This window comes from Pseudomonas mandelii (assembly GCF_006438925.1).
GTDB classification, from domain to species: Bacteria; Pseudomonadota; Gammaproteobacteria; order Pseudomonadales; family Pseudomonadaceae; genus Aquipseudomonas; species Aquipseudomonas mandelii_C.
The window spans coordinates 1-56,125 of the sequence record NZ_RCZA01000013.1; the positions used below are offsets into that span (position 1 = coordinate 1).

At 58.5% G+C, this 56,125-nt stretch carries 55 protein-coding genes and 1 pseudogene (1 of these 56 cut by a window edge); 18 read left to right on the forward strand and 38 right to left on the reverse strand.

Features of this window, described 5'->3' with window-relative positions:
• The 10 genes from tnpB to EAH74_RS25830 form a co-directional block, all read right to left on the reverse strand.
• On the reverse strand, positions 1-214 hold a 214-nt coding region (gene tnpB / locus EAH74_RS25785; protein WP_240050561.1), incomplete at its 3' end, for an IS66 family insertion sequence element accessory protein TnpB.
• A gap of 200 nt (positions 215-414) precedes the next feature.
• The gene (locus tag EAH74_RS25790) at positions 415-714 is read right to left on the reverse strand and encodes a hypothetical protein (RefSeq protein ID WP_170206635.1); all 300 of its coding nucleotides are present in this window, start codon (positions 712-714) and stop codon (positions 415-417) included.
• A 78-nt stretch (positions 715-792) separates the two neighbouring features.
• A complete protein-coding gene (locus tag EAH74_RS33435) occupies positions 793-1,842 on the reverse strand; it encodes a DUF6708 domain-containing protein (RefSeq protein ID WP_240050562.1) in 1,050 nt (349 codons plus the stop codon).
• 13 nt (positions 1,843-1,855) lie between these two features.
• Positions 1,856-2,908 carry a DUF6708 domain-containing protein gene (locus tag EAH74_RS33440; RefSeq protein ID WP_240050563.1) on the reverse strand — a complete coding sequence of 351 codons (1,053 nt, stop codon included), beginning with the start codon at positions 2,906-2,908 and terminating at the stop codon, positions 1,856-1,858.
• Positions 2,909-3,070: 162 nt separating this feature from the next.
• Positions 3,071-3,301 (reverse strand): hypothetical protein, encoded by a 231-nt coding sequence (locus EAH74_RS25805; protein WP_140682062.1) that lies wholly within the window; start codon positions 3,299-3,301, stop codon positions 3,071-3,073.
• Positions 3,302-3,507: 206 nt separating this feature from the next.
• On the reverse strand, positions 3,508-4,665 hold the full coding sequence (locus EAH74_RS25810) for a DUF6708 domain-containing protein (RefSeq protein ID WP_345789609.1): 1,158 nt from the start codon (positions 4,663-4,665) through the stop codon (positions 3,508-3,510).
• Positions 4,635-7,955 carry a toxin VasX gene (locus EAH74_RS25815; RefSeq protein ID WP_140682064.1) on the reverse strand — a complete coding sequence of 1,107 codons (3,321 nt, stop codon included), beginning with the start codon at positions 7,953-7,955 and terminating at the stop codon, positions 4,635-4,637. The genes EAH74_RS25810 and EAH74_RS25815 overlap by 31 nt, the downstream gene beginning before the upstream one ends.
• Complete coding sequence (locus EAH74_RS25820; protein WP_140682066.1) at positions 7,952-8,851, reverse strand: DUF4123 domain-containing protein; 900 nt, start codon at positions 8,849-8,851, stop codon at positions 7,952-7,954. Before EAH74_RS25820 ends, EAH74_RS25815 begins: the two co-directional genes overlap by 4 nt.
• On the reverse strand, positions 8,844-10,886 hold the full coding sequence (gene tssI, locus EAH74_RS25825) for a type VI secretion system tip protein TssI/VgrG (RefSeq protein ID WP_140682068.1): 2,043 nt from the start codon (positions 10,884-10,886) through the stop codon (positions 8,844-8,846). The genes EAH74_RS25820 and tssI overlap by 8 nt, the downstream gene beginning before the upstream one ends.
• A 131-nt stretch (positions 10,887-11,017) precedes the next feature.
• On the reverse strand, positions 11,018-11,533 hold the full coding sequence (locus tag EAH74_RS25830) for an Hcp family type VI secretion system effector (RefSeq protein WP_054051032.1): 516 nt from the start codon (positions 11,531-11,533) through the stop codon (positions 11,018-11,020).
• 444 nt (positions 11,534-11,977) lie between these two features.
• Between EAH74_RS25830 and EAH74_RS25835 the strand changes: the two genes are divergently transcribed.
• Positions 11,978-12,655 carry a type 1 glutamine amidotransferase domain-containing protein gene (locus EAH74_RS25835; RefSeq protein ID WP_140682070.1) on the forward strand — a complete coding sequence of 226 codons (678 nt, stop codon included), beginning with the start codon at positions 11,978-11,980 and terminating at the stop codon, positions 12,653-12,655.
• A 156-nt stretch (positions 12,656-12,811) separates the two neighbouring features.
• Here the strand turns inward: EAH74_RS25835 and hglS are convergent, their stop codons facing one another.
• The 3 genes from hglS to EAH74_RS25855 form a co-directional block, all read right to left on the reverse strand.
• Positions 12,812-14,197: a 2-oxoadipate dioxygenase/decarboxylase HglS gene (gene hglS / locus EAH74_RS25840; protein ID WP_140682072.1), complete on the reverse strand. Its 1,386-nt coding sequence runs from the start codon at positions 14,195-14,197 to the stop codon at positions 12,812-12,814.
• Between the two features lie 276 nt (positions 14,198-14,473).
• Positions 14,474-15,415, reverse strand: a complete 942-nt coding sequence (locus tag EAH74_RS25850) for an alpha/beta fold hydrolase (protein WP_140682074.1) — start codon at positions 15,413-15,415, stop codon at positions 14,474-14,476.
• Between the two features lie 22 nt (positions 15,416-15,437).
• Positions 15,438-16,892, reverse strand: coding sequence for a flavin-containing monooxygenase (locus EAH74_RS25855; protein WP_140682076.1), 1,455 nt, complete (start codon positions 16,890-16,892; stop codon positions 15,438-15,440).
• Positions 16,893-17,084: 192 nt separating this feature from the next.
• Between EAH74_RS25855 and EAH74_RS25860 the strand changes: the two genes are divergently transcribed.
• From EAH74_RS25860 to EAH74_RS25870, 3 genes are all read left to right on the forward strand, one after another.
• Positions 17,085-18,158 (forward strand): diguanylate cyclase, encoded by a 1,074-nt coding sequence (locus EAH74_RS25860; RefSeq protein WP_140682078.1) that lies wholly within the window; start codon positions 17,085-17,087, stop codon positions 18,156-18,158.
• 151 nt (positions 18,159-18,309) lie between these two features.
• A complete protein-coding gene (locus tag EAH74_RS25865) occupies positions 18,310-19,554 on the forward strand; it encodes a M20/M25/M40 family metallo-hydrolase (RefSeq protein WP_140682080.1) in 1,245 nt (414 codons plus the stop codon).
• Positions 19,555-20,004: 450 nt separating this feature from the next.
• On the forward strand, positions 20,005-20,307 hold the full coding sequence (locus tag EAH74_RS25870) for a hypothetical protein (RefSeq protein ID WP_134104110.1): 303 nt from the start codon (positions 20,005-20,007) through the stop codon (positions 20,305-20,307).
• Between the two features lie 98 nt (positions 20,308-20,405).
• Here EAH74_RS25870 and EAH74_RS25875 read toward each other — a convergent pair whose 3' ends face one another.
• From EAH74_RS25875 to EAH74_RS25890, 4 genes are all read right to left on the reverse strand, one after another.
• The gene (locus tag EAH74_RS25875) at positions 20,406-21,275 is read right to left on the reverse strand and encodes an isocitrate lyase/PEP mutase family protein (RefSeq protein WP_140682082.1); all 870 of its coding nucleotides are present in this window, start codon (positions 21,273-21,275) and stop codon (positions 20,406-20,408) included.
• Between the two features lie 207 nt (positions 21,276-21,482).
• Positions 21,483-21,662 (reverse strand): hypothetical protein, encoded by a 180-nt coding sequence (locus EAH74_RS25880; RefSeq protein WP_123367286.1) that lies wholly within the window; start codon positions 21,660-21,662, stop codon positions 21,483-21,485.
• 40 nt (positions 21,663-21,702) lie between these two features.
• Positions 21,703-22,344 carry a transposase gene (locus tag EAH74_RS25885; RefSeq protein WP_140682084.1) on the reverse strand — a complete coding sequence of 214 codons (642 nt, stop codon included), beginning with the start codon at positions 22,342-22,344 and terminating at the stop codon, positions 21,703-21,705.
• The gene (locus tag EAH74_RS25890; RefSeq protein ID WP_140682086.1) at positions 22,341-23,117 is read right to left on the reverse strand and encodes a hypothetical protein; all 777 of its coding nucleotides are present in this window, start codon (positions 23,115-23,117) and stop codon (positions 22,341-22,343) included. The genes EAH74_RS25885 and EAH74_RS25890 overlap by 4 nt, the downstream gene beginning before the upstream one ends.
• A gap of 307 nt (positions 23,118-23,424) precedes the next feature.
• Between EAH74_RS25890 and EAH74_RS25895 the strand changes: the two are divergent.
• Positions 23,425-23,571, forward strand: a pseudogene (locus EAH74_RS25895) (carboxymuconolactone decarboxylase family protein); the annotation flags it as partial.
• 1 nt (position 23,572) lies between these two features.
• Here the strand turns inward: EAH74_RS25895 and astA are convergent.
• The 7 genes from astA to EAH74_RS25930 all read right to left on the reverse strand — a co-directional run bounded on the left by astA (position 23,573) and on the right by EAH74_RS25930 (position 30,777).
• A complete protein-coding gene (astA, locus tag EAH74_RS25900; protein ID WP_140682088.1) occupies positions 23,573-24,607 on the reverse strand; it encodes an arginine N-succinyltransferase in 1,035 nt (344 codons plus the stop codon).
• 61 nt (positions 24,608-24,668) lie between these two features.
• A complete protein-coding gene (locus EAH74_RS25905; RefSeq protein ID WP_140682090.1) occupies positions 24,669-25,685 on the reverse strand; it encodes an arginine N-succinyltransferase in 1,017 nt (338 codons plus the stop codon).
• Between the two features lie 119 nt (positions 25,686-25,804).
• Complete coding sequence (locus EAH74_RS25910; protein ID WP_140682092.1) at positions 25,805-27,154, reverse strand: APC family permease; 1,350 nt, start codon at positions 27,152-27,154, stop codon at positions 25,805-25,807.
• A 57-nt stretch (positions 27,155-27,211) separates the two neighbouring features.
• Positions 27,212-27,964 carry an N-formylglutamate amidohydrolase gene (locus EAH74_RS25915; RefSeq protein WP_140682094.1) on the reverse strand — a complete coding sequence of 251 codons (753 nt, stop codon included), beginning with the start codon at positions 27,962-27,964 and terminating at the stop codon, positions 27,212-27,214.
• Positions 27,948-29,279, reverse strand: a complete 1,332-nt coding sequence (locus EAH74_RS25920) for a glutamine synthetase family protein (protein ID WP_140682096.1) — start codon at positions 29,277-29,279, stop codon at positions 27,948-27,950. The genes EAH74_RS25915 and EAH74_RS25920 overlap by 17 nt, the downstream gene beginning before the upstream one ends.
• A complete protein-coding gene (locus EAH74_RS25925; RefSeq protein WP_140682098.1) occupies positions 29,276-29,920 on the reverse strand; it encodes an isochorismatase family cysteine hydrolase in 645 nt (214 codons plus the stop codon). Before EAH74_RS25925 ends, EAH74_RS25920 begins: the two co-directional genes overlap by 4 nt.
• Positions 29,921-29,922: 2 nt before the next feature.
• Positions 29,923-30,777 (reverse strand): MurR/RpiR family transcriptional regulator, encoded by an 855-nt coding sequence (locus tag EAH74_RS25930; protein ID WP_140682100.1) that lies wholly within the window; start codon positions 30,775-30,777, stop codon positions 29,923-29,925.
• A 199-nt stretch (positions 30,778-30,976) separates the two neighbouring features.
• Here EAH74_RS25930 and EAH74_RS33125 point away from each other — a divergent pair, with 199 nt between their 5' ends.
• Genes EAH74_RS33125 through cobF form a run of 3 tightly spaced genes read left to right on the forward strand, consistent with a single transcriptional unit; the run spans position 30,977 to position 32,446 of the window.
• The gene (locus EAH74_RS33125) at positions 30,977-31,195 is read left to right on the forward strand and encodes a hypothetical protein (RefSeq protein WP_170206227.1); all 219 of its coding nucleotides are present in this window, start codon (positions 30,977-30,979) and stop codon (positions 31,193-31,195) included.
• Positions 31,119-31,691 carry a histidine phosphatase family protein gene (locus EAH74_RS25935; RefSeq protein ID WP_140682102.1) on the forward strand — a complete coding sequence of 191 codons (573 nt, stop codon included), beginning with the start codon at positions 31,119-31,121 and terminating at the stop codon, positions 31,689-31,691. The genes EAH74_RS33125 and EAH74_RS25935 overlap by 77 nt, the downstream gene beginning before the upstream one ends.
• A complete protein-coding gene (cobF, locus tag EAH74_RS25940; RefSeq protein ID WP_140682104.1) occupies positions 31,691-32,446 on the forward strand; it encodes a precorrin-6A synthase (deacetylating) in 756 nt (251 codons plus the stop codon). Before EAH74_RS25935 ends, cobF begins: the two co-directional genes overlap by 1 nt.
• A 123-nt stretch (positions 32,447-32,569) precedes the next feature.
• On the opposite strand, the gene ftrA is transcribed toward cobF, so the two are convergent.
• Positions 32,570-33,544, reverse strand: coding sequence for a transcriptional regulator FtrA (gene ftrA / locus EAH74_RS25945; RefSeq protein ID WP_140682106.1), 975 nt, complete (start codon positions 33,542-33,544; stop codon positions 32,570-32,572).
• Positions 33,545-33,645: 101 nt separating this feature from the next.
• Here ftrA and EAH74_RS25950 point away from each other — a divergent pair, with 101 nt between their 5' ends.
• Entirely contained in the window at positions 33,646-34,080 is a 435-nt protein-coding gene (locus EAH74_RS25950) for a rhodanese-like domain-containing protein (RefSeq protein ID WP_140682108.1), read from the forward strand.
• Between the two features lie 109 nt (positions 34,081-34,189).
• On the opposite strand, the gene EAH74_RS25955 is transcribed toward EAH74_RS25950, so the two are convergent.
• Positions 34,190-34,822, reverse strand: a complete 633-nt coding sequence (locus tag EAH74_RS25955) for a type 1 glutamine amidotransferase (RefSeq protein WP_140682110.1) — start codon at positions 34,820-34,822, stop codon at positions 34,190-34,192.
• Between the two features lie 235 nt (positions 34,823-35,057).
• Between EAH74_RS25955 and EAH74_RS25960 the strand changes: the two genes are divergently transcribed.
• The 3 genes from EAH74_RS25960 (at position 35,058) to EAH74_RS25970 (ending at position 38,034) form a co-directional block, all read left to right on the forward strand.
• Positions 35,058-35,837: an ABC transporter substrate-binding protein gene (locus EAH74_RS25960; protein ID WP_123367271.1), complete on the forward strand. Its 780-nt coding sequence runs from the start codon at positions 35,058-35,060 to the stop codon at positions 35,835-35,837.
• 188 nt (positions 35,838-36,025) lie between these two features.
• Positions 36,026-37,138, forward strand: a complete 1,113-nt coding sequence (locus EAH74_RS25965; protein ID WP_140682112.1) for a succinylglutamate desuccinylase/aspartoacylase family protein — start codon at positions 36,026-36,028, stop codon at positions 37,136-37,138.
• 179 nt (positions 37,139-37,317) lie between these two features.
• The gene (locus EAH74_RS25970; RefSeq protein ID WP_140682114.1) at positions 37,318-38,034 is read left to right on the forward strand and encodes an alpha/beta hydrolase; all 717 of its coding nucleotides are present in this window, start codon (positions 37,318-37,320) and stop codon (positions 38,032-38,034) included.
• A gap of 3 nt (positions 38,035-38,037) precedes the next feature.
• Here EAH74_RS25970 and EAH74_RS25975 read toward each other — a convergent pair whose 3' ends face one another.
• The 4 genes from EAH74_RS25975 to EAH74_RS25990 form a co-directional block, all read right to left on the reverse strand.
• Positions 38,038-38,625, reverse strand: coding sequence for a hypothetical protein (locus EAH74_RS25975; RefSeq protein WP_140682116.1), 588 nt, complete (start codon positions 38,623-38,625; stop codon positions 38,038-38,040).
• 129 nt (positions 38,626-38,754) lie between these two features.
• Complete coding sequence (locus EAH74_RS25980) at positions 38,755-39,426, reverse strand: glutathione S-transferase family protein (RefSeq protein WP_140682118.1); 672 nt, start codon at positions 39,424-39,426, stop codon at positions 38,755-38,757.
• A gap of 84 nt (positions 39,427-39,510) precedes the next feature.
• On the reverse strand, positions 39,511-40,422 hold the full coding sequence (yddG, locus tag EAH74_RS25985; protein WP_140682120.1) for an aromatic amino acid exporter YddG: 912 nt from the start codon (positions 40,420-40,422) through the stop codon (positions 39,511-39,513).
• A gap of 58 nt (positions 40,423-40,480) precedes the next feature.
• On the reverse strand, positions 40,481-41,275 hold the full coding sequence (locus tag EAH74_RS25990) for a hypothetical protein (RefSeq protein WP_140682122.1): 795 nt from the start codon (positions 41,273-41,275) through the stop codon (positions 40,481-40,483).
• Between the two features lie 272 nt (positions 41,276-41,547).
• Between EAH74_RS25990 and EAH74_RS25995 the strand changes: the two genes are divergently transcribed.
• Complete coding sequence (locus tag EAH74_RS25995; RefSeq protein WP_140682124.1) at positions 41,548-42,867, forward strand: Nramp family divalent metal transporter; 1,320 nt, start codon at positions 41,548-41,550, stop codon at positions 42,865-42,867.
• A 31-nt stretch (positions 42,868-42,898) separates the two neighbouring features.
• Here EAH74_RS25995 and EAH74_RS26000 read toward each other — a convergent pair whose 3' ends face one another.
• Entirely contained in the window at positions 42,899-43,849 is a 951-nt protein-coding gene (locus EAH74_RS26000; RefSeq protein ID WP_140682126.1) for a LysR family transcriptional regulator, read from the reverse strand.
• Positions 43,850-43,960: 111 nt separating this feature from the next.
• Between EAH74_RS26000 and EAH74_RS26005 the strand changes: the two genes are divergently transcribed.
• Positions 43,961-44,563, forward strand: coding sequence for an NADPH-dependent F420 reductase (locus tag EAH74_RS26005; protein ID WP_140682128.1), 603 nt, complete (start codon positions 43,961-43,963; stop codon positions 44,561-44,563).
• Between the two features lie 277 nt (positions 44,564-44,840).
• Here EAH74_RS26005 and EAH74_RS26010 read toward each other — a convergent pair whose 3' ends face one another.
• From EAH74_RS26010 to EAH74_RS26020, 3 genes are read right to left on the reverse strand one after another with little or no spacing between them, the layout of a single operon-like run.
• Positions 44,841-46,022 (reverse strand): acetyl-CoA C-acetyltransferase, encoded by a 1,182-nt coding sequence (locus EAH74_RS26010; RefSeq protein ID WP_140682130.1) that lies wholly within the window; start codon positions 46,020-46,022, stop codon positions 44,841-44,843.
• 11 nt (positions 46,023-46,033) lie between these two features.
• Complete coding sequence (locus EAH74_RS26015) at positions 46,034-46,699, reverse strand: CoA transferase subunit B (protein ID WP_140682132.1); 666 nt, start codon at positions 46,697-46,699, stop codon at positions 46,034-46,036.
• 36 nt (positions 46,700-46,735) lie between these two features.
• Positions 46,736-47,434, reverse strand: coding sequence for a CoA transferase subunit A (locus tag EAH74_RS26020; protein WP_140682134.1), 699 nt, complete (start codon positions 47,432-47,434; stop codon positions 46,736-46,738).
• Positions 47,435-47,719: 285 nt separating this feature from the next.
• Here EAH74_RS26020 and EAH74_RS26025 point away from each other — a divergent pair, with 285 nt between their 5' ends.
• A complete protein-coding gene (locus EAH74_RS26025; protein ID WP_140682136.1) occupies positions 47,720-48,622 on the forward strand; it encodes a LysR family transcriptional regulator in 903 nt (300 codons plus the stop codon).
• Between the two features lie 117 nt (positions 48,623-48,739).
• Here the strand turns inward: EAH74_RS26025 and EAH74_RS26035 are convergent, their stop codons facing one another.
• Together EAH74_RS26035 and EAH74_RS26040 are read right to left on the reverse strand one after the other, a co-directional pair.
• Positions 48,740-49,582 (reverse strand): NAD-dependent protein deacetylase, encoded by an 843-nt coding sequence (locus EAH74_RS26035; protein ID WP_140682138.1) that lies wholly within the window; start codon positions 49,580-49,582, stop codon positions 48,740-48,742.
• Positions 49,583-49,730: 148 nt separating this feature from the next.
• Complete coding sequence (locus tag EAH74_RS26040) at positions 49,731-50,777, reverse strand: class I SAM-dependent methyltransferase (RefSeq protein ID WP_140682140.1); 1,047 nt, start codon at positions 50,775-50,777, stop codon at positions 49,731-49,733.
• Between the two features lie 448 nt (positions 50,778-51,225).
• Between EAH74_RS26040 and EAH74_RS26050 the strand changes: the two genes are divergently transcribed.
• From EAH74_RS26050 to EAH74_RS26060, 3 genes are all read left to right on the forward strand, one after another.
• Positions 51,226-52,560: an acetamidase/formamidase family protein gene (locus tag EAH74_RS26050; RefSeq protein ID WP_140682142.1), complete on the forward strand. Its 1,335-nt coding sequence runs from the start codon at positions 51,226-51,228 to the stop codon at positions 52,558-52,560.
• 144 nt (positions 52,561-52,704) lie between these two features.
• The gene (locus tag EAH74_RS26055) at positions 52,705-53,544 is read left to right on the forward strand and encodes an HvfB family MNIO-type RiPP peptide maturase (protein ID WP_140682144.1); all 840 of its coding nucleotides are present in this window, start codon (positions 52,705-52,707) and stop codon (positions 53,542-53,544) included.
• Positions 53,537-54,289, forward strand: a complete 753-nt coding sequence (locus tag EAH74_RS26060; RefSeq protein ID WP_140682146.1) for an HvfC family RiPP maturation protein — start codon at positions 53,537-53,539, stop codon at positions 54,287-54,289. The genes EAH74_RS26055 and EAH74_RS26060 overlap by 8 nt, the downstream gene beginning before the upstream one ends.
• Positions 54,290-54,423: 134 nt before the next feature.
• Here EAH74_RS26060 and EAH74_RS26065 read toward each other — a convergent pair whose 3' ends face one another.
• The gene (locus EAH74_RS26065) at positions 54,424-55,818 is read right to left on the reverse strand and encodes a sensor histidine kinase (RefSeq protein WP_140682148.1); all 1,395 of its coding nucleotides are present in this window, start codon (positions 55,816-55,818) and stop codon (positions 54,424-54,426) included.
• Positions 55,796-56,125 carry the 3' portion of a response regulator transcription factor gene (locus tag EAH74_RS26070; RefSeq protein WP_033058247.1) on the reverse strand. Its footprint extends 354 nt past the window's final position, so 330 of the gene's 684 nt are visible here — the last part of the coding sequence; its start codon lies off the right edge, out of view; the stop codon is at positions 55,796-55,798. Before EAH74_RS26070 ends, EAH74_RS26065 begins: the two co-directional genes overlap by 23 nt.

Consider the following 56,125-nt stretch of genomic DNA (forward strand, 5'->3'; position numbering starts at 1 on the left):
GGCGCTTGAGCCAAAGGCAAAAGCCGTTGCGCTCCCAATAGAGGATTTTTACTCGATTACGGTGGCGATTCAGAAAAACGAAAAGCACGGGATCGAACACCGCGACCTTGATATCCAATTCGACGAGGGCGGACAGGCCGTCGATGGATTTTCGGAAGTCCACGGGTTTGGGGTACAGATAAACTTTTTCGACTTTGGCGTCGGGACGCATCATGGTTGCGGGCTCCTGAAAGAGATCAAGAGCACAGCATCAGGCTTCAACTGGCGGCTTTGAATGTGGGTACGGTGGATCGCTTACTGAATATCGCCAGCCACTAGATTTTTTCGCTTCGTCAGCCGGTACTGCTGTCCCACCCAGGCCATGACCCTTGCCTTCAAAAAACAGGAAGTAAGCATCGTCATAGCAGTAACCGATCAACTTGGGCCAATCAGAACTATGGGGCTGCTGTGAGAAAGCCAGATCAGGCATTGCGTTGCTTTATCGGCGTCATCCATCCAGGCCAATTCTTTCTTGTCTAACTCAGTCATTGTCCCTGCCGCGTCTGCGCGATAAAACATCAGCCAACCGTCTCGACCTTCGTTGACGATTAAATAGGTGCGCCCATGACCTTCGACGGTCAGCGACCAACAACCGAAGTAGGCTCGTTGATCCAAGTAATTAGTGATGGTGAACCCGGCACGTTGAACAGCGTTTTGCAGATCGAGGTAAGGCATTCGGGGGACTCCTGTCCGGGGTGAAAGCGCTGGTTGAAGGGCCAATAGGGGGCCGACTCATCAGGTTGTGGGTTCGGCCTAGGACGCGTCCACTGCAGGCTCATTATCCGGTTCGGCAAATTTCACCTTGAAGTAATCCAGCAGGTTCTTGCCTTTGGCGAAGGCCTTCCGGATTTCGGCGCTCTCCTTGAGCAACGCTTCGCTCGGCATAGCGTGTTGCTCGAGGGGGAGAGATCTTGACCATACCAGGACTTCTTTAGGGAAGGCGGCTTTGGGGCGGTTATTGATCCATGCTGCGATGTAACAAGGTATCGTCCAGCCACTGCAAAACTGAATTATCAAAAATCCCCAGACATACCGAAGGAATGAATGATGAGAACGGTATCCTTGTCTACACATATGGAAATACGCGACTGAGCCTGCTTCGAATTCATCTGATTGCCCCATGGGTAACGCTTGTGGCCCTTCCTCCATATAGACACGTATGGCCTCCCACTCAGCTATGGCTTGGTTTAGATTTCCACTTGGAACACTGACCCAAAGCACATCGCCATTTTTGTCGCGAAGTCCGATCATTAGTTTAAACTCGGGGATTACAGCGTATTGAGTGATCAGCTTGCTAGCTGAAACGCTCGCGATAACCTCTTCCCACGGCACATAACGAGGGGACATTCCCTTCTTGGGAACAAAAACAACTTCCCGACGCTGGCGATTGAAGCGTATGGGAGGTTGATTGCTGGCTTGGCGAATTGCAAAGAAAAATACGCAAAGGTAAAGAGTGGCAAGCGCTCCCACAAAGCCCCAAACCGCAATGCTTGTAAAGAAATCCAGCCAACTACTCCAAAACGGCTCTACATCTCTTCTTAGCCAAGACCCAAACCCCGTTGTAAAAAAAAGAAAAATCAACAGGAACATCACCGCCCCAATTCCTGCTCGGGCCATAAACTCAAAGCTTCCTCGAGAAATGGCAAAGTCTAAGAGAACTTCATTGGCATAGCGGTGCAGCTGGCGCGCACTGAAAGGCAGCACCCCGGTAGGGACCGGCATTGGTGATAAATAGACTGTCTCAGTACCCGGTTCTCTCTCGATATCGCCTGCCTTAGGCAACCGATCGTCTTTATTCTTCAAGGGACAGGACTCGTCAGGTGGTGGACTCGGGCTCTTGAGTGGGTTCTGCAAATTTCACCTTGAAGTAATCCAGCAGGTTCTGACCTTTGGCAAAGGCCTTCCGCATCTCGGCGCTTTCTTCGAGTAACGCTTCGCTCGGCATAGCGTATTGCTCGCTGGGGAGAGGTTTTGACCACTCTAGGACTTTTCTAGGGAATGCAGCTTTGGGGCGGTTGTTGACCGAACCAGAGATGTAGCACGGCAAAGTCCAACCGCTGAAAAACTGAATCGTTAAAAAGCCCCAGACGTAGCGTATCAAGGAGTGATCTGCGCGATAGCTGCGACGGCACAAATGGAAAAAATCGACAGTTCCTTCCTCAAGCTCATCTGATTGATCTGGGGGTAAAACACTCATCCCTTCCTCCATATATATACGAATTGCCTCCCACTCAGAAACAGCAAGACCCAAATTGCCACTGGGTATTACAGACCACAATACATCGCCGGTATTGGCATCTCTTAAGCCAATCAGTAATTTGTATTCAGGCATCACTGCATATTGAGTAATAAGTTTTCCCACCGATACGCAAGCAATGACATCCTCCCATGGAACAAAGCGCGGGGTGTCGCCTTTTTTTGGGATGAAAACGACTTCACGACGCTCTCGGTTGAAACGGATGGGTGGGTGAACGGATACTTGGCGGGCTGCCTGAAAGAAAAAATAAATATACGTTAAAGAGATCGCTCCGATAATCGACCACAGCACGGGGTTGAAGAAAAAACTCAACCAAGCACTAAGAAAAGGTTCTTGAAATCTTCTAATCCAAGAGGCGAAACCTGAAAAAAAGAATAATAATGTCACGATTAGCATTATCGAGCCGATGCCGGTTCGCGCCATAAACTCAAAATTACCTTGCCCTATAGCGAAGTCCAGAATAGTTTTATTTGCGTTACGATGCAGTTGGCGTGCGCTAATTGGAGGCATGCCCGTAGGCACTGGTTTTGGAGATAAGTACACTACCTCGGTGCCTGACTTTCTCTCAAAGTCACCCGCATGGGGTAACCGATCGTACTTGTTGTCAGGCATTTAGAGTCTCCGCCTTAATGTCGGTCAAATTTAAAGTTGTTCGATCAGTTCGGGCACTAAAACGACGCAAAAAAGGGTGGATTTATTTTCGTGATTGCGTGGAAAATAAATCTGTCCCCTTTGTTTGATGAGTTGATTTTGGGCTGAATATAGTTGCGAGCTTTAACTTACCTTTTTTAGGAACTCAATTTTTGCATCTGCAAAGCTCGAGAATTCTTTGAGGTCCTCCATTCGTCCTCGCTCAGAATAATAAACGACCCATTTTACACCATCAAAAATAATACAGATTCGCACATCCCTGTTAACCCCGATGGAGTAATAACCTTCAGGAACTCCCAGGATTTTTAATTCTTGAGCCAGCTCATTCAGGCTTGTAGTCTTGATATTTTCCACGAAACAACATCCTTCTGATGTGGCTCATTACCCTGCGTCAGGGTCGCCGGAGAACGGCGCACATTGTCAATTGAACTAAAAGGGGACAGATTTATTTTCGAGATTACGTAGAAAATAAATCCGTCCCCTTTTTTTCCGTCCCCTTTTTTTCGGCATGAGGTAGTCGATTATATTTATGCATCAAGGACGCGGCTCATCGTTTCCATTCAATTATTTATCGATTCTTCTGTCTTGATTTCATTTAGGTTCGCCTTGAAGTACGTCATGAAATCTTGTCCCTGAGCAAAAGCCTTTTCGATCTTGGCGCTTTGCTCTTTCAACTCATGGCTCGGCTTGGCCCACTGCTCAGTCGGTATAGATTTTGACCACTCAGCAATGGAATCAGGTAGAGATTTCATGCTGAAACGGTGGTCCCATTCAGCGACCCAGTACGGAAAGCGCCATAAAGTGATTACATGAGTGAAATACCACCAGCCAAGACCTAACGCGGAGCGCTCGTTGTGTTGGTACTCCTCAAGCATATCTCCGTGCTCTTTATCAAATGTATGGCGGCCTTCGTACGGTGCTTTACCGGGGCAGTGTTGTGGCCCTTTTTCCATGTAAACACGTATCGCCTCCCATTTACCCAAACCATGAACTGGAGTCATTACTCCCTGGTTCACAAAATGAACGGTATCAGTTTTAGGGTCGTCAAATGCCATGCCAAAGGTATAAGTACTCATGACGCCGACCCCAGTTACCCCCGTACTGACAGAAAGCCAGGACACCATTTCTTCCCACGGTTGGATGACCGGTTCGTCAGACCCATTAGCAAAAAAACAGACTTCGCGGCGTTGCCTATTGAAGCGTATAGGGCGGGTACGGACTTTGGCTAGAGTAGTGCTGATGACAACATAGAGTCCCAAAATTGTGGCTCCTGCTGCTCCCCAAGCGCCGATTGCAGCGCCGGTGGGGAAAAACTCTATGAAAATATGTGTAAATGTTCTGCCATAGGGATCACCAAAACTCATTAGCCCGGCGATGAAGGGGCCGATTATCAAACTCACAATCAGTATGAGCATGCTGCTTGCGATCATGACCCTAGTTTGGAATGCCTTATTGACGTTACTGCTACCTACGTCTAGGTAAGTGTCGTTGATATCAAGAAAGCTTCCCCCCAAATCCATTGGGATCTGGCCGGTAGGGACGGGTAGTGGCGAGAAAAACACTGCTTCGCCAGTAGTAAAACGTCGAGATTCGCCAGCGACGGGGCGCTGATGCTTGAGATTAAATTCATCGTTATTTGTTGATTTGGATGACATGTAATTCAACCGAAAAGTGGTGAGTCGGGCAGCTACAGGAAGTCGCTGTTGACCAATAGCCATGGGGCATCGGTTTTGCGCGACTTTAAAACAGAGACAGCTGAAAATAGCTTGCCATTTTGCGCGTTCAACGTCGTAGTTTCGAAGCGTTTCTCTCGGAAGGATTTATCGCCAGCAACGGGGTGATAGCGCAGGACGATAGCCAAACCATGTTGGGCGTTGGCTTCGTGTTGGAAAATGTCCATGCCTAATTTAAGCGGTTCATCCGGAGCACTGAGCAGGTTGAATTGATAAAGCAGCGGCTCGCTCCATGCCTCCCAATCATTTCGTTGGTGGTTTGTCAGCCAGTAAGCGCTCACGCCAAACTCTACATCATTTAGTTCTCGAGCCGTGATTCCCGGTATGCGCAGTACCGCCATAGCCTTGTTGTTTATCGTCTGCAACGCTACCTGCGGTGCTGCCGTTATGTCGGCAAGCAGCAGGCGCTCCTCAATCAGACTGCGGTTGGCGCTCTGCTTACCCCAAGGGCCTTTTTGCAACCAAGTATCCAAAGCTGTTTTGTTGTTTCGGTTGTACAGCCACTCTCCGCCCAATTGCAGACCAGTAAGCACCAGGCCAATCAAGTTGGCTTTGGCAGCAATGCTCAACAGTTGACCACCCGCTTTGACCCAAACCAGCGCACGTGCCTGACTTACGGTGGTAAACGCCTCATAAATGGATTGGCCACTCCTGGCGAAGGCCCATCCATTGAGCGCAAGTTGTCCAGAGTCTCCAGCTAATGTCATGCTGGCGCCTGTCAACTTGGCACCATTCCCTGAACGTAGCGCCTCTGTCCATTTGGCAGCCGATCCTTTTTCACCATACATACCTGTTCCTGCGGCAACTGCACTGAATATGTAGGCAAATGGGCTCAATGCTCCGGTGATTTTCCCTAGCTTAGCGGCCAATTTAATTTTGCCGGCGGCGCTTGTGTAATTTTTGATAGCGACAGAAAGACTTGTAATGGCAATACCCTGTGCAGCAGCCAAACCGCCTCCTACCGTAGAAAATAGGGCGTTAAAGAAAGATAGGGTATCTGCGCTATCCCACACTGCTTTAGAACGTGCTTCGATAAAAACCTGGCAGAAATTTATCGTTTGCATGACAAATGCAGCCGAAGCAAACACATCGCCGCCCACTGATTTGAAAACTTCTCCAGTCAAACCTTTATACGGACGCTTGAGCCGAAAGTCATCGGCCATCCGCTCAAACTCAAGCACCTGAGCATTGTTAAGCCCTTTGATCTTGAAGGCAGCCTTACCCGGTCCGTCACCAACAGGACTCATGGCCTGAGCTACCCGCCCTTCAAGTGGAGCGACAGTTTGTTGAATGGCTTTGCGGCGAGATACCAAGGTTTTGTAACCGCCTTTTGGTGACCGGCCTTTACGTTCATCAGCCAGGGTTTGCCGAATCTGATTTTTCAGCGAAGTCATTTGCTGGCGCAGATCTGTCAGTTTGGCCATATCAGCTTTGAACGCGGCAATTTGATTCGCAGAGGCAAATTCCAACGTAATACCGCCCTTACCAAAGGCACGAAGAACATCTATCCAGGCCGAGCCAGGAATTCGGCGCAATACTTTTGCTGGATCTAGCGGCTGGCCACTGCGTAGCGCTTGCATGGCCTCATCCAGCGCTCCTGCCAGGCGCAGTTGCTTTGCCGGCTCATACGCCGTGTTGCGCAACTGACCGAGTACAATGCCGTTTTCACTCAATTGCATTGCTGCTGCGAGATTCTGAGTGAGCAAATTGCCAAATTTTCCGCTGAGTGCTTGGGCACCCTGATAGTCGTCCTTGACCATATAGGTATCGCGCAGGGACTTGATGAAAGATGTGACCTTGGCGTGCATGTCCTTCTGATCAGTCAAGCTCAATGTGAAGAAGGTTGGTACGGTAAAACCCGGATGTTTCTCGATCAGATCGGCAAGCTTTTCAGTCGCTTTATCTGTCCGGCAAATGTCTCTCATACAGGCATATTCAGTAGCGAGAGTTGTGTCGAGTTGATCGCCAAATTTGGGGTCGAAATACCAGGCTGAGCGTTGGAAGCGTTCTTCACTGATCAGATTCGCGCGATCGTCACTGATCAGATCTAGACGTTTGTTCCAACGACTGAGTTGGGCGCGTTGCTGTTTCAGAAAGGCTTCCATAGCGGGCCGATCGATCAGATCGTTGATGCCCTGTTGTCCCATTTTCGCGCCGTCGAGCGCGTCATCCGCGTTGTCTTCGATGGTCTCGATCAGGTCTTCGTACTTGGAATGCAAAGGTCCAAGACTCGTACGCATCCGCGACTTTGAAGCTGCAATAGCCCCACGATGCGTACCGGCACCGGAATATTGGGTTTGATTTTTAACGTTGACGTAGTCAACGATCGATTGCCGCTGCTCTTCGCTTGTTTCGTCCTTGAGTTTGGCAAAACGAGGGTCGCCTTGGGCGGCATTCAGAATGGTTTCGCCGGTTACGGTGTACAACGATTCGATGTAGCAACCAAACACATACTTCTTTTGATTGGCTTCAGCGTCACTCCAGTTACTGATCCAGCCAGTGACCAAATCCTGATGCTCTGCGAGATCGCGGAGCACGCCCAAATCATCCTGTATGACCAAGTACAGATGGTCACACTCATTTTCTGCCTTGACTTGCTTTTTGAGCGCGCCCAACTGAGTTTTCTTGAAGTGCGACGCTTGCTCCCAGAGATAGTCCTGGCTTTCCTCTGGCTTGGCGCCCGTAACCGCCGGTTCCTTACTCGGCAGCTCCGCAACTTCCGCAATCCATTTTTCCGCCTGACTTGGCGTCAACAGATTAGCCGCGCCTTTCTCCGGATCAGCCTTGGTCAGGTCCACTGCCTGCATGAAGTATTCACGCTCGGATTTGTGCTTGATGACCTGCGCGCATTTGGCGGCGGTCCATTGCACTTCGGAGTAGTTGACGTAGAGCTTGCTCAAACGCGGGAAGACCAGCACGGCTTCGCCCACGTTGCTTTCGCGTTTGTTGGCGGTGATTTCGCCTTTTTCCCACAGCAGTTGGGTCACGATGCCGTTCTGGATTCGGTATTCGTGCATGACCGCTTGAGGTTTTTTGTCGACGATGACGTAGAGCCAGCCGTCGCGGATCAAGCGAATGCCCAGTGGGCGTGAAGTGGTTTTGTACGGCATCGCCAATGCGCTGGATGGGTCAAGTCGTTCGACCAGACCGTAGCGCAGAGGGATGAGCTGGATCTTGGCCTTCATCAGCGGGCAGCCGCCCAGGGCACACTTGCCGTCGTCCCGGCTTTTTGCAACGTTGTTCGGGCTTTTGCCGGTCGATGTGGGCGTTGTCATCCTTGGCTCCTTAACAGGGTTTCAGCCCGTTCCTGGGCAATATCAGCGACCTGTTCGAGTCGCTGAGCGGGCGTTTGTTCCGACGGGGTCTTGAGTATCGCATCCAGGTCCGGATGCTCCTCCAGCGCTCGCTCACCGAGAAACCCGTGAATGTTGGCATAGAGGGTGATGTCGAGCTCGGTGTTGAAGCCTCGATCATATGAAGTCGAAGCCAATGCATGCAGGTGTTCCCAGCGTTGCAGAGGCGTCGCTTGTGCCTGATAGGACGGAAAGAATTCGTGCATGTGTTCGTCGAGTCGCAGGACGATGCTGCGAAAATTCACTTCATCCAGTTGGCTGAGTTGCTCGTCGCTCAAGCGGTAGCGTTTGCTGTGGTTCGGCTCGATGGCTTTGCCGGGGCGCTGGTTGATGTGCCAGCAGCCCAGCGCCGCGTCGGCGCCGACGATCTGCGAGCAAGGGCCAAACAGGGTGGGGTCCTTGATGCTCTCGCTATAGTCGAGCAGCGCATGGGCCACGGCCGGATCAGCGACGCGTAGTAGCACTTCCTCACCCTGTGGGTGCATGACGCTGGTCAGCCAGCGGAAGTGCTCGACCATTTGTGCCCAGGGTTGATCGCTGAACACCAGGTAGCCCCACTCCTGGCGGGGCTCAGCCAGAAACTTTGCCAGGATGGGATTGTTCTGCGCTTTTATCTGAACCAGACACGGCGAAACGTCACCCAATTCAGCCCACGGGGTACCGAGGTAGAGTGGCTCGAAAACCGGATTATCCGACCATTGATAAAGGTGTTGAGGCAGTTTCTCGACGCTGACACCATCCAGTAGCAAACCGACGGTGCCATTCCACGGCAGGCCTTGAGGCAACCCATTTTCCAGCGGCCACTTGGACTTAAGCATTTTGCGCCTCCAGCTTGGCCTTCTCGCAGATCGCACAGATTGGCTTCTTCTGCATCAACGCTTGCCGCTGTGCGGGCACCAACAATTGCCCGGCCTTATCCGCATCTGCCTGTTTCAACGGCCCCGGCATCAATGGCGCAGCACCTGTCCCATTTCCCGGACTCCCACCGGAGTTCATATTGATCACCGGCCCACTCAGCGTCACGCCACCGCTGTCGATCTTGATGAAGCTGCCGCCGCCCTTTAGGGTCAGTTCGCTGCCGGCTTCGAGCACGACTTTCATGCCGCTGCTCAGGTGGATTTCCTGACCGGCTTCGATGAACTGGCCGGTGCCGACTTTGATGTGCTGGTTGACGCCCACAGTGAGATGGTCGTTGGCGCGCGTTTCGACTTTGCGGTCGGCGTAGACGGTGTGGTGTTCTTCGGCCTTGAATTCGCTGTAGCTGTTTTGCTCGACGGTGTCGTGGCGTTCGTTGCCGACGCGGATTTTCTGGTCGTGCTCGACGTTTTCGTCCCAGTCGCGTTGGGCGTGCAGGAAGATTTGTTCCTGGCCTTTCTTGTCTTCGATGCGCAGTTCGTTGTAACCGCCGCCACCGGGGGAACTCAGGGTTTTGAAGGTGCTGCGGGTTTTGTTCGCCGGCAGGGCGTACGGGACGACGTTTTCCTTGTGGTACAGGCAGCCGCTGATCAGCGGTTGGTCGGGGTCGCCTTCCAAAAACGAAACCAGCACTTCCATGCCGATCCGCGGGATAGCAATGCCGCCGTAGTGGGCGCCGGCCCAGGCGGAGGAGACGCGCAGCCAGCAGCTGGTCTTGTCGTCGGCCTGGCCTTCGCGGTCCCAGTGGAATTGCACTTTGACGCGGCCGTATTGGTCGCAGTGGATCTCTTCACCCTTTGGGCCGGTGACCACGGCGCTTTGGCTGCCGAGGATGCGCGGCTTTTTCTGGGTCAGCGGCGGGCGATTCGGCACGTCCCACGGGGTGGCCTGGAAGCGGTTGCGGTAGCCCTGGTGGAAATCGTCTTTCAGGTTAGTGGTGCTGCTGGTGACCGACTCTTCCAGCACTTGCGGCTGTTTGCCTTCGTGGAGGATTTCGGTCAGCAGCCACAGGTCATTCCATTTGGCTTTCGGGTGTTGGGTCAGGGCCAGGAAATGGCCGCTGACCAGCAACGGCTGATCGCTTTTGCCTTCGGCGAGCTGGAAGTCACTGCGGTGGCGTTCGAGGGCGCGTTTGGCCAGGTGCTTGCCGCGTTCGCGGTCGATGAAGCGGCCGGGGTAGTCGTAGTCTTCGAGGTCGGGCAGGGCGTCGCCACGGTTCTCGCTTTCCAGGGTCAGGCGTGGTTTTTCGAAGTCGTAGTCGCGGCGGGTGCTGCGGCTGGTGCGGGTTTCCAGGCGCAGGTCGAAGCGCTTGATCACCGGGTCGTTGGCGACCATGCCGGAGTCTTGCTGGTAGGCCACGGGTGCGAGTTTCGGGAACACCGTCTGGTCATCGCCGAACACCAGCTTGTGGGCCGTGGCGCTGTGCTGAAAGTGGTAGTGGATACCTTCTTCCTCGCACAGGCGCTGGATGAACTGCAGGTCCGATTCATCGTACTGAACGCAGTAAATGCGCTCGGGATAAATCGCCCCGACTTTGAATTCGTAGGCGTTGCTTTGGATGCCGTGCTCTTCGAGGACGCTGCCGATGATTTTCGGCACGTTAAGGTTCTGGAAGATGCGTTGGTTGGTGCGGTGCGCCAGGTAAGACAGGTGCGGGCGCAGGGTCACCGCGTAGCGGGTCAGGCGTTTGCCGGAATCACCCTGGGCGGCGCGATAGATCTGGCCATGAATGCCGCTGCCGTCAGGCGAGAGCTGCAAGAAGGCTGGTTTGTGCAGCAGCGTTTCGAGGTCCAGGGACGGCTGTTCACTGACCAGCTCCACCTCAAACACAAAAGGCTGGCTGATGGCTTCCCGACCTTGCAGGGAAAGAACCTGGAAGTCGCTGGAAAGACCTTCGATGGTCAGGGCAAAGTGAGTTTGATTGGCCGGCGCGAACATCCCTTGTTCCTCGTGCAGTGCTGCGGCGTTCGCCAAGACCGGAAAAAGGAATCAGCAGACGCAAAATTCTGGAAGGGCGAAAACAACATCGACCAGCAGAGCTGGCCGATGCTTGAGACGGTCGGCCTGAGTTAGGCGACCGGCTGACGCCAGTCATCGGAACCCGAAGTACCGGATACTTCGTGGGTCCAGGTGATTTTGCGGTAGGTGAATTGCACTTCTTCCAGGTGCGTGAAGTGCGAGTTCGACGGATCCTGGCAGTTGTGCATTTTGTTGTTGATGGCGACGATGATCGCGTCTTCCAGTTTGGTGGTGTAGTAGTGCTCTTGGGTACCTTGAGCCGAAGTGCGGTACCACTGGATAACGATTTCGCTCATGCGCTCGCCGGAGGTCAGAGCGGCTTGCAGCAGTGGCGAAGCCTTGTCGTAGACCTTGGTGATCACGACTGGCTTGTGAACGCGCTGACCGGTCGGTTGGCCGGACTGTGGGTCACGCGGGATGATCACGTCGTGGCTGAAAGCCTGAACCATGACCTGGTCTTCGTGACCTTCCTGGTAGGTGTTGCCAACCGAGTCGGCGGTGAATGCGCCGGCAGTGATCAGACCTTGTTTCTCGCCAGTGACGGACATGTACGCTGGTGTAGCCATGGATGTGCTCCTTGCTAAAAGTTAGGGTGCCCGGGAGGCGGTATCGCCCGGTGGGTGCCTGACTGTTATCAAGGTCCGTGCCAGAAACGGTTAATGCTATATAAATCAGCTGGTTGAGAGGTTTTTTAGGCCGCGTGGGGAATGTTCGGCAGCGATCGCCTGTGAATGTGCGCAAGAAGTTGCGCAGTACTGCGCAACTTCTTGCGCACTTGGCTGGGGCGCCTGACAGGCCGGGCGATCAGCCCCCCGGGATGGGCTTTCGCACCGTTGATTGCGCAACTTCTTGCGCATCAAGGCGCTTGGCCATCATCGGGTGACCAGTCGTCTCATTGGTCGAAAACCGGCAGCAGAAGCGCTAGGGTGACAGGTGAAACGAACACTGTAGCGTGGAGGTCAAACTCAGCGCCGAGATGAATGAACATCTGCGAACTCAAGGAGAACGACATGAAAATCCTGATGGTTCTAACGTCACACGATCAATTGGGTGACACGGGTAGGAAAACCGGCTTCTGGCTGGAGGAATTCGCCGCACCGTATTTCGCCTTCAAGGACGCCGGCGCTCAGTTGACCCTGGCCTCGCCCAAGGGAGGTCAACCACCGCTGGACCCAAAAAGCGACGAGCCCGACGCGCAAACCGCAGCCACCGAGCGCTTTCGCAAAGACTCCGCTGCCCAGTCCGCGTTGGCGTCTACCGCTCTGCTGAGCAGCGCGAGAGCTGAAGATTACGACGCGGTTTTCTATCCGGGCGGCCATGGCCCGCTGTGGGATTTGGCCGAAGACAAAATTTCGATCGCTCTGATCGAGGCGTTTTACAAGGCAGGCAAACCGGTCGCGGCCGTCTGCCACGCCCCGGGTGTGTTGCGTCACGTCAAGGGCGCGGACGGCCAGCCGCTGGTCAAAGGCAAGCGCGTGACGGGGTTTACCAACACTGAGGAAGAAGCTGTGCAACTGACGAAGGTTGTGCCGTTTTTGGTGGAGGACATGCTTAAGGAGAAGGGGGGTGTCTATTCCAAGGGGGCTGACTGGGCGAGTTATGTGCTCACTGATGGATTGCTGATCACCGGACAGAATCCGGCTTCCTCTGAAGCAGCGGCACAAGAACTGTTGGCGAAGCTCCACTAAATCTGACGTGTAGCAGCTGGCGCAGCCTGCGTCCGGCTGCGAAGCAGTCGTAAAACCGGCAAACACGGTGTGTCTGAAAGACCGCGGCGGCGGATACAACGACTGCTGCGCAGCCGAACGCAGGCTGCGCCAGCTGCTACAGGTTCGTGCTACGCCTCAGACTGCGAGGCTCGACGCGGCGAAACATTCCTCGATCGAGCGCCGCTGCGTCTCGGCATACAACGCCAACTCATCAATCGTCGATCGCCCCAGCGCCTTCTCGAACACCTGCCGGTTCGACTGCACGCCATAGTGGGTTTGCGCCGCATCCCCCAGGTTCGACTGAAAAATCCCCGCTGCGCTGACTGGCAGGAAATCTTCGTACACCAACGGTTCAACCCGCAAATACCCGCCGCTGAGCAGATCCTCCAGCGACCACGATTTCAACTCGTCGGCTCCCAACCCTTTTTCCGTGACGAAGTAGCGAAAGTACGCCAGTTCCTCTCGGCGCATGCCCTCAACGGTGTCAGGGAATTCTGCAAAGTGCTGCGCCATCAGCGCGTTGTAACGTGAGGCATTGGCCTCATTGGGGAAGTCTTTCAATTCATCCCGGGCAGCGTTGAGCAAACGGTCGTAAAGCGCCCGGCCCTTGGGGGTGAGCGCCGCGCCGCGTTGCTCGATTTCGCCGAAACGGGCGCTGTGGCTGCCACGATTCTCGGTTTGATCGGTGAAGGCGACAGGCTCGTCCAGGGCCTTGAAACTGGTCTGGCGCAGCAGGATCGGGCACTGACGGCGGGGTGGTCCTTCGATCACCGCTTTGGGGGTGATGCCGTGGGCAGGCATTTGCGCCTGGACGATGTCGATGTCCAGGGTGCGCGGCGTCAGGTGGTTGATATGCGGGCCGGTGAACGCCACCACGTCGGCGATCAGGCGATGCTGGGCGCTGAGCTTGCGGTACTGCTCGGCGGTCACGGTGGCGGTGTGGTGCCAGCGGAACGTTTCCAGCGCTTGCTCGACGAAGTTATGGGCCTCCTGTTCGGTGAGGCCGCCCTGGGTTTCGGCGCGGTCGATGAGGGTCAGTGCGGTGGGCGTGAAGATCGAACGCTTATCCAGCACCGATTGGGCGAACGCTCGCAGTTCCAGGTCTTCGATCAGTTCCAGGCGCAGCAGGGAGGTGAACACCCGGAACGGGCTGACCTGCAACGCCGCCTCATGCACCGCGCGAAAAGCCGTGGAGTGCACCGGCACGCCGGCCGGGGTCAGGTCGTAATAACCCACCGGTTGCATGCCCATCACCGCAAACAGCCGGGCGAGGGTGGCCAGTTCATCGGCGGTGCCGACTCGGATCGCGCCATGCCGCTCCAGGTCCAGGCGCTGGATTTCACCGGTACTGTTCAACTGTCGGGCGATCTGTGGATCGCTGTCCAGCACGTGACGGTTGGTCTGTTCCACCAGTTCCATCAGCGCGCCGTACAGCGGCACTTCTTCGCGGTACATGTCGGACATCGCTTTGGAGAAGCGTTGACGGATCAGATCAGGGCTGACGAAGTTCGGGTGACTCATAAAAAACTTCCTGGTGCGGTGACGTAAAGGATGCGGGAAAAGATCGCAGCCTTGCGCGGCGCCGACAAACGAAGAATCTTACGAACTTCATTCTGCAAAGGACTGCTGGTTGTAGCAGCTGCCGAGCCTGCGAGGCTGCGTTCGGCTGCGAAGCAGTCGTGAAATCAGCCACTGTGGTGTGTCAGGAGGAACGTGCATACAGGGTTTGCGACTGCTGCGCAGCCGAACGCAGCCTCGCAGGCTCGGCAGCTGCTACAGGAGCGCGGTGTTTGGCTGCTACACCGGAAGTTCAGAGCGTAGCGATGCCAAAAATTCCCGATACAACCGCGCCGTGTTCGTCGGTTGTTCCACCATCGGCATATGGCCGGTGTGGTCCCAGACTTCCACTCGCAGATCGGCGATGCCTTTGCTCCAGATCGCCACGCTGCTGACATCGATCAAGCGGTCCTTGTGTCCCCACAGCAACAGCGCCTGGCACTTGATGTCGGGCAGTTTCGGCTCCATCGGCGGGCTGGCACGGAAGTCGTTGAAGATTTCTTCCAGCTCATCGCGACTCTGTTCATAGCGTTGCGCGATGGCGTCCAGCACCACCTTGGGTACCCACGGCGGTTCGGCCATGGTCATGGCGTAGAAGCGCTGGAATTCTTCCCGTGAATGAATCAGGAACGGGTTGTGGCCCTTGGCCAAATGCCGCTCCAGGTCGCTGGCTTCGGGGGCGGTGACACCTGCCGGGTCGATCAGGGCCACCGAAACGATGCGGTCGGGGTACGTGGCCGCCAGCCATGCTGCCATGTAACCGCCCATCGAGTTGCCGATCACGTGGACTTTCTCGACGCCGCAGACATCGAGCAACTGGATCATCCGCTTGGCCTGCAAGGGAATGTCGTAGCCGCCGCCCGCCTTGAAGCCGGTTTCGCCATGGCCGGCGATGTCGGGGATGATCACCCGATAGTTGCCGACAAAGTGCCGGGCAAAACGCAGCCAGATATTTTTGTCGGCGCTATAGCCATGGAGCATCAGCACGCTGCTGGACGCTTCGTACGGCCCGCCTTGCCAGGTCGAAACAGTCATTTCGGCGATCGGCACGACAATTTTGTGCAGTCCATACAGCTTCGCCTCTACAGACATGTTCAAGTCATAGAGCCAATAACCGATGGCCGGGTAACTCAACCAGCTCCAGGCCGCGAAAACTGCGAGTGCGACAACCAACAAAAGCATCAGGCATCTTCCTTCTACGTGATCAGGACAGAATGTGATCGGCGGGTTTCAGCGCTCTGGTCAACCGGTGATAGCTGAAACTGAACCCCGGAAACATCGCAATCACATGACCGCTCTTGCTTTGATACCAACTGTGGCAACCCCCGGACTTCCATACCGTGCGTTGCATCTCCCGGTGAATCATTTCAGTGTAGGTACGTTCTGCTTCGGGGCGTACTTCGATGCTGCGCAAACCCTGTTCTTTTAACGTGCGGATGCAATCGAGAATGTAGTTCATCTGAGACTCGATGATGAACAGCGCCGAGGTGTGGCCGATGCCCGTGTTGGGGCCGGTAACGATGAACAGGTTGGGGAAGTCCGGCAGGCTGGTGCCGAGATAGGCCCGCGGGTACTGGGCCCAAAAATCGCTGAGTTGTGTGCCGTTTTTGCCGGTGACCGGGTAGGAAATCACCCCGTCGGTGGCGTCGTAACCGGTGGACCAGACGATCAGGTCCAGGTCGATGTGTTGGCCGTCCAGGGTGACGATGCCGGTTTCATCGATGGCGGCGATGCCTTGTTCGCGACTGTGTAGCGTCACATTACTGCGACCGAGTGCCGGGTACAGGGTGCTTGAGATGATTATCCGTTTGCAGCCGATTGCGTAATCCGGCGTCAGTTTTCGCCTTAGTTCCGGATCGGGCACTTGCCGTTTGAGAAAGCGCAGGGCGTGTTGCTGAACCAGACGGATTGCCGGCCGTGAGTATTTGAAGGCAATCACCCGGGTTTCAAACTGCCAGTAGATCATCCAGCGCAATAACTTAAAGGCCGGTTTGAGCCCCAGCAACCAACGCTGGAAAGGCCCAAAGGCGCGGTCGGCCCGAGGCAATACCCAGTGCGGCGTGCGCTGGAACACATGCAAATGCTCGACGTCCGGGGCAATCGTCGGAATAACCTGGGCCGCGCTGGCACCGCTGCCAACGATGGCCACGCGTTTTTGCCGGTAATCGTAGGTGTGATCCCAATTATTGGTGTGAAAAGTCTTGCCCTGAAACCGCTCCTGGCCCTCGAAGTGTGGAATCACGGGTTGGCTAAGCGGCCCGGTGGCGTTGATCAGGAACTGCGCATGGAATGTGCCTTTGCTGGCGGTGTGCACCGCCCAGCGTTTGCCGTCGTCGTCCCATTCGATGCGCTCGACATTGGCCTGCAGTTCCACCTTGTCTCGCAGGCCGAAGTGCTCCACCACGTACTGGGTGTAGTGGTGCAGTTCGGCCTGCTCGGCGAACATTTGCGTCCAGCGGTAGGGGGCGAAGGACAGCGAATAGAGCGGCGAGGGCACGTCGACCGCGGCACCGGGGTAGGTGTTTTGGCACCAGGTGCCGCCGAAAAAGTCCCGTCGTTCCAGCAGGCGGAAATTGCCGATGCCTGCCTTGAGCAAATTGATCGCCGCGCACTGGCCGCCAAAACCGCTGCCGATGATCAACACTTGAAAGGTTTGCATGGGTCTCCTTTTTTATCGTTATTGATCGAACCCTCCTTTCATTTATAGCCAATCATTGAGCGCTCGCCTCGTGGCTATGCCTTGGTATTCAGACCGCCAGCCGGTGATGGCTATTTGCCGTTGCCCTGATAGACTCTCACCACACTTGAAACCCTGTGTTTTCAGGTTCCGTTCTGTGGCGCAGAGGCTCCTATGGGAAAAACGGGAGGAAAAGGACTTTCACTGGCCAGGAGGCTCTATACATCGCGAACCCTGGGTTTGGCTTTGGGGCTGTTGCTCGTGAGCGCGGCGATGTATCCACTCAACCCTGCACCGTGGATCTGGGTGGCGATGCTGTTCAACGGCGTACTCTGGCCGCACCTGGCTTATCAATGGGCGCGCCGCGCGCCAGTGCCTTATCACGCCGAACACCGCAACCTGCTGGTGGACGCCTTTCTCGGCGGCTTTTGGGTCGCAGCCATGCACTTCAATCCGCTGCCCAGCGCGACGACCCTTGCCATGATGGCGATGAACAATGTGGCCATTGGCGGTTTGCGTTTCCTGTTGGCGGGAACCGTGGCGCAGATTCTCGGGATGGGCGTCGGACTGCTGATTTTCTCCCCCGCCTTCGTCCCGCAAACCAGCCAACTGCAGATGTATGCCTGTTTGCCCTTGATGTGTTTGTATCCGCTGGCATTGGGCTGGATCTGCTTCCGCCAGGCCTACACCCTCGGCCGACAAAAGCGTGAATTGCTGGCCCTGAGCCGCACCGACAGCCTCACCGGCCTGCTGAACCACGGCGCCTGGAAGGATCAACTGGAGATCGAATTCCAGCGTTGCAAACGTCAGCAGCAGGGCGGGGCGATTGCCCTGATCGACATCGACCATTTCAAATCCATCAACGACACCTACGGCCACGTTGCCGGGGACATCGTGCTGCGTCAGTTGAGCAAAATGCTCAAGCAGAACCTGCGCGCGGCGGATGTTGCCGGGCGCTACGGTGGCGACGAGTTCTGCGTGATTCTCCCGGACCTTCCGCTCAGGAGCGCTGCGGTTGCCATGGATGCCCTGCGTGATCGCTTCGCCACCTTGGGCTATGAGCAGAGCCCGGCGCTGACAGTCAGCCTGAGCATCGGCCTGGCCGCCTTCAACCCGGCACACACCGACGCAACCCTGTGGCTCAACGACGCCGACCAGGCGCTCTACGAAGCCAAAGCCACCGGTCGCAACCGCGTCATCTGTTGCGGCGATGGCGAACCGCATCATCAACTACTTGATTCGGTGTGAACCGTGATCGTTCCCACGCTCCTGCGTGGGAATGCAGCCATGGACGCTCCGCGTCCGCTCTTCGCGTTGCAAGTGTCGCATTCGGTCTAGAGCCTTGCGCCGTAGTCAGGTAGGGTGTTTTTCACCCCCGACACGAAACAAGGATCGATTCATGACGTTCAATCTCCCTCGCTCCCTGCTGGCCACCAGCCTTGGCCTGACCCTCGTCCTCGGCGCTTTTGCTCCCGCCGCCTTCGCCGAACCGCACAAACAAGTCCTCGCCGATTCCGAACAGTACAAGGGCGAAGCCCTGAAGTTACTCGAACGTTTGGTGAACATTGACTCCGGTTCCGGCTATGAACCGGGCCTGACGAAAGTCAGCGACATCGCCATCGACGAACTGAAAAAACTCGGCGCGACCATCGAGCTTGTGCCCAATACCCCGGACAAAAGCAGCCATGTGATCGCGACGCTGAAAGGCACCGGCAAGGCGAAAATCCTGCTGATGGCGCACATGGACACCGTCTTCAAGGAAGGTTCCGCCGCCGAACGTCCGTTCCACATCAAGGACGGCCGCGCCTATGGGCCGGGCGTGATGGATGACAAGGGCGGCATCGTTGCCGGGATCTATGCGCTGAAAGTCCTGAAAAATCTCGACTTCAAGGACTACGCGCAAATCACTTTCCTGCTCGACGCCAGCGAAGAAACCGGCTCGGACATCGCCACCGACCTGATCAAGAAAACCGCCAAGGCCCACGACGTCACCCTCAACCTCGAACCGGGCCGCCCGGCAGATGGCCTGGTGGTGTGGCGCAAAGGCAGTGCCACCGCCGTGGTCGAGGTCAAGGGCAAGGCAGCTCATGCCGGTGTCGCGCCAGAGCTGGGACGCAACGCCGCCATGGAAGCGGCGCACCAGATTTTGCAGCTCGGCAAACTGGGCGACGCGGAGAAGAAAACCACCATCAACTTCACCGTGCTCAAGGCTGGCGACCGCACCAACGTGATTCCGGATCAAGCCACCGCCAAGGCAGACGTGCGGGCGGCGGTGCCGGAAGAGTTTGACCGGATCGAGAAGGACCTGGCGCGGGTTTCGAAAGACAAGCTGATTGCTGACACAGAAGTCACCACCACACTTCAGCGCGGATTGCCGCCGATGCCGCAAACGCCGGAATCGGATCGGTTGATGGCCATGGCTCAGGGGATTTACGGGGAAATTGACCGCAAGTTGACGGAAGAAGGTAGCGGTGGGGCGGCGGATGCCAGCCTGTCAGCGGGTGTGGGTACACCGACGCTGGATGGGTTCGGGATTGTTGGCGGCAATATTCATACGCCGGAGGAATACGCGGAGGTTGAGAGTGTGGCGCCGCGGATTTATTTGTTGTCGCGGATGATTATGGAGTTGGCTAAAGCTCATTGAATTGAGTGCGGTTTTGAGGGGGGTGGTGGGTCAGTTGGATCGCCCCCTCACCCTAACCCTCCCGAAACGTCGGACCGCCCCAGAGGGGCGAGGGGACTGACCGAGTTGTTTTGGCTATTTACTGCGACCTGAGAGATTGAGTCGAACTTGGATTCGGCCAACAGCAAAGCACTTAAAAATCGCATTCAATTCGGTCGTTCACGTCGCCGGATTCCTCAAGAAACCCACGGTCAGTCCCCTCTACCCCCTGGGGAGAGGGTTAGGGTGAGGGGTGTTTCTCAAGCCGGACACCGCCGTCAAAACCACCCCACAACTTTCCAAGACGTTTCCCACAGAACTGCTCATTGCAGTGCTGCAAGTTGGCCCTTTATGATCTCGGCTCGCGGTCAATCCCGCGACGATTTTGGCCGGTCGAATCCCTGAAGTCCTTATTTATCAGGAGATGTTTCCATGTTCGACCAAGTCATGCCCCGTTACCTCCCCATTGACACCTACGACGCCGAAACCCCGGTGCTCTTCATCAACACCCACAAAGAACTCAGCGACATCGCCGCTTGCGCTGCGCATCGCTTTACCGTGGTTCGCGATCTGGCGGACACCTTGACCAGCCTGAACCTCAAAGACATTTCCGATTGCGACCTGACGCGCGTTACCCGGGCGGTTCATCTGCTGATGCGTGAAGGCTGCGCGATGCTGAATGTGGTTCAGGCGCGGGCGTTGCAGCGGGAGGTGGAGTTCAAAACCGCGAAGTAGGCAAGATCAAAAGATCGCAGCCTGCGGCAGCTCCTACAGGGCGTACGCCATCTCAATGTAGGAGCTGCCGCAGGCTGCGATCTTTTCGGTGGTATCTGTTATTCCTTCACGCTCATAAACTCTTCCGCCCAACGGATGTATTCCTCAGGCTGCGTATAAGTGTGGGTCAACTCGGTAGCGCTCAGGTCTGACGCCTGAGTAAAGAACTGCCGTTGTTCCCGCAGGCTGTCATACGTGGCCTTGATCGCGGCGAAGTAGGCGCCGTGTCCATCGATGGTGACCCGCACGCCGAGTTCGGCCAGGCGTTTGTCGTCGCGCAGCAACGGGTTGCCGTAGGTGACCAGCATCAGCGGTACGTTCAGGTGCTCGGCGATTTGTTCGAGGTGGTCGAAGTCCCGCACGCCCACCATGCAAATCCCGTCGGCACCGGCCTGCTGGTAATGACAGGTACGGCTGATGACTTCCTGCACCGGCAGAATCCCGGCGTTGGTGCGGGCGATGATTGCCATTTCCGAATCGACCCGGGCTTCCAGTGCCGCTCGAATCTTGCCGACGCCTTCCGCCACCCCGATCAGGTCGGTGGACTTGCGGCCGAACTGGGCGGGCAGCAACGTGTCTTCGATGGTAAGGGCGGCCACACCGGCACGTTCGAGTTCGACGATGGTGCGCATGACGTTGAGCGCGTTGCCGTAGCCGTGGTCGGCGTCGGCGATGACCGGTAATTGGGCAACACGGCCAATGCGAGTGGCCTGTTCAGCGAACTCGCTGAGGGTGATCAAGGCAAAGTCGGGGGCGCCCAGTACCTGCAACGATGCGACCGAACCGCCCAGGATCCCTACTTCAAAACCCAGATCCGCGGCAATGCGGGCCGACATCGGGTCGAAGACCGACGCCGTGTGATAGCAGGTGTTGGAAGCGAACAGCTCGCGAAAGTTACGGCGTAAATCTTGATGAGAAAGCCTGGACATATGAGTTCCACCACTGCAATGGGAATGGAAGGGCTTGAGCAAAAGTGTCAACGCCGAAGGAACAAAAGGCTATCACGCGGGAGGGGGGAGAATGATGACGAATTTGCAGAAGCCAGCGGTTGATAGCTGGGCGATACATCTTGGTGAAAAAAAGGCTGCAAACCTTGTCAGTCTGCAGCCTTGTTAGTGCACTCAATGAGAGCGGTTTCAGCCTTGAGCCGGCACCCCCCAGATTTTCTTGATTTCGTGGATATTACCCACGTTGTAACGAGGCATGAAGCCGGCGGAGCATGGTTCTACCGACGTTGTCTTGACCGGCGTGTTGATGACATTGGCTCCAGCGCGCAGAAGCGGAGTTTCGTTCCAGTTGTTCATTGGCTTGTTCATATTGATTTTCCTTTTTTAGATTAATGGGGGTAGCCGATTGCTACCCGCCTTGAAGCAGTGACAGTGTCCGTTCAAAGAACGCTGTTTCCTGCTCAGCAATACCGGGGTAAGTCGGTATATAGTTTTCGTCGAAGCACCAGGCTTCTTCGGTTATATCCGATCGCTGAGGGTGAATAAGCAAACTCAGGGATGCGGACATTGTTCTGGGTGGAAGTTGTTTATGTATTTCCTGTAGTGGGAGCATGTGCAAAACTTCGCCGGGTGCGAGTTTAAGTACACGCTCTTCACTGAGTGCGGGTATGGCGCCGGCTTGTATCGGTGTGTTATCAAGTGTTTTTCGTGTGACAGTTGTGTACCCGTCGCCGCTATAACCCACGGCATAGATTTCAAAGTCGTGAGTGTGATTTAGGTCGTAGATGAACGTTTCACTTTCGTCTTGTGCCGTTACCGGAGACCAGAATCCAAGGCGAACGGTAAACATATCATTGTAGGCCAGTATAAAAGCATAAGCACTGTAGAGACTGTTACTGGTACTAAACCCGTCTCTCTGGATAGTGGCGTAAAGGTGCTCGCTCAGCAACGTTCGATTGGTTGCCAGTTGACGCAGATCTTCTATGATTCTTGGCTTGTCTCGCTCAAGATCGTAAGTTGTCATACGCTCAATGAATGCCTCCAGTTTCATGCCGCCTCACTTTGCTGGTCGAGTAAATGGTTCAGCCGACTGTTTTGCAGTTTTCTCAACAGCGGCACGTAATTCAGTGCGGCCTGCGGATTGGTTTGCTGAATCAATTGAAACGCTTTCCACGCAACGGCAGGGTGGTAGTGATATACAAGTTCTTCGGCCACTTTTCTGGCCTCGGGATCCTGTGCAGCTTCAAGTAATTCGAGGCTCACCAGGTAACGGGCGGCGCTATCGTCATGGGGAAACCAGGCGATTTTGCGCAATGAGGTGCGATCAAATACACCAATGTCTGCGCCCCTGTCGGGCAGGTTGATGCTGCCGATAAATGCCGTATGCCCGGTGCCCATCGGATTGCTGTCGAACAGGACCTTTGAACCGTCAATGAACAATGGATTGTCGGCGTCGACGATGATCTGCTGCCTGAGTGTCAGGTGGTTATCTTGCACCGCGTAAAGCTGAACGGGGAATGATTGATTGTTGATGGCGAACAAAATACTGTTCCCTGGAACGGTGTAGAGCAACTGTGATGCGGGGGCACTGTCAGGTGCCTTGAGGCTGATGTTGCCACTTTCGTTGCAGTGCAGCAGCAATGTTCTGGTATGGATGTTCGTTAACTTCATGATCTCGGCAGCTTGAGAAACGGCATGGGTGCGTGCGGTGTCTTCGCGCACCCTGCTGACCAGTTTATTAATGTCGGAGGTGATGTCGATGGTTTTGATAATGGTCATAAGCCGGGTTGGCGATAGGTCAGCGTTTAAAAGTGTTTCGATCATGAGGGACTCTGGTTTGCATTTGTCGAGGTGGGGTAAATATTAGTCGGCGTGTATCGTGGGTGATGGTTTGTCGTGTTAATTAAATTTTTAATTGTCGGTGGGAGATGTTTTGTAGAAAATTAATGCGGGTTTCAATATTGGATGTTTGAGAAAAAAAGAGATGCCGGGGTGGTTCTTTTTGCGTTTTTCATGACTAAATCGTTTCTTGTGGGCGGTTTATGTTTTGGAGTATGGAGGGTGTGTTTGTTGGATGCAATTTGGTAGTTGTTAGTTAATGTTGTTAGTTGTTATTTAATGTTTTTGGGCCAGTACGCATACCGCGACGGGCCGCAAGGCCGGGATGACCGAGGAGATGTTCGGTGAGTTGCAGGCTGTGGTTGGCATGGCCAACGAAACCCATCGCCTGGCCAACGGTTACCGCATGCCCCTGGACGACGCGTTCAAACTGGAGTGAATCAGGCCGCCACTGACTGCTGCTGTTGATTGAGCAGCGGCACGGCGCGTACCGAGTTGCCGGGTTGCAGTTGCAGGCGTTTGGCGGTGAGGCGGTCGACGATCAGGCTGTTGCCCACCTGTCTGGCCTGGGCGGCGGTGATGCGGCAGTTTTCCAGGCGACGGTTATGGATCAGCCACACCGGGGCCTGCTCGTCGGGCGTGCCGATGGCCAGCAGCAGCGGTTGGCTGTCGCGCACGGCACGAATATTCGAGACCGGGGCTTCGATCACCGGGCCGGCGTCAAAGATGTCGATGTAACCCTTATGGGTAAAACCTTCGGCGGTGAGGATTTTCAGCGCCGGTTCGGTATTCGGGTGTGCCTTGCCGATCACGGCCTGAGCCTGTTCGGTGAGCAGGCAGGTGTAGAGCGGTTGGCGTGGCATCAGTTCAGCGATGTACGACTTGCTGCCCAGCCCCGACAAGTGATCGGCGTGGCTGAAATCCATCTTGAAGAAGTGCCGGCCCAGGCTGTCCCAGAACGGTGAACAACCGTGTTCGTCGGCGCTGCCACGCAGTTCGGCGATGAGTTTGTCGCCGAACAGGTGCGGAAACTCGGCCACAAACAACAAACGCCCCAACGACAGCAATCGACCGTTACTGCCGTGGCGTTGATCGGGTCGCAGAAACAGCGAGCAAATCTCCGATTGGCCGGTCATTTCATTGTTCAGGAACAATGTCGGAATCTGTCGCCGGATACCCAGGTCCGGTGACGAACTGACCGTGAGCCCGACCCGGTAGTTGTACCAGGGCTCGCGCAGGCCCACGGCGCCCACCAGGGCACTGACGCCCACCAGTTGCTGATCGTCGTCTTCGAGTACGAAGAGGTAATCGGCATCGGCGCGTTCAACCTGTTCGGCGAAGGTTCGTTGGGCCCAGCGTATCCGGTGGGTCAGGCGTTCCTCGTTGGCCGGCAGGGTGGTGAAGCCGGGGCCGGCCTGGTGCACCAGATTCAGTAAGGCGGGCAGGTCGGTGACGTGAACCGGGCGGACAATCATGATGCAACTCCTTCTGCACGCCCGCTCGGGCGCTGTCGTTGGGCGCGGGGCCGGGTGATGCTCACAGGGCGATCAGCCGGATCGGGCTGCCTTCGGTCACGTTCAGGGCGGCGCACATCTCGGCGCTCAACCCCACAGGTTGCCCGGCTTGATAATCCAGATCGGCGACGATGGCGCGATAGTCCTTCAGCGAATCGTTGCTCACCAGATAACTGCCAAGGGCATCGATGGACGCAACCGGTTTCGCCCTGCCGGTCTGGCTCTGGGCGATGGACCGGATGCCGGGAGTGCGCGCATACAACGTCGGACCGCCGTCGAACAGGTCGATGTAGCTGTTGGTTTCGAAGCCTTCGCGCTCGAGGATATCGAAGGCCTCCTGGCCATCGGGGTGGATGCGGCCGATGCAGTCCTGCGCCGCCTGGGGCAGCATCGGCACGTAGATCGGGTATTGCGGCATCAGTTCGGCGAGGAAGGTTCGGCTTTCCAGGCCGCAAAGTCGCTCGGCCTCGGTGTAGGGCAGGTCGAAAAAGTGCTTGCCCACCGCATCCCAGAACGGCGAGTGCCCTTCATCGCTGCTGAAGCCGACGATCTCGGTGATGACCGCTTCGGCAAAGCGCTGCGAGTGGGCGGCGATGAACAATAGCCGCGCCCGGGACAGCAGTTCAGAGAACCGTGTGCGCACCAGCGCTGCGTCAATATGAAAACCCCGCAGCAAGGTATGGCCGCTGAGGTCGTGGCACAACGACAGCGCCGGCACGCCGTGCTCGATGTTCAACTCCCGCGAGGCACTGGTGAAATGCCGGTTGCGCAGGCTGTAGAACGGCTCGCTGAAACCGGCGGTGGCAAGGATCTCCGAGCAGCCCACCAAACGCTCTCGGGTCAGATCTTCCAGCACGAAGAAGTAGTTCTCCGGACCATGACCCTCAACGTCTTTTTCGAATGAGGCGCAGGAGTCGAGAATCTTCTCGCGCAGGCATTCGGTGTCGTCCGGCAAAGACGTGACGCCTACCAGACTGTCGCGCGCCAGTTGCTGCAACTGGGGCAGGTCGGTTAAGTCGACTGGGCGTAAGACCAGCATGGATGCACTCCTGTATCAAAGGGTTCGGCGGTTGGCACCGAACCTGACTATCACTGTCGGTTTCCACGCGTTAAATCGGCGGTCGCCTGATTTTTTGTCAGACGCCGCTCTTTTTCTTGTCAGCCGTTGCTTGGGTCGGGCAGTACCGTGCTGGCGCCCAGTTTGTTGAGTACAAACAGGTAAACCAGGCCCAGGGCAATCCAGATCAGACCGAGTTTCTGTGCATCGACGCCCATGTTGTACATGATGGCCGCGACGATGATGAAGCCGATCACTGGGCAGATCAGGTGACGGATCACCTGACCGGATTTCTGCCGGCGCCAGTAGTAGTTGATGACCGTCAGGTGCAGCAACATGAAACCGCTCAGTGCGCCGAAATTCACCAGCGAGGTGAGGGTGTCCACCGAGTTGATGAACAGGTAGCAGATCACCAGCGACAGCACGGCCACCAGGTAAATGCTCACGTACGGCGTGTTGTGTTTGGGATGAACCTTGGCCAGTACCTTTGGCAGCTTGCCGTCCCGGGCCATGCCGAACAGCAGGCGAGACACTGCCGCTTGGGAGGTGATTGCCACCGCAACACCCCAGGCCAGCGCCGTCGCCACGGCGGTCAGGGTGGCCAGCCAGCTGCCGGCCGCGAGTTCAGCGATTTCATAAAAAGCCGTGTCAGCCGATTTGAAACCCATGCCGGCCGCCAGATCTGTCGCAATCCAGGTCTGCACGACGAAGATCACGCCCATGACTATCAGGGTGATCAGCGCGGCCTTGCCGACGCTGCGGCCCGGGTCACCCTTGACCTCTTCGGCGAGGGTGGAAATCGCATCGAAACCGAGGAACGACAGCACCGCAATCGACACCGCTTGCATCAGCAGGGCGAAGTTGAAGGTCTCGGGGTTGTACAACGGCGCCAGAGTCAGCTGACCGTTACCGCCGCCGCTGTGCAGCGCGTTCCAGGCGTAGAACAGGAAGATCGCCAGCACCACCAGTTGCGCCAGCAGAAAGAGGATGTTCATCCGCGCGGTGAAGGTGATGCCCCGCAAGTTGACGAAGGTCGCGCTGACCAGGAAGGCCAGGATGAAACCAACCTTCGGAATGTCCGGGTACAAATGATTCAGGGCCATGGCCGCGTACACATACAGCAGCGGCGGAATCAGCAGGTAGTCGAGGAGCATCAGCCAGCCGGCGATAAACCCTACGTGCTGGTTCAGGCCCCGTTGCGCGTAGGAATAAACCGAACCGGCAATCGGAAAGGCCCGAGCCATGCTGCCGTAACTCAGGGCCGTGAAGAGCATTGCCACCATGCCGATGATGTAGGCCAGCGGTACCAGCCCCGGGGCCTCGGCGTTGACGTAGCCATAAACACCGAACGGTGCGATGGGGATCATGAAGATCATCCCGTATACCACCAGATCGGTCAGCGACAGGCTGCGTTTCAACTCTTGCTTGTAGCCGAATTCTTCTATTTCCATGAAGCCCTTCTCCTTGGGATGAAAGCAGCTGCAAGCTGCGAGTTTGAAGCGATTCCTTTACAGCAGCGGCGCCAGGTATTCGGTAAAGCGACGGACGTCTTCAGGCGTGCGCAGCAGGTCGTTGCGCACCTCGATCAACACCGATTCCAGGCCGCGTGCATCGCCATGGACCGGCACGGTCATGTCGCTCAGCGGGTTGATTTTGTACGGCTCATTACCGGCAACTTTCAATGGATGCTGGCTCAAGCCATCGATCAATCGCTGGGCATATTCCCTGGCCTCTCTATACAACACGCCAACTTCAAGCTCGCGAGGCTGTCCGTGATAGACCGGCGTGAAGCTGTGAATCCCCACCACCCGTACCGGCCGGCCTTGAGCGACACGTTCGTCGATCAAGTCTTTCAGACGCGAGTGAAACGGCTCGAACAGGTTTTGCCGACGGTACTCGCGGGTGGCTTCGTCCAGGTCCCGGTTGCCCGGCACCTGATAAATCTCGCTCTGCGCCGGAATGCTGTCCGGGGCCTGGCGCGGTCGGTTGAGGTCGACCAGCAGCCGCGAATAATTGGCCGCCAACAGGGTTGCGCCCAATGCTCGGGATAAGCTTTCGGCCAGCGCCAGGGCGCCGATGTCCCAGGCGATGTGCTCGCGGGCCGCCTCGTGACTCAGGCCCAGGTCATTTAACCCGGCCGGAATAAAACGGCTGGCGTGCTCGCAGACCAGAATCAACGGGTGGTCGGAGTCTTCCCGGCTCAGGGTGTACGCGGGCCCGGTGTAAAGACCGAGCTCAGCAGATTCAGTACAGGCGCGCATAGTGCTCACAGCGTTCGGCGGGCGACAGCTGTTCCGTCAGCGTCAGTTCCTCGGTTTTAAGGGCGAAGTAGGTGTCCAGCAACGCGCTCGGCAGGGCTTCGATCAGTGCCTCGCTGTTGCGCAGGCAATCCAGGGCCTGGGCAAGGGAAGCGGGCAGGGCGACGATGCCGCGCGCCTGGCGTTGTTCTTCGTTCAGGGAGTCGGGGACTTCATCGGTGATTGCGTTCAAGACCAGGCGTTGTTCGATGCCCAGCCGGCCGGCAATCAGCAGCGCGGCCATGGCCAGGTGCGGTGAGGACGTGGCGTCCATGGCGCGAAATTCCAGGTTGTATTGCGACGCCACCGATTTGCCGCCCAGGCTTATCGTCGGGCAGATTCGCAGCGCCGCTTCGCGGTTGCGTTGCCCGAGGCACGCGTAGGACGCGCTCCAGTGATGAGGCTGCAAACGCTCGTAGGACACCGGTGTCGGCGCGGTAAACGCACAGAGTGCCGGCAGGTGATGCAGGATGCCGGCGGCCCAGTGCTGGCCGAGGGTCGACAAGCCATTGGTGGTGCCGGCGTCGTACATCACCGGTTGGCCAGCCAGGTCCAGCAGGCTGACGTGCAGGTGCACGCCGTTGCACACCGCATGCTCCGAGGCCTTGGGCGCGAAGCTCAACTCCAGGCCCATTTGCCGGGCGATCTCGCGAGTGATTTCACGCACGTTCACCGCGCGATCGGCAGCGGCCACCCCAAGGGTTGGGCGGCAGGTGATTTCGTATTGATGCTTGCCGTACTCGGGCAGGAACATTTCGGGCTCGACGCCACCGGCACGCAGGGCGCCGAGCAGCCAACCGCCAAACTCGGCACCCTGACGCTGGGCTTGCAGCGAAAACGCCAGGTGTTCAACGTCGCCGGTGTTCAAGTTGAATTCATGCTCGAACGCCGCATTGACCTGCAAGCCCAACTCGGCGCGATAACGCTCTACCTCGTTGCGCAACACCGTACGCGGGCAGGCACCCCACGGGCGGCCATCGGTTTCGCAAATGTCACTGTGGATAAAATCCAGCGCCGGAGCGTTGGCATCCGGGCCGTTACTGACCGTCACTCGGCTGAGCAGATCGGGCATCAGCCGCAAATCGCCATAGGCACCCCACGGGTTGGCGTAGGCGATGATGTCTTGCGGGGTCAGCGCGCTGTTGGCCGGCACCCAACCACAACCCGTCCTTTGATAGTGCTCGAGTTCGTCCGTGGGAAAGGAACGCCCGCGTGTCACACCAATCAGGTCAGTGGTGACGAGGGTGGTCATGGGCAGTGGCAGCAGGCGCTCGCTCATGGCTGCATCTCCTGCAACCGGCCGAGTACGGTCTGGGTGTCGGTGATCCAGCAGTAACCCTTGATTGCATTCAGGCAGGCCTGATGCCGCTCGGCGGTGTAAGTGGCGCAGGCATCTTCCACCAGCGTCACCAGATAACCGCGGTCGGCGGCGTCACGCACGGCCATGTCAACGCATTGGTCGGTGACGATGCCGGCGATGATCAGGTGCCGTGCCCCGAGGTTGCGCAGCACGTAGTCGATGTGGGTGGAGTTGAAGACACCGGACGAGGTCTTGGGCAGCACGATTTCGTTTTCTGCCGGGGTCAGGTCGTCGATGATCCGCGCTTGCGGGCTGCCCTTGGGCAAGTGCATGTCCGAGAGCTTGTGGTCCAGCGAGCGGTCGCGGCCGTCGGCCGTGAGGCTTTCGATGATCGTGTGCAGCACGTTTTGCCTGGCGCTGCGAAAGGCGCTGAGCAACCGGCGTTGATTGGGCACCACCTGCATGTGGGTGCGAGTCAGAAAGTACTCGGCATCGGGCCCGTTGAGGTGCGGGTCGAACTGTGGCTCAAGCCAGGCGCGTTGCATGTCCACCAGCAACAGCGCGGTGTGATCGGTGACGAATGGCAAATCCCGGGGTGAGTGGTGGGGGAGTGTGAACATCCTTATTTATCCTCCAGCAAGTGGGTGTCGAAGTCGCTCCGCAGGGCGTCGATGCCTTCCAGGCGATCGGCCAGATCCGGACTGCGCAGGGTCAGGCAGGCAATCAGCGCCTCGACCTGGGCCAGCGCCGGAACCAGGGTATCGAAGGCCGATACCGATTCCACCGGCGCACTGATAATCAGGTCGGCCATTTCCCGCAACGGTGAAGCATAGATGTCGGTGAACAACACCACGCGTGCATAGCGATTTTTCGCCGCATTGGCCACGCGCAGGGCCTGTGACTGGTAGCGGCGATAGTCGAACACCAGCACCACGTCCTGACGCTGCACGTCGAACAATCGGTCGGGCAGTTGCGCGTTGTCCTCCAGGGCGAAACAGCCCGGACGCAGCAGGCGCAGGTGGTTGAGCAAGTATTGGGCGAGGAAACTGCTGAAGCGCCCACCGAAGCAATGCACCTGATGGCGGGTGTCGAGCAGCCATTCCACAAGAATCCGCACATCTTCGGGTTGGGTCAGCGCGTGGGTGTCCACCAGCGCTCGATGGCTGTGCGCCAGATATTGGCTCCAGGTGTCGCCTTTCTGAAGATGAGCACGAGGTTGCAACAGGGTGCTGGGGGAGCGGAGGCGGTGGTCCATGTCGCTGAGCAGGGCATTCTGGAAATCGGCATAACCGCTGAAACCCAGCTTTTTGACCAGTCGCACGATGGTGGGATCGCTGACACCGGCATGTTCGGCCAAACGTGACATCGGGCCCAGTCCGTTACGCGGGTACTGGTCCAGCAAGGCACGGATGACTTTGCGTTCCGACGGCGTAAGGTCCAGGCCGGGATCGGTGATCAGGTCTCTGAGAGAAGGCATCCGGGCTCCTGCTGGATGGATATGTCGGTTTCATTTCATAAATTGCTAAAACAGTATTTATGTAGCGGACTCAACATGTCTAGTGAATTTTTCAATGGTTTTTTAAAGCCCCAAAACAGGGCGAAAACCCCGTGGGCCATGGGCTACATGGAAGTCGACTGAGCTTGTAGGCCATCGCCCTTAGCGGTGTCGGATATCGATGATTTTTCCAGGTGTGTGTGAGTTAGAACCTGTGTTTGCTGGATCAAACGAAACGCCCTGGATTGCGCTTCTTGCGGCACAATTGGCAATAATTCGCGGTGTGACGCCGTTTTCAATTTCCATCGACAGAGTGATCCTTCGTGCAGGCGACCCGTTTGACTTTGATGTGCCACGCTCGAACCGTCGCACAAAAATTGGCGTGTTTTCCTACGAATGAGCCCATAGAGATGGATTGGCAATCGGCAAGGGGATCACGTCGTGCTCAGTTCAAGGGGACGCCGCGACTGGTGTGTGGACCTGAACTGCGAACCCGGCAAACCGCCGAGCTGTTCGGCAGTGACGTGGAGATTGTCGAGGCACTGAGGGATTGCGATTTCGGGAGCTGGAAAGGCGCGCGGATCGACGATCTGCAAAAATCCTCAGCCCAAGCGCTACAGAACTGGCTCGATGATCCGAATTCGGCGCCCCATGGCGGCGAGTCGGTAGCGCAACTCGGTGAGCGGGTGGCCGCTTGGTTGAAAACGCTGGAGGCAACACCGGGACACATCGTTGCCGTCACCCATCCGTTTGTCATGCGCGCCGCGCTGACGCAGGTGCTGCAAGGCGCAGCGTTCAACCTGATTGACGTTGAACCGCTGTCGGCCATCGAGTTGCGGTTCAACGGTCGCTGGCGGTTACGCTTGCTGGGCACTGACCCTGAGGGAGCACATTGATGAAAAAACTTCTGGTCATCGGCATCGGCGCCGGCAATCCCGACTACATCACGATGCAGGCCGTGAAAGCGCTGAATCTCGTCGACGTTTTTTTCCTTATGGACAAGGGCCAGAGCAAAGACAAACTGATCGACCTGCGCCGCGAGATCTGCGAGCGCTACATCACCGATCGCGACTACCGCTTCGTCGAAGCCCACAGCCCGGAGCGCGAACGCGGTGATGTGGACTACAAGGCCAGCGTGGAAGACCTGAACCTGGCCAAGCAGCAGACCTTCGAACGGTTAATCAGCGAGGAAATGACTGACGACCAGTGCGCCGGTTTTCTGGTGTGGGGCGATCCGGCGTTGTACGACAGCACGATCCGGATCTTGCAGGCGATTCTGGCCTCAGGCCGGTGCGTCTTCGAATTTGAAGTGATCCCCGGCATCACCAGTGTCCAGGCGCTGGCGGCGCAACATAAGGTGCCGCTGAACCGCATTGGCCGCTCGATTGAAATCACCACTGGCCGACGGCTGGCGGCGGGGCAGGTGAGCGATGCCGACAGCCTGGTGGTGATGCTCGATGCAGAAGATGCCTACCATCGGGTGGAGGACCAGGAGACTGAGATTTACTGGGGAGCCTATCTGGGGACGCCGGATGAAATCCTGATCAGCGGCAAGCTCAAGGAGGTGGCGGATGAGATCGAACGGGTACGCAAGGCGGCTCGGTTGGCCAATGGGTGGATTATGGATACGTATCTGCTGCGCAAGCCTTGAGTGCATCGGTGTCTGGGCTGGCGCCTTCGCGAGCAGGCTCGCTCCCACATAGACCGCGTCCGTTCAGACAACTCGGTCAACTGTGGGAGCGAGCCTGCTCGCGAAGAGGCCCTAAAGAACACCTCAAAAAACCGCTTTAACCTCACGCCCAAATCGCTCCCGATACACCGACGGCGGCACCCCGACCACGCTGCGAAACGCCACCCGAAAACTCTCCACCGAGCGATAACCGCAGCGCTGGGCAATCTGGTCGGTGTTCTGGCTCGTGCTCTCAAGCAGCTCGCGAGCCCGTCCCAGGCGCTCATGCTGTAACCAGGCTTTGGGCGGCATGCCGGTGGCTTCAGTGAAGCGGCGCAGAAACGTCCGTTCACTCATGGCCGCTTCACTCGCCAACTCGCGAACCTCCAGCGGTTCGTGCAAACGCTCGCGGGCCCACTGCATGACGCGCGACAAATCGCTACGCGGCGTAGGACTGACCGGTGTCGGAATGAACTGTGCCTGGCCGCCGGTACGTTGCGGCGACATCACCAGCCGCCGCGCCACCGAGTTGGCCACTTGCGTACCGAAGTCCCGCGCCACCAAATGCAGGCAGGCATCGATACCGGCAGCGCTGCCGGCCGAGGTGATCAGCTGACCTGAATCGACATAGAGCACGTCCGGGTCCACCAGAATGTTCGGAAAACGCTCGGCCAACTCAGCGGTGTAACGCCAGTGCGTGGTGGCGCCGCGACCGTCGAGCAAACCGGTGGCCGCCAGCACGAACACGCCCGAGCAGATCGATAACAACCGCGCACCCCGTGCATGGGCCTGGCGCAGGGCCGCGATCAATGCCTCAGGCACCGGGGCGCTGCGATCACGCCAGCCGGGAATGATGATGGTCCGGGCGTCCTCGAGCAGCTCCATGCCGCCGTCGGCCAATACCTGAATGCCGCCCATGGCGCGCATCGGGCCTTGGTCGACGGCGGCGATCCGGTGTTCGTACCAAAGGAAGTCGAACTCCGGACGGGCCAGGCCGAAGATCTCCACGGCGATGCCGAATTCGAATGTACAGAGGCCGTCGTAGGCCAGAATCGCGACCAATCCAGGGGTGGGCTGCATTTGGCGGAAAGTTTCCGGTGAGTGTCTTGTGCGCCACTGTAGCCGCAAGCGTCGGGCGGATAAAGTCTTCTCACACCCACCGAGACTTTGGAGTACAGCCCATGACCAGCCTGGTCCGCGAGATTCCCGCCGCCCCATCGGCCATCGCCCTGATGCATTTCAGCAACCGTCTGACCTTCGAAACCGACTGTTCCGACGTCCACGGCAGCCAACAGGCCGGCGAAGTGGATTTTGTTCTGGTAGACGTGCGCGGCCCGCTCGCGTTCGAGCGTGGCCATGTGCCGGGGGCGATCAATATTCCGGGGCGACTGCTGAGCGCTGAAGGTCTGGCGGCCTACCCGAAAACCAGCGTGTTCGTGGTGTATTGCGCCGGGCCCCACTGCAACGGTGCCAACAAGGCTGCCGTGAAACTGGCGGCGCTGGGTTACCCGGTCAAGGAAATGATCGGCGGGGTGACCGGGTGGCTGGATGAAGGGTTTGAGTTGAGTGTTGCGGTGCAACGGCCTGCCAGCACCGTGATCGGTTGCGAATGTTGATGTAGTCGTAAAGATCGCAGCCTCGTTTCACTCGACAGCTCCTACAGGTCTACGCGATCGCCTGTAGGAGCTGTCGAGTGAAACGAGGCTGCGATCTGTTGATCTTGCTCTAAACGGATGCCCACCACCCATCCAGCGTCGCCTGCAACCACTCGGACACGGTTGCGTAGGCGGCGCTGTCCTGTTGACCCCGGGGCAGCGGGGACTCGTCGGCAAAGTGCGCATTGAGCGTTGCCACCGATTCAGCCGTCCACTCCGGATGAAACTGCAAACCCACCCGCGTCGGCCCGACGCGATACATCTGCTGCTCGCACTGATCACTGCTGGCCAGCAACTGCGCGTTTGGCGGCAGGTCAATGGCGTCTTCGTGCCATTCCAGCACGTTCAGATGCTGACCATCGACGAACGTCACACGGGTCCAACCGGTTTCGGTTCGATCCATCCGCCGCACATTCCCGCCCAGACTCAACGCCAGCAACTGCGCCCCCAGACAAATCGCAAACACCGGCGCGTCTTGATCCAGACTGCCCGCCAACCACTGGCGTTCGGCTTCCAGCCAGGCGGGTCCGGCATCGGATTCATAAGGCCCACCCAACAGGATCACGGGGTCTGCACTCACTGGCGGCAACTGGCCGAGGTCGGCGCGAAATACGTTCAGGGTCAAACCCCGGGACGCAGCCCACGTGGCAATGGCGCCGGGACCTTCGGCGGGGTGGTGCTGGATCAGGTTCAACGTAGGCATAAGGGCTCTCTTGTAGTTTTTGCTTGTAGGTTTTGTCTGAAAAAAGGGCTTGTCCTACAGTCTTTGCACCGGCTTGGCGCACGCTTCAAGGGGCTCGAATCCGCCGGCCACTTTTCTATAAGTATTTGTCGCTTAAACACAATTTGCCCTCCTTGAGCCGCTCTAGACTGCCGGCCACTTCGGTCTTCACCTACCGAAATCTGCCAATAAAAGCCTCCGCACACAGGAGTTATAAATGAAGAAGCTAGTGATGTTCGGTGCCCTGGCACTGTCGATGTTGTCCCTGACGGCTGTGGCCGAAGACGCCAAGCCGATCCGCCTCGGTATCGAAGCCGGTTACCCGCCATTCTCGATGAAAACCCCTGACGGCAAACTCACCGGCTTCGACGTGGACATCGGCGACGCGCTGTGCGAGCAGATGAAAGTGAAGTGCACCTGGGTCGAGCAAGAGTTCGACGGCCTGATCCCGGCGCTGAAGGTCAAGAAAATCGACGCGATCCTGTCGTCCATGACCATCACCGACGATCGTAAAAAGAACGTCGATTTCACCATCAAGTACTACCACACCCCGGCGCGTTTCGTGATGAAGGAAGGCACCGACATCAAGGATCCGCTGACCGAACTCAAAGGCAAGAAAGTCGGTGTGCTGCGCGCCAGTACCCACGACCGCTTCGCCACTGAAGTGCTGGTGCCGGCCGGTATCAATCTGGTTCGCTACGGCTCCCAGCAGGAAGCCAACCTGGACATGGTCGCCGGTCGTCTCGACGCGATGCTGGCCGACTCGGTCAACCTGGATGACGGTTTCCTGAAAACCGACGCCGGTAAAGGTTTCGCTTTCGTGGGCCCGACCTACGAAGACGCCAAGTACTTCGGCGGCGGCGCCGGTATTGCTGTGCGCAAGGGCGATACCGCCCTGGCAGAGAAATTCAACACCGCCATCAACGAAATCCGCGCCAACGGCAAGTACAAGCAAGTGCAAGACAAGTACTTCGACTTTGACGTTTACGGCCAGTAATCACGCCGTTCAAAAAAGTGGCAACCGTTGACGCGGTTGCCACTTTTTTTTATGTCCCCATGAATTAACCTGCGGCACACATTCCATGTAGGAGCTGCCGAAGGCTGCGATCTTTTGACGTTGATGGTTACAATCCGGAATCAAAAGATCGCAGCCTTCGGTAGCTCCTACAGAACAAGGAGCACCCCATGCAACGCATCGACCATTCACTGCCCTGGAGCCACCTGGGCACCGAACGCACCCTCAGCGTGTTTCGTTATGGCGCGGGCACTCGCAAGGTCTACATCCAGGCCAGCCTGCACGCTGATGAACTGCCGGGCATGCGCACGGCGTGGGAACTGAAAAAGCGTCTGGCCGAACTCGAAACCCTGGGCCAGTTGCAGGGCGTGATCGAACTGGTCCCGGTGGCCAATCCCATCGGCCTCGATCAACACCTGCAAGGCAGCCACATGGGCCGCTTCGAGCTGGGCAGCGGCAAGAACTTCAACCGCTCCTTCGTCGAACTCAGCGCACCGGTGGCCGAGTTGATCGGTGATCGCTTGGGCAGTGATGCGGCGGCCAACATTGCGCTGATTCGCCAGACCATGGGCCAGGTACTCGACGGCTTGCCGGCACCGGCCTCGCAGCTTGAAGCCATGCACCGCTTGCTGTTGCGTCACGCCTGTGAGGCCGACATCACCCTCGATCTGCATTGTGATTTCGATGCGGCGATTCATCTGTATGCCTTGCCGCAACACTGGCCGCAGTGGCAATCCCTGGCGGCGCGTTTGAAGGCTGGGGTGGCGTTGCTCTGTGAAGAATCCGGCGGCAGCTCATTCGATGAGTCGTGTTCAACGCCGTGGTTGCGTCTGGCCAGGGCTTTCCCTGAGGCCGCGGTCCCGCCGGCCAACCTGGCGACGACGCTGGAACTGGGCAGCATGGGTGATACGCGAGTCGATCAGGCTCAGGCCAATTGCGAGGCGATTCTCGGGTTCCTCGCCGAGCAGGGTTTCATCAAAGGCACTTGGCCTGCGGCACCGAGCGAATGCTGTGAAGGCATGCCGTTCGAAGGCACCCAATACCTGTTTGCGCCGCATCATGGGGTCGTCAGTTTCTTGCGCGATTCGGGTGAATGGGTGGAGAAAGGTGATGCGCTGTTTGAAGTGGTCGATCCGTTGAATGATCGGGTCACCACAGTTTGCGCCGGGACCAGTGGCGTGTTGTTTGCCATCGATCGCGGGCGCTACACCCAGCCGGGCACCTGGCAGGCGAAGGTCGCCGGGCGTGAGCCGATTCGGGTTGGGAAACTGGTTAACGACTAAGGATTGTCGCCGTTTCCCAGGGCCTCTTCGCGAGCAGGCTCGCTCCCACAGGGGGAATGCATTTCAAATGTGGGAGCGAGCCTGCTCGCGATGGCGGCATCAGCAACAGTCATAATCCCCCGGCAAGCTTCACAGTGTTAGGCTCTGCCCCGAATCCTGCGCTCTGTGAAGGAAGGTTTATGTTGAAGTTTCTCGCTCTGCTGACACTCCTGGCGTCCTCCGCCGTCCACGCTCAAACCCCGCTGCAAACCGATCTGCCGCTCAAGTACCTGGAGCAGGCCAACCCCGAATCGCGCCATCAGCCCCTGGTGATTTTCCTCCACGGTTTTGGCAGTAACGAGGAGGACCTGTTCGACATCAAGGATGAACTGCCCGAGTCATACAACTACCTGTCGGTACGCGCACCGATGGTGATGGAGGAGGGCAGTTACAAGTGGTTTCGCCAGAAGGGCAACGGTGCCTACGACGGTGAGACCGATGATCTGAAAAGCAGCGGCAAGGTCTTGCTGGATTTCGTCGCACAGGCGGCGAAGAAATATCACACCGAACCGAACAAGGTGTTCCTGGTGGGTTTCAGCCAAGGCGCGATCATGTCCTACGAGGTGGCGTTGCGTCATCCCGCGGCGGTCGGCGGGATCGCGGCATTGAGCGGGCGGATTCTGCCGGTGCTCCAGTCCGAACTGAAACCGGATGAAAAGCGCCAGAAGCTGGCGATTTTCATCGGTCATGGCACTGCGGATAAACGCCTTCCGTACATTGACGGCACGGACGCCGACAGCCTGTTGCAGAGCCTGTCACTCAAGCCTGAATTTCATGCCTACCCTGGCGTCGGTCACAGCATCAGTGCCACCGAGATGCAGGACTTGAGCGCCTGGTTGCAGCGTCTCAATTCCTGATGCTCACTTGCCGGTGACGATCTGTTTGACCAGCGTCTCATGGCCAGCATTGTCACTGAGGCGGGAAATCACCTGAACGATCGCCATGCGCGTGTTGGACGCGGCCATCACGGAGGTGTCGAGGGTTTTGCCGCCGCCCTGGGTGGCGGTGCTGTCGATCTGCCGCAGCCCCAGACCAGTGCCTTTCTGGGTCAGGCTTTTTTCACTGAGCTTGGTGAAGTCCGGCAGCGCCGTGGCTTGTTCGGTGGCGAAGTCGGACGCCGCGGAGTCGAGGAACTGACCGTCGTTGTCTTTGACGTTGAGGCCGCCGGGGATCGTGTTTTCAGCGGCGATCACGACGGTTTTAGTCGCCTGATTGGTGTACATGGTGCCCGTTGCCCCGGCGGTGCCGGTGGCCGCGTCGCCGGCAGGCAACGGGTTGGCGATGAAGCCTTTAGGCAGGGTGAACTTGAATTTGCCGCCGAGCATCGAGACTTTCTGTGCGGGCGCGGCATCGCTGGCAGTGGCCTTGGCGGCCTGCGCATTCAGCGCTCCCAGACTGGCAACCGCCGTCAACAACAGGACAACGGCTTTTTTACTCAACAATGACATTCAGAAACTCCAGGGATGGTCGCGCTTTGAGGGCGATCATCCCATGGAATTCACTTTCTAGCAGCCCTCAGCCCTGTAGCAGCCGAACGCAGCCTCGCAGGCTCGGCAGCTGCTACGACAACATCGGTGTTACGCCTGGTTCTGCGGAAACAGGTTGCGACGGGTTTCTTCGTCGACCTCGGTCTTCAGCACCAGTTTCTCTTTAAGACCATGGGCCCGCTGGGCGGCTGGCCGGGCGCTGATTTCATCGAACAGGCGCTTGACGTTCGAGTACGCCGCCAGACCATTCTCGCCGAGGATGTACGGCGCGTAATTGGCCCAACCCCAGAGCGCCATGTCGGCGATGCTATAGGTGTCACCCGCCAGGTACTGATGGTCGGCCAGACGCTGATCGAGCACGCGGTAGTGACGTTCGACTTCCTTGAGGTAGCGGTTTTTCGCATACGCCAAGTCTTCCGGTGCGTGGTGCAGGAAATGCACCGCCTGGCCGGAAAATGGCGACAGGCCGGTGGCGATGAACATCAGCCAAGACAGTAGCTCGGCTTGCCCGGTCACGGAGGTCGGCAGGAAGCGCTGATGTTTTTGCGCCAAGTGCAACAGGATCGCCTGGGAGTCGAAGACAGTCGCGTCGCCATCGACCAGGGCTGGCACTTTGGCGTTCGGGTTGATCGCCAAAAAGGCCGGCAGGTGTTGCTCGCCTTTGAAGGTATCGACGCCGATCAATTCGTAGGGCGTTTGCAGTTCTTCAAGCAGCAGGGCGACTTTCATCGGATTGGGCGAAGGGTGGAAAAAGAATTTCATGGTGTAGGCCTCAGTCAATGGTTGGTTTTGAACTGAGGCTTATGTTGGAGGAAACCCGTTCGAATGACGTGCGAGCTTTTTGCTTTACTCGTTCGAAACGATCGAACGTGTTATTGGCACTTTGGCGGATGATCGCGACGTGGCGATGACTGCCCCGGCGATAATCAGCAGCGCGGGGACGATCAGAATCGGGCTGGCATGGCTGCGCCCCACGGTGATCAGCAACAACGTGGAAATCAGCGGTGCCAGGTAGGACAGCGCCCCCAGCGTCGCCAGACTGCCGTGTTTGGTGGCGTGGTCCCAGGCAAAAAACGCCAGTCCTACCGGTCCAAGCCCGAGGACGACAATCGCGGTCCATTGGCTGATGTCGGGCTGTACCGTGGTTTCGAATGCCAGGTGACAGACCAGTCCGGCCACAGCGACCAGGCCACAGATGCCACCAATGATGCTGCTCGGTACTTCGCTGAACCGGCGGTTGATTACCGAATAAACCGACCATATCAACGCACAGCCAAACGCCGCGAGATAACCGGCGATGGGCATCGCGGCATCAGCATTCGGGGCGCGCTGCTGCATGATGAAGGCCGTGCCGGCCAGGCCCAGCAGTGCGCCGAGCAATTGCCGCTTGTGCGGCTTTTCTCCGGCCGAGAACGCCGACAGCAACACCAGCAACAGCGGCCAAAGGTAGTTGATCAGGCTGGCTTCGGCCGCCGGAGCGGCTTTGAGTGCGAAAAAGTACAGCGCGTGATAAACGAAAATTCCGACGAGCCCGGTCGCCCATACAGCCCAGGGCTGGCGCCAACTGGTGAACCCTGCGATCCCGCGTCGGCCCAGAATCACCAGGCTCGCCGCGAACGCTGCGCCGAAACCCAGCGTCAGCAGTTCAAACGGTGGAATGCCTTCGGTGAGGGTGGTCAGCAAAGCCAGGGAGGACCAGAGCACTATCGCAATCACGCCGACGGCCGTCGCGCTGAGGCTGTTTCGAAGCGGAGTCATGTCTGTTCCTTCAGCGCGATGAACGGGCGACCATCCTGGCCCGATGACATCAAGCAGCTTAGCGTTTGATCGCCGTACGTCCAGCGTCCGGTATCGGGCTCGCCGGCTTGGCCAACAAGCGCTTGGTCACCCCGAGCATACCCACTGACACCGCGACGCCCAGGGCGAACGCGCTTAAACCCATGCCTGGTAAGGTCAGCGCCAACACCAGGCAAAACGCGGCGAACGAATACATCCCGGTCGCGGTGGCCCTTAACAACGCAGCGGTAAACGCCGGCCCGCGGGTTTGCTGGGAGAACACCGCCATCACGCTGCCCAGTACCGGGAACACCGCGAGCAGACCGCTCCAGCGTTCGCCAACGGTGCTGGCCAACAACGTGACAGCGAGGGTGAGCAGGGCACCGGCAATCATGCGTAACAGCAATTTGTCGGACTTCGGCGCCGGGCCCGAAACGATCGGCTGTACCGAGGGAAACAGATAGGGCGCCGCCAGCAGGGCGGTCGCGGCGGCGATTACCGAGAACACCAGGGACGGGGGAATCAACGACAGCACAACGGCCGCCGTGGCCCAGACCAACAGCGAAATCACCAGCGCCCACGGCCACTTCGCGCGTTGTGCAACCTGAGCGTAGGTCACGCAAAAGGCAATCATCGCGAACATCGCCGACAGCGCTGCGGTCGCCGATTGAGCGGCGAACACCTGGCCTTGTTCGATGGCGAGAAAAAACAGAATCGGCCCGACTACCACCGGCAACCCCGACAACCAACCGGCTACGCTAGGACCCCAGCGTTTACCGGCCAGGGAAATCAGCAAGAGAAACCCTGGGATGACCAGCAGTTTGAGTAGCAGCACGCACGCACCTCCGACCTGAGTGAGGCGGCAACGTTAGCATTGCGTGGGAGTGATTGCTCTATAGATTCTCTGATTTTGTATACAACCCTGCGACAACACGGTCCTTGTGGAGCTGCCGCAGGCTGCGATCTTTTGATCTTGATCTTCGGCGATCCTGAAAATGCTAAAGATCAAAAGATCGCAGCCTGCGGCAGCTCCTACAGGGTTTTGCATGTACAGCCGAAGGAGTGAACGTCTAAGCTGCCCGCTTCAACCTGTTTCGGAATGTTTGCGTGAAATTCAGTTTGCCCAAAACCGCCACGGCACCGTTCTGTCCGCCAGAAGTGGCCGGCAGCGTTGCCGTCGATCCTCGCGCCTCGTTCTTCAACCGGATGCTGCGTTTTGCCGGTCCGGGCTTGCTGGTGTCCATCGGCTACATGGACCCGGGCAACTGGGCGACGGCCATCGAGGCCGGTTCGCGGTTTGGTTACAGCCTGTTATTCGTGGTGTTGCTGGCGAGTCTGGCGGGGATGGTGGTGCAGTGTTTGTGTTCGCGCCTGGGCATTGCCACCGGGCGTGATCTGGCGCAGTTGTGCCGGGAGCGCTACAGCACGCGCACCGCACGGACCCAGTGGGTGTTGGCGGAAATCTCGATCATCGCCACTGACCTGGCCGAAGTGCTCGGCTGCGCCCTGGCGTTCCATTTGCTGCTGGGCTGTTCGCTGACCTTCGGCATCGCGCTCACGGCGTTCGACACGTTGCTGGTGCTGGCCCTGCAAAACCGTGGTTTCCGGCGGCTTGAAGCGATCATGCTGGTGCTGGTGGGCACCATTGGCGTGTGTTTTTTCGTTGAATTGCTGTTGATCAAACCCTACTGGCCGGACGTCGCCCGGGGTTTCACGCCGTCACTGTCCGCCATCGGCGATGCCGCGCCGCTGTATCTGGCCATCGGTATTCTCGGGGCTACGGTGATGCCGCATAACTTGTACCTGCACACCTCCATCGTGCAGACCCGCAGGATCGGCAAGGACCTGGCCAGCAAGCAGGACGCGGTGAAACTGGCGCGCATCGACACCATTGGCTCCCTGGCCCTGGCGTTGCTGGTCAACGCGGCCATCCTGATCCTCGCCGCGGCGGCGTTCCACAAGACCGGGCACACCGACGTGGTCGACATCCAGGACGCTTATCACCTGCTCGACCCGTTGGTGGGCGGGGCGCTGGCCAGTGTGCTGTTCGGCGTCGCGTTGCTGGCTTCGGGTCAGAGCTCGACCTTCACCGGGACCATCGCTGGGCAAGTGATCATGGAGGGCTTCCTGAACCTGCGGATTCCTTGCTGGCAACGACGATTGATCACCCGCGGGCTGGCGCTGATCCCGGCGTTCATTGGCGTCTGGCTGATGGGCGACAATGCGATCGGCAAGCTGCTGGTGTTGAGTCAGGTGGTGTTGAGCCTGCAATTGCCGTTTGCGTTGTATCCACTGATTCGCATGACCAACGATCACAGGCTCATGGGGCCGTTTGTGAATCGGTGGCCGACAAGGGCGCTGGCGTGGGGGTTGTTTACGTTGATCAGCGGGGCGAATAGCTGGTTGATTCTGCAGTTTTTGGTGTGAATCTTTAAAAGATCGCAGCCTGCTGCAGCTCCTACATGGGAATGCGTACTCCTGTAGGAGCTGCCGCAGGCTGCGATCTGTTGATCCAACCCCGTTCAAACGCCTCGACCACAAAATCGATGAATACCCGAGTCTTGGCCGGCATCAACGTCCGGCTCGGGTAATACAGCGAAATTGGTCCTGCGTCTGCGTGCCAGTCGGGCAGCAGGCGCACCAGTTCGCCCCGCTGGATATTCGCCAGCACATCCGGCAACACCAGCAGTGTCACGCCCAGGCCAAGTAATGCCGCTTCGCGCATGGCGGCCGGATCATTGAGCACAATGTGTTCGTTCAGATTGGCCGGTGCTTCGTTGCCCGCGCCATCGTGCATCAGCCATTGGCGAATCCGCCCGGTGCGGGTGCCGCGCATCACAATGCCGGTGTGTCTGGACAAGTCTGCCGGGCTGTCGGGCAGGCTGCGCCCTGAGAGGTAAGCCGGTGAAGCGACCGCCACGATATGCGCCGCCGCCAGCGTCCGCGACACCACCCCGGGCATCAACTCGAACCCGCCGCCTATGGCCGCGTCGTAGCCTTCGGCAATCAGATCCACGGGGCGGTTTTCGAAGTGCCATTCCGGGCGAATCTGCGGATAGCGCGCCAGGAACGCCGGCAGCAGCGGCAAGATATGATCGATGCCAAATGTCGGCGCCAGACTGACCTTGAGCACGCCCGCCGGCTCGCTTTGATCACTGCTCACCGCGCTGATCGCGGTTTGTAACGCTTCCAGATTGCCGCCGATGCTCGTCAGAAAACGCTCCCCGGCTTCGGTCAGGGACAGTTTGCGCGTCGAGCGCTGGAACAGCCGAACACCGATGTTGCGTTCGAGCATCGCCACGTTGCGGCTGACAGCGGCAGGGGTCAGCGCGAGCACCCGTGCGGCGGCGGAAAAACTGCCGGTTTCGGCGCTACGGACGAAGGATTCGAGGTTGGCGAGGGTTTCCATGGCAGGCACCTGCTAGTCATGCTTGAAGATCATTCAAGGCATTACCCGCTAATCAAACACTAATGGCAAGCGCAGTATTCACGCCAACGACAACCCTCGGAGTGAACAACCATGAGCACCATCGGAATCATCGGCGCCGGCGCAATCGGCGCAGCCTTTGCCAGAGCACTGTCGCGTCAAGGAATTGAAGTGGTTATTGCCAACAGCCGTGGCCCGCAAAGCCTGGCCTCGCTGGTGGCGGAACTCGGGCCAACGGCGCGTGCCGGAACCCGCGAGGAGGCCGCCGCACAAGCCATCGTGCTGGTCGCCGTCAACTGGTCGAAGTTGCCGACCGCGCTCGCCGGTCTGCCGGATTTTGGCGGGCGGATTGTTATCGACGCCAACAACTCAATCGAGGCGCCGTCGTTCAAGGCAGTGGATTTGCAGGGGCGAACGTCCAGTGAGGTGTTTGCCGAATGGGTGCCCGGTGCGCGGGTGGTGAAGGCGTTCAACCACCTTCAGGCGCGTTTTCTGGACAGCGATCCGGCGGCGGAGGGCGGGCGGCGGGTGCTGTTTCTCTCGGGTGATGATGCCGATGCGAAAGCTCAAGTGGCGGCGCTGATCGAACAGCTGGGCTTCTTCGGGATTGATCTTGGGGAATTGAGCGTCGGGGCGCGGCTGGTGCAGTTTCCGGGCGGTCCGCTGCCGGTGCTGAACCTGGTGAGATTCGCCTGACTCTTCATTCACCGCATTCGGCGTAGCAGCTGGCGAAGCCTGCGTTCGGCTGCGCAGCAGTCGTCAAACCTGAGCACGCGGTCTGCCTGAAACACCCTATCGTCTGATTTCACGACTGCTTCGCAGCCGAACGCAGGCTTCGCCAGCTGCTACAAAGTATGCGGCGTAGCGTAGGTTTATGACTGACTGTAGGACCCGGTGCGACGTGAGTCGCACCGGGTGTTTTGCCAGACGGCGAACGGATATTCGTGGGTCCCCGCGCCGTCTGTTGAACGCTTTACGCCCGTTCGATCGCCAGTGCCACGCCCTGACCACCACCGATACACAGGGTGGCGAGGCCTTTCTTGGCGTCACGCTTGATCATTTCGTGCAGCAAGGTCACCAGCACCCGGCAACCCGACGCACCGATCGGGTGACCCAGGGCGATAGCGCCGCCGTTGACGTTGACCTTGTTCAGGTCCCATTCCAGATCCTTGGCCACCGCCAAAGATTGTGCGGCGAAGGCTTCGTTGGCTTCGATCAGGTCCAGTTGGTCGATGGACCAGCCGGCCTTGTCCAGGCAACGACGAGTCGCGCTGACCGGGCCGATGCCCATGATCGCCGGGTCTACACCCGCGTTGGCGTAAGCCGCGATTTTCGCCAGCACGGGCAGGCCGAGGGCCTTGGCTTTTTCGGCGCTCATCAGGATCACGGCGGCAGCACCGTCGTTCAGGGACGAGGCGTTACCGGCGGTCACCGAACCGTCCTTTTTGAAGGCGGGTTTCAGTTTGCCCAGTGCTTCAGCGGTGGTGCCTGCTCGAGGTTGTTCGTCAACCTCGAAGGCGACCGGATCGCCCTTGCGCTGAGGAATCAGGATCGGCGTGATCTCATCGGCAAAACGCCCGGCTTCGATAGCGGCCGTGGCTTTCTGCTGCGAGGCGGCGGCGAAGGCGTCTTGTTGCTCGCGAGTCAGGCTGTACTTGTTGGCCAGGTTCTCGGCGGTGATGCCCATGTGGTAATCGTTGAACGCATCCCACAGGCCGTCGCTGATCATGGTGTCGACGATTTGCGCGTGACCCATGCGCAGGCCGGTGCGAGCGCCCGGCATGACGTAATTGGACAGGCTCATGTTTTCCTGGCCGCCGGCAATGATCACGTCGGCATCGCCGCAGCGAATGGCCTGAGTGGCCAGGTGCAGCGCCTTGAGGCCCGAGCCGCAGACCTTGTTCAGGGTCATCGCCGGCACGGTGAACGGCAGGCCGGCCTTGATCGCGGACTGGCGCGCAGGGTTCTGCCCGGCGCCGGCGGTCAACACCTGGCCCATGATCACTTCATCGACTTCAGCAACGTCCAGGCCGGTTTGCGCCAGCAACTGACGGATCACCGCAGCACCGAGGTCAACCGCGGACACGTTGGCCAGGGCCCCCTGGAAACTGCCGATGGCGGTGCGGGTGGCGGCGACAATGACGACTTCTTGCATGGAATGATTCCTCACTGGGCAGCGAACTGCATTTGCGGAACGTGATCCGGTACGATCAGTTTACCGGCGGTCTTGGCGACAATCTCCTCGACGCTGACGCCCGGTGCGCGTTCCTTGAGAATGAATGCGCCGTCCTTGATTTCCAGGTAGGCGAGGTCGGTCAGCACACGCTTGATGCAACCGGCGCCGGTCAGCGGCAGGCTGCACTTGGACAGGAGTTTGGACTCACCATCCTTGGACGCGTGGGTCATGATGACAATGATGTTGTCTGCGCCGGCCACAAGGTCCATGGCGCCGCCCATGCCCTTGACCAGTTTGCCGGGAATCATCCAGGAGGCGATGTTGCCTTCCACGTCCACTTCAAACGCACCGAGTACGGTCAGGTCGACATGACCACCGCGAATCATCGCGAAGGACTCGGCCGAGGAAAAGATCGACGCGCCGATACGCGCGGTCACCGTTTGTTTGCCGGCGTTGATCATGTCGGCATCGATGGTTTCTTCAGTAGGAAAGGGACCCATGCCCAGCAGGCCGTTTTCCGACTGCAGCATGACTTCCATGCCTTCAGGGATGTAGTTGGCGACCAGGGTCGGAATGCCGATGCCCAGGTTCACGTAGAAGCCGTCCTGCATTTCGCGGGCGACGCGTTGAGCCATTTGTTCGCGGGAAAGTGCCATTGTTGTTATTCCTTCATTCGGTCCGGGGGCAGGGGATCACTTACGCACGGTGCGCTGTTCGATGCGCTTCTCGAACGTGCCGCAAATGACCCGGTCGACGTAGATGCCAGGGGTGTGGATCTGCGCCGGGTCCAGCTCGCCGGGTTCGACGATTTCTTCGACTTCGACCACGGTGATCTTGCCGGCAGTGGCGGCCAGCGGGTTGAAGTTCTGGGCGGTGTGGCGATAGATGACGTTGCCGAAATGGTCGGCTTTCCAGCCTTTGACGATGGCGAAGTCACCGGTGATGGATTCTTCCATCAGGTACTTGCGGCCATGTAACTCGCGAACTTCCTTGCCTTCGGCCACTGGGGTGCCGACGCCGGTCGCGGTGAAGAACGCGGGGATGCCGGCACCGCCTGCGCGCATTTTTTCGGCGAGGGTGCCTTGGGGGGTCAGGACCACTTCGATGGCGCCGCTGAGCAGTTGCTCCTCGAACATTTTGTTCTCGCCGACGTAGGACGCCACCACTTTGCGGATCTGCCGGTCTTCCAGCAGCACGCCGAGGCCGAAACCGTCGACGCCGCAGTTGTTGGAAACCACGGTGAGGTCACGTGTGCCTTTGCGCTTGATCTCGGCGATGAGGTTTTCCGGGATCCCGCACAGACCGAAGCCGCCGGCGATCACGGTCATGCCGTCTTCAAGACCTGCAAGGGCTTCCTCGTAGGAACTCACGCGCTTGTCGAAACCTGCCATATGCACCTCTTTTATTCTTTGTGGGCGGCTGGCTAGCCGTATGGGATAGGAGTGTCTCGCTGAAGGATTAATTTGTTAAGTTGATTTTTAAGGTTGATTGATAGATAAAACTCACCAATGTGAGGCCATAGGAACCTGTAGGAGCTGTCGAGTGAAACGAGGCTGCGATCTTTTGACGTTGATCTTTAAAAACAAGATCAAAAGATCGCAGCCTCGTTTCACTCGACAGCTCCTACAGAGGTTTTTTTACGCTGAATTAATGTAGTTACCTTGGAGAGACCGCGCATGACCGTCAAGCAGATCAGGGCATTTTTGGCCGTGGCCCAGAGTTTGAGTTTTGCCGTGGCCTGCGAGCGGTTGCACCTGTCTCAATCGGCCTTGAGCCTGACCATCAAGGCGCTGGAGGAGGGGCTGGGCGGGCGCCTGTTCACCCGCAACACGCGCAATGTCGCGCTGACCGCGGAGGGAGAATCGCTGGTGCCACTCGCACGTCGCCTGATCGCTGACTGGGACAATGCCGAGGATGAGCTGCGGCAACGCTTCACCCTCCAGCGCGGGCGCGTGACGCTGGCGGCAATGCCCTCATTTGCCGGCAACCTGCTGCCGCCGATCCTGAAAACCTTCCGCGCGCGCTATCCCAAGGTCAACGTCACGGTGAATGACGTGATCAACGAGCAGGTGCTGGAGATGGTGCGTGACCGGCAGGTCGAGCTTGGGGTGGCGTTTGAGCCGACTCAGAGTTCGTCGCTGGCATTCACGCCGTTGTACATGGATCGGTTTGTGGCCGTGGTGCCGAAGGATTCTCCTTTTGCCGAACGGGAAGACATCGATTGGCAGACCTTGCTCAAGGAACCGTTCATTACCTTGCAGCGTCCGTCGACGGTGCGGGTGATGCTCGAAGAGCACTTGCAGGCGCGTGGGATGAAATTGCCGGTGGAGTTTGAGAGCCATCAATTGGCGACAGTCGGGCGGATGGTCGCCAGCGGTTTGGGGGTTAGCGCGGTGCCGGCGTTGTGTGTCGGGCAGATGCTGGAACTGGGCGCACGGTGCATTACCTTGCGCGATCCGGTGGTGGAGCGGGCGATCGGGGTGTTGACCAAGCCAGGGATTGAGCTGTCGGCGGCGGCGCAGGCGTTGTTCGACATCCTCAAAGAAGAAAACCTCGGCCAGCGCCTTTCTGCACGATGAAACAAAGATCCAATGTGGGAGCGAGCTTGCTCGCGATGGCGTCGTGTCAAACGACATTAATGTTGAATGTGCCGACCTCATCGCGAGCAAGCTCGCTCCCACAGGGTTTTGGGTTGATCAGGATGAGAGGTGTTGAACCAGTAATGGAAGCAGCCGCTCGCACGACGCCTCTATTTTCAAATCAAGAAGCTCATCCGCCCGAGTCTTCCCCAAATTAATCGCAATCAACGGCTTTCCCTGATCCGCCACCGCCCGGCACAACCGAAACGCCGAATACGCCATCAACGAAGACCCGACCACCAACAATCCCGCAGCCTTTTCGACTGCTGCCATCGCTTTGGCCGCTGTCACCTGCGCCACATTCTCGCCAAAAAACACCACATCCGGCTTCATCCGTTCACCTGCGCAATGCGGGCAATGCGGCACCTGAAACCGCGCCTCAAACGCCGCATCCAGCAGCGTGTCACCGTCCGGGGCTTGCACCGCATCCACGCCGGCCAGATACGGATTCTGCGCTTCCATCAATTGCTGGATCGAATCCCGTTCGCTGCGTTTTCCGCAGTCCAGGCACAACACCCGGTGCAGGCTGCCGTGAAGTTCGATGACGTCATGGCTGCCGGCCTGGTCGTGCAGGGTGTCGACGTTTTGAGTGATCAGCCCGCTGATCTGCTGCGAACGTTGCAAACTGGCCAAAGCCTCATGGGCCACGTTCGGCTGGGCCTGGCGCACCCGCGGCCAACCGAGCATCGCCCGCGCCCAATAGCGTCGCCGGGATTCGGGGGCGGAGAGGAATTCCTGATACATCATCGGTTGCCGGCCACGCCGCACGCCCTGATTATCGCGGTAGTCCGGAATGCCCGACGAAGTGCTGATGCCGGCACCGGTCAGGACCACAAACGGCTGGTCGGTCATTAACTGCTGAAGGTGGTCGAGTTGTTCGCGGATGAGGCTGCCTGGCATGTTCAACACTCCGGTGGGCCAGTAGGAGCTGCCGCAGGCTGCGATCTTTTGATCTTCAGCGATTTCAGCATCGCCAAGTCAAGATCAAAAGATCGCAGCCTGCGGCAGCTCCTACAGTAGACCGTCAGCCGTCAGCCGTCAGCGGTGTTTACTTACGCGCCTCCAGAATCAGGTTGAACGGCGTTTCCGTGGCCCGCCGGAACGTCTTGAACCCGGCCTCAGTGAAGACCTTGCGCAGCCGCACCTCGCCAGCCTGGGCGCCGAGCCCGAGGCCGACTTCCTGGGACAGCGAGTTCGGGGTGCAGATGAAGGTCGAGGCGGCGTAGAACAAGCGGCCAACCGGGGTGACGTTGTCGTCGAGCGAGTCGTTGGCGAACGGTTCCACCAGCAGCACCGTGCCGTCTGGTTTCAGTGCGTCATAAGCGTGCCGCGCCGCACCCACCGGGTCGCCCATGTCGTGCAGGCAGTCGAAGTAGCAAACCAGATCATAGTCATCGCCGGGGAAGCTTTTTGCCGTGCCCTGGAAGAACCGCGCACGCCCGGACACACCGCCTTCTTCGGCGCGCTGGGTGGCGACGGTGACGGAGGGCGCGTGGTAGTCGAAACCGACGAACCGCGAATCCGGAAACGACTGGGCCATGATCACGGTGGATGCGCCGTGGCCGCAGCCGATATCCGCCACCTTGGCGCCAGCCTCCAGTTTGGCGACCACGCCTTCGAGTGCCGGTAGCCATTCGGCGACCAGATGCGCTTTATAACCTGGCCGGAAGAACCGCTCCGTGCCGCTGAACATGCACGGATGGTGATCGCCCCAGGCGAGGGCACCGTCGCCGCGCATGGCGTTGACCAGTTTGTCCTTGTCATGGAAAAACGATGCGACCACCCCGATGCCACCCGCCACATAGACCGGTGAGTCTTCGATTGCCAATGCCAGGGCCTGCTCTTCGGGCAGGCGGAACTGGCCGTCGCGGTGTTCCATGTAACCGGAAGCGGCGTGGGCGCTGAGCCATTCGCGCAGCAGGCGGGGGTTGCAGCCGGTTTTGTCGGCGAGGGCTTCAGGGGTTATTGGCTGGCTGTCGGCCATGGCCCGATACAGCCCGAGCTCTTCGCCGAGGATGACGTTGGCGAGCATCGCCGCGCCGCCCATGTCGTTCACCAGTTTGCCCATGAAATCATTGAGTCTGGCCTCGTCCATCACGTGTGCTCCTTCAGCAGGATCACAGTCCAGAGGCCTTGTTTTTCGAGGCGTTCATTTCTGGGCGGTGGTCGTGGGAATGAACAGGACGATAAGCACGCCCTGCGTGCACTAAGTTTAGTCCGGGGGCTGTGCGCTGCCGGCCGGAGCGACGAAAGCCTTCCCACATCCCCTGGTTCACACCGTACCCCCGTTAGACACCAAACCCTGTGGGAGCGAGCTTGCTCGCGATGGCGGTGGGTCAGGCAACATCCTTGTCGACTGAAAAACCGCTATCGCGAGCAAGCTCGCTCCCACAGGGGATTTGTGGTGTGTATTGCACTGTATCTAAAAGGCTTCTCGATACAGATCCCTGCAACAGCGGGCACTGCCGAACACAGGCGAGATACAAACCTGCGATGAACTGCGTAGGCCAATTGGCACCCTATACACCGTGAAGGGGACAACAATGACTACGCTCCTGCCTGAAACCGACCTGAAATCGACACCCGTCAATCGCCTGCGCGTCGACCAATACACCAGCGGCATCATCGGCCCAAGCCAGCCGATGCTCGGGCCGCTGGCCGACGGCGGCACCCTGATCACCGGCACACCGCCGGGCTGTTGGGGGCCGATGATCACGCCGGCCTTCGAGGGTGGCCACGAAGTGACGCAACCGGTGGCCATCGCCGGTGCGGAAATCGGCGACGCGGTGGCGATCAAGATCATAAGCATGCGCGTCACCTCGCTGGCCACTTCGTCCGGGGTGATGAGCTTCGTTGAAGGTCGCTACCACGGCGATCCGTTCGTCTCCAAATTCTGCGCCAAGTGCGGCACCGAACATCCGGCCAGCCATGTCGAAGGCATCGGTGAGGATTCGATTCGCTGTAACACCTGTGGTGCCGAAGTCAGCGCGTTTCGCTTCAGCCATGGTTACGTGATCGTGTTCGATGCGCAGAATCAGGTCAGCCTGACCGTCAATCAGGACGTCGCCAATCAACTGGCCGGTAACGCATCCGAGATGTCGGCACTGCCGGAATTCGCCGCGCAACATTCGATCCTGTCCCTGGCGCGCGCCGACATTCCCGGTGTGGCGGTGCACATGCGGCCGTTCCTCGGCAACATCGGCACCACGCCGTCCCGTGATTTGCCCGACTCCCATAACTGCGCCGATTTCGGCCAATACCTGATCGGCGCGCCGCACCGCTTTGGCATGACCCGCGAAGAACTGCACGCGGCCAAGACTGACGGTCACATGGACACCAACTCGATCCGCGAGGGCTGCGTGTTGATTTGCCCGGTCAAGGTGCCAGGCGCCGGCGTGTACATGGGCGATATGCACGCCCAGCAGGGCAACGGCGAGATCGCCGGGCATGCCACCGACTGCTCCGGGGAAACCGAAGTGGTGGTGGAAGTAGTGAAAAACCTGACGCTGGAAGGGCCGATCCTCCTGCAAAACCTCGACGACTTGCCGCCCATGGCCCGGCCGATGAATGCCCGGCAGCGGCAGAAAGTCCGCGAGCTGGGCGAGCGCTGGGGTCAGCACGACATCGAGCAGAGCGGGCCGATCACCTTTATCGGCAGCGGCGAGAACCTCAACGTCGCGGTAGAGAACGGTTTGAAACGCGCCGCCTCGGTCACCGGTCTGCCGTACGACGAAGTGCTCAACCGCGCGACCATCACCGGTTCGATCGACATCAGCCGTTTGCCGGGCACCGTGCGCGTGACGTTCCTGTGCCCGATGACCGTGCTGGATCGCATCGGCATTGGCCATCTGGTGCGCGAGAAGTACGACCTGGCGTAACGCGCAACGGCGGGTCTGTACCACAGTGTGTACAGGCCCGCTGGCGATACAACCGCTGCGATTTTCTGCTGGAGCGGAACACAGACCCGATACACCCTTTCGGTTAACTGTGATTCCGCTCTGACAATCATTGAGATCGACATCATGCAGACCCCCATCACATCAGCGAAGGCGACCGTCGGGCTCGGTTTGCGTCGCGGTTTAATGAAGGACCTTCAGGCAGCCCGTGTGGGCGATTTCGATTTTCTGGAAGTCGCACCGGAAAACTGGATCGGTATCGGTGGCGCTCATGGTCATGCGCTACGTGCCCTGGCCGAGCGCTATCCGTTGTCCTGTCATGGCTTGTCACTGTCATTGGGCGGCCCGGCACCGTTGGACGTCGGGTTTCTGCAGGAAGTCCGGGTTTTCCTCGATCACTACAACGTGCCGCTGTACAGCGAACACTTGAGCTACTGCAGCGATGACGGTCATCTTTACGACCTGCTGCCGCTGCCCTTTACCGAAGAAGCGGTGCATCACGTCGCCGCGCGAATTCGTCAGGCTCAGGACATTCTTGGTCGGCGCCTGGCGGTGGAAAACGTCTCCTACTACGCCGCGCCACAGCAAGACATGGACGAGCTGACCTTCACCAATGCGGTGCTGCGCGAAGCCGATTGCGACCTGTTGCTGGACGTCAACAATGTGTACGTCAACTCGATCAATCACGGTTTCGATCCGCAGACATTTCTGGCCGGCATCGATTCGGGCCGGGTGGTGGCCATGCACGTGGCCGGGCATTTCGATGAGTCCGACACCTTGAAAATCGACACCCACGGCGCTTCGGTCAAACCGGTGGTCTGGTCGTTGCTGGCTGAGGCTTACGCTCGATTCGGCGCGCAACCGACGCTGCTGGAACGGGATTTCAACTTTCCGGCATTTTCCGAATTGGTGGCCGAGTTACAGACCATTCGCCGCCTGCAAACCGAGGGGGTGAACCGTGGATAAGCCGAGCCTGTTTCAGCAGCAGAACACCTTGGGCCTTTACCTGCGCGATCCCGATCATTGCGCGCCACCGGCCGGGATGGAGGTGACGCGGGCGCAGGTTTACCGCGACCTGATCTTCGCGAACCTGTCGTCGTTGCTCAGTGGGACTTTTCCGGTGCTGATCAAGATTCTCGGTGATGAACGCTGGCGTTCACTGGTGCGGATCTTCCTGCGGGACTACCGCGCGCGCACGCCGAAATTCGGCGAGATCGCCAAGGAGTTTGTCGAGTTCCTGGCCTCGGAACCGCAAGCGTTAGTCGAAGGGTCGTGGCCGCCGTTCATGGTGGAACTGGCGCATTACGAGTGGATCGAGATGGCGTTGCAACAATCCGAGGCCGAACCGTTGCCGCTGAGCGATGCCGGATTGTTGCTGGACCGACCGTTGCAGGTTTCACCGCTGGCCTGGCCGCTGGCGTATGCCTGGCCGGTGCAGTGGGTGGGGCCGGATTATCAACCGCAGACAGCGCCGGCTCAGCCTACATTGTTGCTGGTGCGTCGGGCTGAGGACTGGAGTGTGAAGTTTTCTGCACTGAGCCCGTTGGCCTGGCGATTGTTGCAGCGGATTGAGGAATTTCCTCAACTGGACGGGCGTGAGCAGCTGGAAGGATTGGCGGTGGAGGCGGGGATGGCTGGGGCGCCGGAGTTTATGGACAGTGGGGCGGTGTTGTTGCGGCAGATGCATGAAGAAGGGGTGGTGGGCTACTGAAAACACCACCAATCCCCTGTGGGAGCGAGCCTGCTCGCGAAGAGGCCGGCACATTCGACATTGATGTCGCATGATACCGAGCATTCGCGAGCAGGCTCACTCCCACAAGGATCTACTTTGTTCTTGAGTTAGCGTCAGGTCTGGGGAATCAAGCTTTGCCGGCAGTCGAGCACCAACCGCGCCCCTCCCAGTTCACTGGTGCCCACTTCAAGCGTAAACCCATGCAGGCTGACAATCGCCGCAACGATCGACAGCCCCAACCCGAACCCGCTTTTCTGGTTGCCGCCGTCGGCACGATAGAAACGCTGGAACACCGCCTCTCGTTCTGCGATCGGAATGCCAGGACCCGAATCGAGCACTTCGATCCGCGTGCGCCCACCCTCATTGACCCCCCGCAAAATCACCTCGCCGCCCGGCGGCGTGAACTTGATCGAGTTGCTCAGCAGGTTCGCCACCGCTTCGAATAGCAACGCGCGATCGCCATTCAGTGGCGGCAAGACGTCAGGCAGTTGCAGCTTGAAAACCAGTTCGCCTTCTTCCGCCAACGGCAGATAAAAGTCGTGCAGCTCTTGCAGCAACGGCACCGGATCCAGCTGCACAAACCCCGAACGCCGCTGACGATCTTCCAGCTCGGAAATCCGCAACAACCCTCGAAAGCGCGCCATCAAGGTGTCCGCTTCACCGAGCACTGAGTCCAGTTGCACCGCCAGCGTCGAGCCCTCATCAGCCTGTTGCTGAATCCGGTACAGCTGCGCCCGCAGGCGCGTCAGCGGTGTGCGCAGGTCGTGGGCAATGTTGTCGCAGACGCCCTTGACCTCATTCATCAAGCGTTCAATACGTTCGAGCATGGCGTTGACGATGGCCGCGAGCATATCCAGCTCATCGCGGCGATTGGACAATGGCAGACGACGGGTCAGGTCGCCGGCGACGATGGCCTCGGCGCTGGCCTGAATCGCACGAATCCGCCGCAACGGACGCCGCCGCAACAGGTGCCAACCCGCGATACCGGGCAAGATGGTCAGCGTCACACCCCAGAACAATGCGTGAAGAATGATCCGGGTCACGGCAAACAACGAACCGTTATCCCGCACCAGCACGAGCCAGCGACCGTCCTTTGTCTGGGTCGCTACCGCGTCGCAGCTGTCGGCGGGCAGGCTTGGGTCGTCGGAATCTGTGCAGTCGCCGAGCATGTGAATCTTGCCGTCCAGCGGCAGGCCTTCGGGAATGTGCCGCAGGCCGCCGTTGAGGTAGCGATGCTGAGCATCGAACAAGCCATAGGCATCGATGCCGCGAATGTCGAAGGTCATGCTGACGGCGAGGGCGTCCATCAGTTGTTCGCCTTGAAAGCGCGAGAACAAATGCTGGCGCTGCATCAGCGAGTGTTTGGCCAGGTTGTCCAGGTAATCGGACACCTCGTAGTACATCACCCCCATGAGAATCCCGCTCCAGAGCACGAACAGCGAACTGTAGAGCGCCAGCAAACGGCTGCTGGATGAACGCCAGCCGTTAGAGGGGTTCGGCAATGACATAACCCGAGCCTCGCACGGTCCGAATCAGTGGGACATTGCCTGGCGGGTCGATCTTCTTGCGCAGACGGCCGATGTGTACGTCGATCAGGTTGGTGCCGGGGTCGAAGTGGTAACCCCAGACTTCTTCGAAAATCATCATCCGCGACAGAATCTGCCCGGTGTTGCGCATCAGGAATTCCAGCAACTTGTACTCGGTGGGCAACAGCGTCAGCAGCTGACCGTCGCGGCTGGCTTCATGGCTGATCAGGTTCAGCTCCAGATCCGCCACCCGCAACGTGGTGGCCTGGGCGGTCACGGTGTTCTGCCG

Bases quoted from the DNA above. Each gene is read 5' to 3' on its own strand.
- EAH74_RS25790 (WP_170206635.1), bottom strand. From the start codon at position 714: ATGCCTTACCTCGATCTGCAAAACGCTGTTCAACGTGCCGGGTTCACC.
- EAH74_RS33440 (WP_240050563.1), bottom strand. From the start codon at position 2,908: ATGCCTGACAACAAGTACGATCGGTTACCCCATGCGGGTGACTTTGAG.
- EAH74_RS25810 (WP_345789609.1), bottom strand. From the start codon at position 4,665: ATGGCTATTGGTCAACAGCGACTTCCTGTAGCTGCCCGACTCACCACT.
- EAH74_RS25815 (WP_140682064.1), bottom strand. From the start codon at position 7,955: ATGACAACGCCCACATCGACCGGCAAAAGCCCGAACAACGTTGCAAAA.
- EAH74_RS25820 (WP_140682066.1), bottom strand. From the start codon at position 8,851: ATGCTTAAGTCCAAGTGGCCGCTGGAAAATGGGTTGCCTCAAGGCCTG.
- tssI (WP_140682068.1), bottom strand. From the start codon at position 10,886: ATGTTCGCGCCGGCCAATCAAACTCACTTTGCCCTGACCATCGAAGGT.
- EAH74_RS25830 (WP_054051032.1), bottom strand. From the start codon at position 11,533: ATGGCTACACCAGCGTACATGTCCGTCACTGGCGAGAAACAAGGTCTG.
- EAH74_RS25835 (WP_140682070.1), top strand. From the start codon at position 11,978: ATGAAAATCCTGATGGTTCTAACGTCACACGATCAATTGGGTGACACG.
- hglS (WP_140682072.1), bottom strand. From the start codon at position 14,197: ATGAGTCACCCGAACTTCGTCAGCCCTGATCTGATCCGTCAACGCTTC.
- EAH74_RS25850 (WP_140682074.1), bottom strand. From the start codon at position 15,415: ATGCTTTTGTTGGTTGTCGCACTCGCAGTTTTCGCGGCCTGGAGCTGG.
- EAH74_RS25855 (WP_140682076.1), bottom strand. From the start codon at position 16,892: ATGCAAACCTTTCAAGTGTTGATCATCGGCAGCGGTTTTGGCGGCCAG.
- EAH74_RS25860 (WP_140682078.1), top strand. From the start codon at position 17,085: ATGGGAAAAACGGGAGGAAAAGGACTTTCACTGGCCAGGAGGCTCTAT.
- EAH74_RS25865 (WP_140682080.1), top strand. From the start codon at position 18,310: ATGACGTTCAATCTCCCTCGCTCCCTGCTGGCCACCAGCCTTGGCCTG.
- EAH74_RS25870 (WP_134104110.1), top strand. From the start codon at position 20,005: ATGTTCGACCAAGTCATGCCCCGTTACCTCCCCATTGACACCTACGAC.
- EAH74_RS25875 (WP_140682082.1), bottom strand. From the start codon at position 21,275: ATGTCCAGGCTTTCTCATCAAGATTTACGCCGTAACTTTCGCGAGCTG.
- EAH74_RS25880 (WP_123367286.1), bottom strand. From the start codon at position 21,662: ATGAACAAGCCAATGAACAACTGGAACGAAACTCCGCTTCTGCGCGCT.
- EAH74_RS25885 (WP_140682084.1), bottom strand. From the start codon at position 22,344: ATGAAACTGGAGGCATTCATTGAGCGTATGACAACTTACGATCTTGAG.
- EAH74_RS25890 (WP_140682086.1), bottom strand. From the start codon at position 23,117: ATGATCGAAACACTTTTAAACGCTGACCTATCGCCAACCCGGCTTATG.
- astA (WP_140682088.1), bottom strand. From the start codon at position 24,607: ATGATTGTCCGCCCGGTTCACGTCACCGACCTGCCCGCCTTACTGAAT.
- EAH74_RS25905 (WP_140682090.1), bottom strand. From the start codon at position 25,685: ATGCTGGTCTTACGCCCAGTCGACTTAACCGACCTGCCCCAGTTGCAG.
- EAH74_RS25910 (WP_140682092.1), bottom strand. From the start codon at position 27,154: ATGGAAATAGAAGAATTCGGCTACAAGCAAGAGTTGAAACGCAGCCTG.
- EAH74_RS25915 (WP_140682094.1), bottom strand. From the start codon at position 27,964: ATGCGCGCCTGTACTGAATCTGCTGAGCTCGGTCTTTACACCGGGCCC.
- EAH74_RS25920 (WP_140682096.1), bottom strand. From the start codon at position 29,279: ATGAGCGAGCGCCTGCTGCCACTGCCCATGACCACCCTCGTCACCACT.
- EAH74_RS25925 (WP_140682098.1), bottom strand. From the start codon at position 29,920: ATGTTCACACTCCCCCACCACTCACCCCGGGATTTGCCATTCGTCACC.
- EAH74_RS25930 (WP_140682100.1), bottom strand. From the start codon at position 30,777: ATGCCTTCTCTCAGAGACCTGATCACCGATCCCGGCCTGGACCTTACG.
- EAH74_RS33125 (WP_170206227.1), top strand. From the start codon at position 30,977: ATGATTTTTCCAGGTGTGTGTGAGTTAGAACCTGTGTTTGCTGGATCA.
- cobF (WP_140682104.1), top strand. From the start codon at position 31,691: ATGAAAAAACTTCTGGTCATCGGCATCGGCGCCGGCAATCCCGACTAC.
- ftrA (WP_140682106.1), bottom strand. From the start codon at position 33,544: ATGCAGCCCACCCCTGGATTGGTCGCGATTCTGGCCTACGACGGCCTC.
- EAH74_RS25950 (WP_140682108.1), top strand. From the start codon at position 33,646: ATGACCAGCCTGGTCCGCGAGATTCCCGCCGCCCCATCGGCCATCGCC.
- EAH74_RS25955 (WP_140682110.1), bottom strand. From the start codon at position 34,822: ATGCCTACGTTGAACCTGATCCAGCACCACCCCGCCGAAGGTCCCGGC.
- EAH74_RS25960 (WP_123367271.1), top strand. From the start codon at position 35,058: ATGAAGAAGCTAGTGATGTTCGGTGCCCTGGCACTGTCGATGTTGTCC.
- EAH74_RS25965 (WP_140682112.1), top strand. From the start codon at position 36,026: ATGCAACGCATCGACCATTCACTGCCCTGGAGCCACCTGGGCACCGAA.
- EAH74_RS25970 (WP_140682114.1), top strand. From the start codon at position 37,318: ATGTTGAAGTTTCTCGCTCTGCTGACACTCCTGGCGTCCTCCGCCGTC.
- EAH74_RS25975 (WP_140682116.1), bottom strand. From the start codon at position 38,625: ATGTCATTGTTGAGTAAAAAAGCCGTTGTCCTGTTGTTGACGGCGGTT.
- EAH74_RS25980 (WP_140682118.1), bottom strand. From the start codon at position 39,426: ATGAAATTCTTTTTCCACCCTTCGCCCAATCCGATGAAAGTCGCCCTG.
- yddG (WP_140682120.1), bottom strand. From the start codon at position 40,422: ATGACTCCGCTTCGAAACAGCCTCAGCGCGACGGCCGTCGGCGTGATT.
- EAH74_RS26000 (WP_140682126.1), bottom strand. From the start codon at position 43,849: ATGGAAACCCTCGCCAACCTCGAATCCTTCGTCCGTAGCGCCGAAACC.
- EAH74_RS26005 (WP_140682128.1), top strand. From the start codon at position 43,961: ATGAGCACCATCGGAATCATCGGCGCCGGCGCAATCGGCGCAGCCTTT.
- EAH74_RS26010 (WP_140682130.1), bottom strand. From the start codon at position 46,022: ATGCAAGAAGTCGTCATTGTCGCCGCCACCCGCACCGCCATCGGCAGT.
- EAH74_RS26015 (WP_140682132.1), bottom strand. From the start codon at position 46,699: ATGGCACTTTCCCGCGAACAAATGGCTCAACGCGTCGCCCGCGAAATG.
- EAH74_RS26020 (WP_140682134.1), bottom strand. From the start codon at position 47,434: ATGGCAGGTTTCGACAAGCGCGTGAGTTCCTACGAGGAAGCCCTTGCA.
- EAH74_RS26025 (WP_140682136.1), top strand. From the start codon at position 47,720: ATGACCGTCAAGCAGATCAGGGCATTTTTGGCCGTGGCCCAGAGTTTG.
- EAH74_RS26035 (WP_140682138.1), bottom strand. From the start codon at position 49,582: ATGCCAGGCAGCCTCATCCGCGAACAACTCGACCACCTTCAGCAGTTA.
- EAH74_RS26040 (WP_140682140.1), bottom strand. From the start codon at position 50,777: ATGGACGAGGCCAGACTCAATGATTTCATGGGCAAACTGGTGAACGAC.
- EAH74_RS26050 (WP_140682142.1), top strand. From the start codon at position 51,226: ATGACTACGCTCCTGCCTGAAACCGACCTGAAATCGACACCCGTCAAT.
- EAH74_RS26055 (WP_140682144.1), top strand. From the start codon at position 52,705: ATGCAGACCCCCATCACATCAGCGAAGGCGACCGTCGGGCTCGGTTTG.
- EAH74_RS26065 (WP_140682148.1), bottom strand. From the start codon at position 55,818: ATGTCATTGCCGAACCCCTCTAACGGCTGGCGTTCATCCAGCAGCCGT.